Source organism: Pseudoalteromonas sp. TAB23, assembly GCF_000498075.1.
GTDB classification, from domain to species: Bacteria; Pseudomonadota; Gammaproteobacteria; order Enterobacterales; family Alteromonadaceae; genus Pseudoalteromonas; species Pseudoalteromonas arctica.
Map to the genome: position 1 here is coordinate 57,672 of NZ_AUTP01000324.1, position 57,671 is coordinate 115,342.

Genomic DNA, 57,671 nt, shown 5'->3' on the forward strand with positions numbered 1-57,671 from the left:
CTTGAATTGTAGTGCCTTCAGGTAGATTACGTTTGATTTTTTCAAGTTCACTGCGCGCGTTATCTACTACGGTAAGTGTGTTTGCTTTAGCTTGTTTTACAATACCTAAGCCAATCATATTACGCCCGTTACCGCGAAATAAGCTTTCGTCATCGGCAGCTTCTAAACGTACATCGGCAACTTCACCTAAACGTACTAAGTAACCTTCATCACCACGCTTAATTACCAGGTTTTTAAAATCGCGCTGATCTTTATAACTACGGGCAGTACGCACGGTAAAGTCACGATCTATAGATTCTATTTCGCCGGCGGGTAGTTCAACGTTTTCTGTACGCAGTGTATTTTCAATATCGCTTGAGGTAATACCCCGTGCGGCCATTGCTTGGCGGTTAAGCCAAATTTTCATGGCGTATTGGCGCTCACCACCAATACGTACGTTAGATACACCATCTACTACGGCTAAGCGGTCAACAATAAAACGCTGCGCGTAATCAGAGAGCTGTAACGAGTCCATTGTTTCGCTGTTTAATACAAACCAGGCGATTGGGCTTTCATCACTATTTGATTTAGATACTTCTGGCGGGCGTACCTGATCCGGCAAACTATCAAGTGCACGTGCTACACGTTCGCGTACATCGTTAGATGCTGCATCTATGTCGCGGTTAATATCAAACTCAATGGTAATGTTTGAACGTCCATTACGACTCGATGAGTTAATACTTTTAATACCTTCAATACCTGAAATTCGATTTTCTATTATTTGCGTTATTTTGGTTTCTATAATTTCGGCAGAAGCACCTGTGTATTCAGTGCTGATATTTACAATCGGCGTTTCAATATCCGGGTATTCACGAAGTGGCAGCATAGTAAACGCAACCAGTCCAAAAGTAAGAAGCAGTAAATTAATTACAATGGCAAAAACGGGGCGCTTGACGCTAGTATCTGTAATTTTCACGTATTACCCCTTTACGCTTACTTTACTTCCAGAGCGAATTTTTATTAGCCCCTCAGTAACAATTTGCTCGCCATCAGTTAGGCCTTCGTCGATAGCAACCCAGCCATTATTTCTGCTAGCAACATGCACTTCAATTTTATTAGCTATCCCATCTTGAATTTGAAAAACAAAGTGTTTGTCTTGCAAAGGTATAACCGCTTTTTCTGGCACCATTAAAGCTTGGTTGCTGCTTAGCTCAAGTGCTGTATTTAGTAACATACCAGGGCGAAGTAATCCTGATTTATTGGCAAAACTTGCTGTTACTTCAACACTGCGAGTAACCGAATCAATACGCGAGCTAATATGCGTTACCTTGCCGTTAAATGTTTGTCCTGGGTAGGCATCGTTTTGCGTAAGCACTTTCATGCCCATATTTAATTGTGCTAAATATTTTTCAGGTACTTTAAAGTCAACTTTAATAATACTAATATCATCAAGTGTTGTGATTATTGTTGTATTACTTACGTAAGCACCTATTGATATTTCACGCTTACCTAACAGGCCTGAAAAGGGCGCACTAATAGTCATTTCGTTTAATTTAGTTTTAGCGCTTTCTAGTTGGGCCTCTGTTGCATCAACACGAGATAACTGCTCTTCAAGTAACGACTTTGCCGTTGATTGCGAGCGTGAAAGTTCGGTTAGGCGATCTAACTGACGTTGTTCTTCTCGTAAGTTAATGCCAAGCTCTTTAACGGCAAGCTGTTCTTGTTGGCTCTGTAACTGTACTAACTTTTGTCCTTTACTGACTAAGTCGCCGTCTTTAAAATATATATCTGTGACATAATCGTTTTGCGCACTTTTTATATAGATTGCTTGGTTTGCACGCGCGCTACCGATCGCTTCTATCATCACTGCGTTTTCCTGAGAAGTAACAGTATGAGCTGTTACTTGAGTAGACATTTGTGATAAATCGGCCTGTTCGCCGTGGCTAGCGGGTAGATATAAATAAACGCTAAATATTAAAAGTAACGTAATAATAAATGGAAAAAGTGCTTTACCTGATTGTCTTGAGTACATTGATTTCATACCTGAAAATGAATTGTAAGTATTGTACGAAATAAGACCGGGAAAAGACGGTTATGTGTCTCATAAATTTGTGCGTTAAGCGTAAAAGTAAATAAGATTTATTCATTGTTCCTATTTTGTTGAGGAAAAAGCGGTAATGTATGAAATTTAAAACCACCTGTAACTTATGTATAACAACAAGAAAGGTCATAATTTGGGCTGTTATTATGCTTGTTTTTTATATGGTGTTTTACCAATATGGATAAATCTAACAATGCCATTAAGTTTCGGGCACAAGGTGCGCGAAACGCAATTGAAGTGCTTGTTGCAGGTGCAATTGGTTTAGTTTTTATTATGTTGTTTAATTTACTGAGGCCGGGTGAGATTAGCATACTTGAAATATTTTTAGTGAGCTTGTGTATTGCCGCTATTTTTATTGGATATTTAAAAACTCAAGAGCCATATCATAGCCTTATATTAAATGAGTCTGAGCTCGTTTATTGCCATAAATACGGAGCTTGGTATATGCCTCATAGTAACTTTCATCACAGTGGTATACCCAAAGTAGAAAATGGCTTTGATTACTTAGAATTAAATGCGGTTGGTATAAAGGTAAACGACATAGATGACTTTTTAACAAGCATAGCGCCTCGAATTGCAGGGAAATTATTAATAGAGCAGCGTAATTTATTTATGCAAGTTGTTCAAAAACATTGCAAAAATGGCAATTGCCCATCAGAATGGCTAATAGAAGATACACATTACACATCTCATAAAGGGATAAGCTATACTGGTCTTATAGCTATGTTTGCTAACAGGACTAAGCACCTTCAACTGTTAACCGGTTACGATTTATTATTACCAGCTAGTGTGTTAGATAGAGATATTTGGGCATTTAGTGCTAACTTAAATAAGTGGAAGCGCGAGCCTAGTCAGTTTATAGCGTCGCAAATTAATAATTAAGCTGCGACTGTAGGAAAGAAAAATGAGTCAAGAGAGAGCCTTTTTAAAAAGTGGTCGAAACACCATAATACATAAAGATAAAAAGCATGATTTAGTGATTGTAAACTCTGAAATTCATCCTAAAATTAAAGTGACTCAACATGGCTTAGAGCCATTTAAAGAAGAGTTACCTAAAAACCGCCGTGATGCAAAAGATCGCTATTTAGAAATAGTCTATGTTGGAAGCCCTGATGTATTTGGCGAAGAAAAACAATTACTATTTATTCAAGCTTTAGATGGGCGTGAATACAAAGTAGATTACAGTAAAATCGGTACGAAGTTGTTTGTACGCATTCATCAAGATACATATATGTAGTACTTTAATGGCATCTTTATTGCTAGTAATTACACTATAGTAATTATTTGACATAATAAGGTGCTGCGTATGAAAGCGTTTGCTTTAATCCCCCTCATTTCTTGCGGTTTGCTGAGTGCGTGTGGAGGCGGTGGCGGTGATAGCGATAATACAGTTGTAGAAACATCTGTTAATGCTGGAACCGATTTACAAATTATCGAAAAAACTGAATTTACTATCACAGCACAAGGTTCCCCCGCTGATGGTACGTTTTCATGGCAACAAGTTAGCGGCCCAAGCTTAGAAGGTTTTCCGCTTGAAGGCGCTGAGCAAACATTGACAGCCCCTGACGTAAAAACTGATAGTGAAATAATCTTAAGAGTAAGCTATCAAAGCACCGGTAGTAGCGCTGTTAGTGACGACATTTCTATTTCAGTGAGCTCTAATAATCAACTTCCTCTTGCTGTTGTTACCCAAACATCTCCTGAAACACTTCCTTCTGTATACAAAGATACAGTGACTTTGAGCGCCCTTGAGTCGAGCGATCCTGATGATAATGGCCAAATTGATAGTTATTTGTGGCAACTGCTATCAGGTCCTGATTTAGATATTGCTAGCTTTAATGAGTCAACTCTTAGCTTTTCTCATCCTTTACTAGAAAGTAACGTAAATTTGTCTTGGCAGCTAACAGTCACTGATGATGAAGGCGGTGAGGCGAGTACTCAATATTCAATGACGCTTAATAAAACAAATGAACTAGTGGATGCAAATGCAGGCGCTGATCAAAATGTCGAAGAGTTTGAAGAAGTAACGCTTGATGCAACGAATAGCGAAACTGTCACCGATACCTATCAGTGTAAGTGGCAACAACTTACCGGTAATAGCGAAACATTAAGTAATAGCGACCAATGTACAACGACATTTTTTGCCTCTGATGTAGATACTGAATCCACGTTGAGCTTTGAAGTAACGGTAACCGACTCAAAAGGACGCACCGATACAGATTCTTTATTTGTTGATGTATCACCAAAAGCGCTTGGGCTTATAAACGATAGTGGTGTTGGTGAGTGCTATAACAACACCCAACGCATTAACTGTGAAAGCGATGACTTTCCAGCGCAAGATGCTGAACTTGGACGCGATAGCTATGCAAACCGTTTAGATAAGGTTGGTAAAGGTAATTTAGCGTTTGATTACACTAAACTTAATCAGTTTGCTGATGAAGTTGGTGATAATAGTAGTGACTTTACCTGTATACGCGATAATGTTACTGGACTTGTATGGGAAGTAAAAAGTGAATCCTCAGGAGTATTGCCAAATACAAGCTTGCGTGAGGGGCAAAATCATTACTTTTGGGATTTAGGCGACACTACTTTTACCGATACTAGTACAGCCAATTCAACTTGTCCGGATGATACGAGTTGTGGAGTACAAAGTTATATAAACGAAGTGAATAACTTAGATTTTTGTGGTGGTACAAATTGGCGGTTACCTACTTATACAGAGCTTTTAGGTTTAATTGATTATGGTAAACAAGGGCAAAGCATATTAATTGATGAGGTGTTTTTCCCCAATATGCCAAGTGAAAGTGCATTAAGTCACTTACGTTATTGGACTTCACAAACTGCAGCCGATGGTACAAGTTTATCGCAAGCGTACATTATTGATATGAGTGATGGTAACGATCTTGCTTATCCAAAAGAAAATACTGCGTATGTTCGTTTAGTTAGAAGCCGTTAGGAGAAAATAATGAGATTAAAATTACTCTATGCACTAGCAACTATAAGCTTGAGCTTTAATATTGCAGCGGCGCAAACGTGCTACGACGGTGCAGATACCACAACGCCGACAGATAGATTTACCATAAATACAGATGGCACAGTGTCTGATACCGAAACAGGCCTTATGTGGCAACGTTGTAGTTATGGGCAAATTTATAATACAGAGACGCAGCTTTGCGAAGGCTCTACACCTTCTCTTACTTGGCAAGAAGCACTACGCGGTGCTAAAAATGATACAACCGCAGATTACGATGATTGGCAAATGCCTAACATTAAAGAGTTGGCGAGTATTTTAGAGCACAGTTGCACCGAGCCGAGCATTAATGAAGAGGTGTTTTTTGGTACTAAGCTTCAAAACTATTGGTCAAATACATCGGGTGTGAGCACGATGAGCTCTGCATGGGTTTATCAATTTGATAGTGGGCTGAATAGCTTGCACGCCAAAACTAGTAATGTGTATTTACGGTTAGTTCGCTACGAAGAATAAAGTACTTACTAAGATTAGACAGATGAAAGTGCAGCCTTAAAACCGCTGCATTTTTTTGTTTTACATAAATTTACGTTATTTCAATAATAAAGCGCTTACAACGTTGTCACTTAGTGCGTTTTTTTGCCATTATAGGCCGTGATTTAATTACGAAGGAACATCACGGTGTATTTAAGCTATTTTGGCCTGAATGAAAAACCTTTTTCAATTTCGCCCAACCCTCATTACTTATTTGTAAGTGAACGACATAAAGAAGCCTTAGCACACCTTACCTATGGATTAGGTGAAGACGGTGGTTTTGTATTATTAACAGGCGAAGTGGGTACTGGTAAAACTACAATTACCCGCAGTATGTTAGAGCAGTTACCTGAAAACACGCAAGTAGCGATGATCCATAACCCAGCACTTTCAGAGCTAGAGTTATTAGCTAGTATTTGTGATGAGCTCAACATTAGTTACGATGCTAATAATGCGACGCTTAAAAGTCTTACCGATATTATAAAAAAGCACTTAGAGACCAATAATAAATCGGGTGGGCACACCATACTTATAATTGATGAAGCGCAGTTACTTGCCCCTAATGTGCTTGAACAATTACGCTTGCTGACAAATATAGAAACCGATCATAAAAAATTATTACAAATAGTATTGGTTGGTCAACCTGAGCTACAAGAGCTTTTAAAGCGCAATGAATTAAGGCAACTCGCCCAGAGAATAACAGCTCGTTACCATTTATTACCACTTACGCAAGGCCAAACAGTTGCTTACATAAAGCATCGGTTACATGTTGCAGGATGTGATAAAGGAATTTTTTCGATGGATGCCATGCAAGCTGTTCATCAATTAACCGGTGGTGTGCCACGATTAATGAACTTGGTATGTGAGCGAGCTTTGGTAGGCACTTTTGCAAAGCAGCAGTTGATAGTTGATAGCGATATAATAAAAAAATCAGCACATGAGTCATTACCCATGGATTTTGTAGCGCCAGTTAATGAGGCCAACAAAGCAACGTCATTTGTACCATATAGCCTTGCATTCGCTGCTTTATTTGCCGTAGGCATTGGGCTTTCATTTATTTTATAGTTAGGTAAGTTATGTCTTATTTATTAGATGCGCTAAAGCAGTCGCAGCAATCAGATATGAGTGCTGAGCAATACGACTTACAATCAGAGCAGTTAAAGCAACAGCAAGCACTTAAGCGTTATAGACGATTAGCGTTAGTATTTGGTACAAGCTTAGCTGCTTTTATTGCGGTAGCTGGTGGGTTTACTACTGGTAAGTGGTTTCAAGGTACTACTTTATTAAACATATCGGAACCCGCTGTAATTAAGGTGGTTGAAAGCGAAAAATCGTCAACTAAAGAAAAAGTTAAAGAGGTAGATGCCGCAGTTGAAAAGCAGCAAATAGCTAAGTTAGAACCTGCTAAAGTAGCTCCAACAAATACTGCAACGATTGAAGGGCAACTTGTACATGTGCAAACACCTAATGGTGTACAGCAAATGTTATTAACGCCTAATGGGCAATATATTCCTATGCCATCGAGTCAGGTCACGAGCGCAACGGGTTATAATCAGCAGAACGTGCAACAAGTAATGCCAGTTCAAAATTATAATCAGCCAGTATTTAATCCACAAAATAATTACAATCCAAATAATACACAGAACGCTTCGGTATTTGGGCAAAGTCAAAATACAGCATCAGCTCAACTAGATATGAGTAAATATAAAGTACTAGGTAAGCCAATTAATGGTAACAACCAATCTCAACAGATGAGCGATCCTGAGCTTGATGAGGTGCCTACAACACTTAAAAATGCGTTTGCGCAAGCTATACAAGACGTCGAAAAAAATCAGGATTATGAAGTTACCCATGCATCAAAAACGTCATCACGTGTTGAGCCTGTAGAATTGCTACCAGATGGCTTGCAATCAATGTTACCTAGTATTAAATATCAAGCGCATATTTATTCATCGAGCGCTGACAAGCGTTGGATCAAGCTAAATGGCCGAGAGCTACATGAAGGAGAGAGCATAGGCGCTTTAACTGTAAGAGAGATTACACCTGAGCAAAGTGTACTTGATTTTGATGGTTATGAGTTTAGCTTAAAAGCTTTGCAAGACTGGCCGCAGTAAACGCTTAGCTATTATGTTGAGAGCTCGGTAGAATGTTGAGCTCTCAATATTGCTTAGGATAATATTGAGTTTTTATAAAAGCGTTCTAAATCAATATTATATTCTTTAGGTTTCACCGCTGACTCAAGGGTATCTAGGGTTTTTTTATTAGCTAAATCGATATCTTTTATCTCTGTATAGCGACTATGCTTAGCACTGTAAAATGTTTTAACGATAGGTTTTAGCGGTGTGCTAGGGTTACTCTCGGTCACTAAACCAACTTTTTGACTCGATAATCTAACGAGCGTTCCTATCGGATGAATACCAATACATTGAATAAATTTATTAAGCAGCTCGGGATCGAAGCTATCTGGGCATCCGTCTTTTAGTATTTTAAAGGCTTTTATTGGCTCCATGCCTGCTTTGTAAACACGTTCTGCGGTAAGTGCATCATATACATCCACAATTGACGCCATACGTACGTATTGACTTATTTCGTCGCCCTTTTTAGCAAACGGGTAGCCTTTACCATCAAGCCTTTCGTGATGCATGCCAGCAATATCAACTGCAATACCCGTTAAACCAGACTCTTCTAATATCTCTTTACTGAAAAGCGAGTGCATTTTCATTATTTTAAATTCATCATCGGTAAAGCGACCTGGTTTATTGAGTATTTCATCAGGAATTTTTATCTTACCAATGTCGTGTAAAAGTGCGCCGGTAGTCAGTTCAACGATAATGTTTTTTTCTATACCTAAATGCTTAGCAAAAATCCCCATTAATATCGATACATTAATAGAGTGCTCAAGTAGGTAAGCATCTTTTTGGCGCATTTGGGTAAGGCAGGCTAGGGCATCTTGGTTTCTAAAAACAGAGTCCATAAAGCCACTTGCCAGCTCTCTGAATGGCGTAATATCTATATCGCGGCCTGCTTTAATATCTTTAAATGCTTTTATTTGCAGTGTTTTAGCTTCGTCATACAGCTTTTTTGCCTTTCCCATTTCTTGTTCGGCACTGTGTGTTTTTTGCCAAGGGTCACGCTTTATTTTTGTTGCAGGTACAGTGATAGGAGCTTTTTCAGGGACTGAGTCAATGAGGGTTTTATCAGGGTCTATTTCTACTTCTAAAATTCCTGCTTTTATTAGGTTATTAATACCAGCCTGAGTTTTAACCCAGCCTTGATTTTTAATTTTAATACTGCCAGTTTGCCTGGTAACACTTTGCACAAACATACCAGGCAGTAACTGACCAACAGGAATTATTTTCAAATTTATTACTTCTATTGTTAATCTTTCATTAAGCTAACAAATATATACGTTACTACCTAATAAAAAAGGCACTTTTCAGTGCCTTTTTTTATTTTTTAGTTAAAAAGCATTAGCTTAATTATTCATCATCTTCAACAAGCGTCATTAGTGATGTGTTACCACCTGATGCTGTTGTATCAATACTGATTGTTTTTTCAGTAATAAGACGTTTGATTAATGTATCGTAATACTCAGAGCTAATTACCGGTAAAATAGCACCTTTACGCTGTGCAAGCTGTTGGCTAAAGTAGCCTAAGCGAGACGAACGAGCAGCAACTACCGCACCGGCTAAATGAGGGTGCGCCAAAATAGCTTGTAACTGATTAGGTTTAGCTACTTGGAAAACACCTTCTGCAACACCTGTAGAGATAAATTTATCTTTAAAGGCAACGGCTTCATCATAAAACAGCTCAGACGCTACAGTAATTACCGTATTACCTGCGGCAATAGCAGTGATGATAGACAATGCCCAGAAGTTAAATGATGTGCTCTTATCTGCATAACACACTACACAACCACGTGCTTCTAGATGAAGTGTATTAGACTCACCCGTTGGCCCAGGCAGGGTAGTAAACTTACGCATGTGCTTTTCAAGGCGGTTAAGCTGTGCACGTGCTTCTGATAATGTTAATGCTAAGTCGTCTGCTAAATCGTCGATAATTTCTACCGTCGCGATTTTAGCAAGCAACTGACGTACAGCCGAAACACGGTCGTTTAGTGGTGTTGCGCGCCAGATTTTTTCATCGCGCATTGAGTTAGCCATTAGCTTTTTAACTTGCTCATTTGCACCGCTGTAGTGGTGTAAATCAAGTTCGTCAGGCGTCAGGTTTGTCATTTGTACGTTATCTGGTGATGCCTTTTCTTTTACTAAACGTTGTAGGTAGTTAGGGCCACCGGCTTTAGGGCCAGTACCTGATAAACCACGGCCACCAAATGGTTGCACACCAACAATAGCACCAATCATGTTTCGGTTAATGTAAACATTACCCGCACGTGACATTTTAGCAAGGTACTCACAGCGCTCTTCAATACGTGAATGAACACCCATTGTCAGACCATAGCCCGTGTTATTTATTTGATCCATCACATCATCAAGTTCATTCGATTTAAAGCGAACAATATGAACACATGGGCCAAATACTTCACGTTTAAGTACTGATAAGTCTTTGATTTCGTATAAACGAGGAGCAAAAAAGTATGCGCCATTTTGTGTATTATCAGGAATTTTACATTCGTAATGAAGTATAGAATTACCTTTTAAGTACTCAACGTGCTCGTTTAAGTTTTTAAGTGCTTTTTCATCAATTACCGGACCAACATCAGTTGATAGTAACGATGGATCGCCAATGTGTAACTCAGCTAGAGCACCTTTAAGCATTTCCATAATGCCATCTGCTACGTCATCTTGAATGAATAAAACACGAAGAGCAGAACAACGTTGGCCAGCACTTTGAAAACCAGAACTGATCACATCATCAACTACTTGCTCAGGAAGCGCCGTTGAGTCAACAATCATACAGTTTTGGCCACCTGTTTCTGCAATTAACGGTACTTGAATGTCGTTACGTGCAGCAAGTGTTTGAGAAATTAATGTGCCTGTTTCAGTAGAACCTGTAAACATAACCGCTTGAATGCGCTCATCAGGAACAATTGTTTTACCTACTTCTGAGCCGCGAGCGATAACCGGTTGAACAACGTGCTCAGGTAAACCAACAGATAGCATTAGTTCAATGGCACGAAGGGCGATTAAACTTGTTTGCTCAGCAGGCTTAGCAATTACAGTGTTACCTGTAACAATCGCAGCAGCAACTTGGCCTAAGAATATTGCAAGCGGGAAGTTCCACGGGCTAATACATAAAATAACGCCACGGGCTTCAAAACGTTCATCTTTAGACAACTCTTCAGCGCGCGCTGCGTAGTAACGACAAAAATCAACCGCTTCACGTACTTCATCAATACCATCTTGCGCTACTTTACCCGCTTCTTTAATACAGATAGCGACTAGTTCGTCGTGATGACGTTCTAAAATGTCAGCAACGCGGCGCAGTAAATTAGCTCGCTCTTTTACTGGTGTTTGTGACCATGATTCAAGTGCCGCTTCAGCGTTAGCCAGTAATACTTTCATCTCTTCGCCAGTTTGTAACTTAACGTGGCCGATGATTTCTTTGTGATTTGCTGGGTTTTTAACAGCCAATGAGCCTTCTGGTACTTGGCTTTGCTCAATTAAGTGCTCGTTAAACCATGTTTCAAGATTCTCTTTGAAAGGGGTAATAACATTAATATCGGTTAAATCCATGCCTTTAGAGTTAGCACGTTCTTCACCGTATAAATCAATTGGCATTTTGATTTGCGTATTGTACTTATTACGCAAGCCTTGCAATGTTTCTACAGGGTCTGGTAGTAATGATTCAACAGGTTTTGTTGTATCTACAATCGCGTTCACAAATGATGAGTTAGCACCATTTTCTAACAAACGACGAACAAGGTAAGCAAGTAGGTCTTCGTGTTGACCAACCGGTGCATATACACGACATTGAATTTTTTCTTCGTTAACGATTTGGTCGAATAAAGATTCACCCATACCGTGCAAACGTTGAAATTCAAAACCGGTGTTGTCGCCTTTCGCTACTTCTAAAATAGTCGCGGCAGTGTAAGCGTTGTGTGTTGCAAACTGCGGATAAAGTACGTCGCGCGCTTCAAGCATTTTAATAGCACATGCTTTGTAAGAAACATCGGTTGTTGCTTTACGGGTAAATACAGGGAAATGCTCTAAACCATCTTGTTGTGTGGTTTTGATTTCAGTATCCCAGTACGCGCCTTTAACTAAACGTACCATCATTTTACGACCAACACGGCTTGCAAGGTCGGTTAGCCATTCAATTACAAAAATAGCGCGTTTTTGGTACGCTTGAACCGCTAAGCCAAATCCTTGCCAATCACCAAGATCTTCATCACTAAATACTGCTTCAATTACATCTAATGAAATATCTAGACGGTCAGCTTCCTCAGCATCAACGGTAAAGCCGATATCGTATTTTTTAGCTGCAAGCGCAAGCTCTTTTAACTTTGGTACAATTTCTTCCATCACACGGTCTTTATGAGTGAACTCATAACGAGGATGAATAGCAGAAAGCTTAACTGAAATGCCAGGGCTCTTAATTGGACCACGGCCATTTGCCGCTTTACCAATAGAGTGTATAGCATTCATGTAGCTGTCAAAGTAACGCTTCGCATCTTTCATTGTGCGCGCGCCTTCGCCTAGCATATCGTAAGAATATACATAACCTTTTTGCTCTGTATCGGCAGCACGTTCAATTGCTTCGTCAATGGTACGACCCATAACGAATTGCTTACCCATAATTTTCATAGCAAAATTTACAGACTTACGAATAACTGGCTCACCCAAACGACCAATGGTCTTTTTAAGCATGCCGAACTGTTGTTCTTTCGTTTTGTCTGTGTAGTTAACCATTTTACCGGTAACTAATAATCCCCAAGAAGACGCGTTTACGAATAAAGAATCGCTGCTCCCTAAATGGGAGCTCCAATCACCTTTCGCTAACTTGTCGCGAATCAGTACATCTTGAGTTGCTTTGTCTGGAACTCGAAGCAGTGCTTCGGCCAAACACATTAATACAACGCCTTCTTCACTAGAGAGTGAAAATTCATTTAAAAGCGCATCAACACCGCCTTGCCCATCTTGCTCTTTACGAATGTTTAAAACAATCTGGCGGGCTCTTTCCCAGGCACGACTTCGTGCTTTTACGCCTACTTCTGCAAGCGGTAAAATATGATCAATAACCGCATTTTCATCTATGCGGTAGAAGTCACGGATTCTTTGTCTAATAGGACAAATCGTTGTTAAATCGCCGTTGAATAACATAAGCAACCCTCAGGAGTGTTAAGAATTAAAGTAAAATTAATTACCAATAAATTACCAGTGATATTGTGAGTGCATTCTAATTAAATTTCAGCAGAATATGCTGGTTAAATTTCGCGTTTTACGATAATTTACAGGGCATAAATTTAACTTATCCGCATAAAATTCTGTTATGACAATTCCAAATAGATTACGCATGCTAGATCGTATTGATTTAGCCATACTAGACGTTCTACAAAAGAACGGCAGAATTTCAAATGTTAACCTCGCAAAACAGGTTAATTTGAGTGCAAGCCCGTGTCTTGATCGTGTAAAACGATTAGAGCAAGAAGGCTATATCGAAGGCTACTACGCTAAGCTTAGCGAAGCAAAGCTTAATCAAAGCTTAGTAGCACATGTTCAAGTGTCGCTTGTTGCTTCAAATACAGCAGTATTTAAGGTATTTAGAGAGCATATATTAAGAATACAACAAGTCGTTGAATGCGACATGGTGGCAGGCGGTTATGATTATTTATTAAAAATCCGCGTGTCTAATATGGAAGAATATAGACAAGTTCTTGGCGACTTAGTCGATATTCCCGGCGTGGGCACTCATCATACTTATATGGTGATCGAAAAGATTAAAAAAGACGAAGGGCTGCTAATCGACATTTAAGCTTTTCTCAAGTAATAAAAAACCGCAATTGCGGTTTTTTATTTTAGTAGATAAAGGCTATACCAAATAGTTAGTACATCACCTTATACATAATTTATTACGACCTTCCGACTTCGCTCTATATAAAGCCGTATCAGCCGCGCATATTAATGCCTCAGATGTTCTGTATTGATTATCGTATTCACACGCTAAACCCTGGCTTACACTTATCTTTACATTCGCTGGCAAACCAATATCTCTAAAATTAATGTTGAGTATTTTTTCTTGAATACGTTTTGCGATCATTTCTGCATTTGAGACATGTGAGCGGGGTAATACAACAGCAAACTCCTCACCACCATAGCGTGCTACTAAACTATCTTTTGAGGGGAGGCAGTCTTCAATTGTTTGAGCTACTTTTTGCAAACATTTATCACCCTTTACATGACCAAAATTATCATTAAACAGTTTAAAAAAATCAATATCGATCAAGATAAAACTCAAAGGCTGTTTGTCTACTATGCATTCTTGCCAATTTTTAATAATCGCCTTCTCTAAAGTGCAGCGATTAGCGACGCCTGTAAGGTGATCTATTTTGGCTATGTTTTCGAGTACTTTATACTTTTTAACATGCCTAGAAATATCATGCATAATACAAATAAATAGAGGGATATTGTTTGTAGTTGATGCGGGTATACAAGAAATTGAGAGCTCTATATCTAAACAGTTACCATTGTTTTTTATTATTTTAACTTCTTTCGGGCCATGATTGAGTGGTGTTTGATAGTTGTTTTTCCAACTTTCAAACATGTATTGATAGTCATCGCGATACTGTTCTTGTAAACAATCTTGCCATTTTTTACCTATTAATGAATCAGATGTAACATTAAAAAAACGAGCTGCAACGGGATTTACTGATTCAAACACTCCATCTGCATTAACAATAAAAATAGCATCGGCCATGACATTGGTGACATTAATAATTGCGCTTATTTTTTCATTGTTAACGGTATTAGAAATGCTGCTGATTAATGCAGATACAGCGTTGTCGGTGTTGTTAGCTCTGCTATTTTCATTATTGTTAGACATGGTGTTGCTCATTTTTATTGTTAATGAAACTTTATGTCTAGCAGTTTATTTAATTTATGTTTTTTAAACCTTTCGGTAACCTTCTTTTTTAATTTGTTGATTTTATTTATTTTTATTGAAGTGTGTCAGTGCTTAGCTAAAAGGTAGTTAGGTTATAAATAAATTGCACAGGGGAAATTATGCTTGTGCAATTTAAAATCAATAATTAATTTTTGTCTTTATTTATAACTTGTGGGTCAGGGCTTGAATAAGGTTTATCATTACACTCAACGTTAAATATTAAACATGCAGTGCCTGAGTTTTTTGCTGTATCGGTGACGGTGATTGCTTGGCGGTTATCACTAAGTTCATAACTGAAATCTTGGGCACATGTTCCGATTTTATTAGTAATTGTAGCCCCCGTGAAAAAAAAGCCTAGCCCAACTGTTACAGGAGTTAAAGTGTAAGTACCTGCAGTTTCGGCTCTTACTGTACCGCCGCCGTCAACGGCTTTACCATTTTCTGTATAGCTAAAAACGGCCTCTTTTTTATCGTTAAACTCAATATGTACTTGAAAATCGACTTTTTCTAAGGTGGTATTCATGTTATTTCCTTTGTATTTATAGTTTAAAGTCAGTAATGCCTAGTTTTATCAGGCTTGCTGTTATTGCTGGTATTTCGTTTGCTCGGTTTAAGCAGGTATATGCTTGTACCTGCGGGTACTTTACGTGAATACTTTGGTTTATTTTTACTGTTTGAGTAATAGCTTTAAGCGCATTTACGCAAAATTGCTCTCGCTGTTCGCTGGTCGAAGCTAATTTAGCTTTGAGCAGGTTTATATTTATGGGAGCTAAGTTATCTCTATTCTTCATTTTATTGGTTATGTAACGTTTATATTCGCCATCATTCTCAAGGGTTGTTAATAACTCTTGCGCTTTAAGAGGGAAGTTTCTGTCAATAAAATAGCGAGCCAGACTAATTTGTGTATTAATAGAATTGATACTATTAAAACCTTGTGATTTTAAGAAGCTAATAATTTTTCCTATTCTTGAATCTACTTTTTTGTCATAAGACAACATTATTAATTGCGCTAAAGAGCGATAATACATATGTTGAAATTCATTATTTTCTGGATCTTGCTTTAAAGCCTCATTTATATTTTCATTCGCAAAGCGAGCTTTTAAATAGGCCATTTTTTTATCAGGTAAATAGCTTAGTAAATAGCCTTGTTGCATATATATATTTGCTGACATATAAAAAAGACTCGCGTCATCAGGGTAGTGATTAGCCACCTTTTTGACCACAGCAACTGCATTGTCCAATATATACACTGCAGTGTTGAAGTTACCAAGCATACCTTCAGTTTTTGCAAGCCAACTAAGGGTATCTGCTTTATCACGCAATAAGTTTTTATTGTTGGGCTTTAGCACAAGCGCTTCGTTTTTAAGAGTAAGTGATTCGGTAAAGCTCTGTTTTGCCGCTTTATAATTAAATTGTTTTAAATACAAAGATCCCAGCGAATTATGTGAATACGACAACTCCATAATGGAATTAAAATCATTCGCTGCTAATGAATACATGGTTTCGCTATACATATGGTACTTTTTAAATAATGGCTCAGTGGCAGCGTAATCACTTTTATCATAATGAAGCTGGCCTAACCAAAAGGCATTGGCACCCGCAAGCGTTAGTAATTCTATATTGTTAGGCTGTATTTTTAATAATGCCTCAAGGCGGGTGCGGGCGTTTTCAAAGGCGGTAAAGGCTTCATCGGTTTTACCCCGTGAATAAGCTACTTCACCCATTGCTTCGAGGGTTTGTGCGTACTGGAAACGGTTGTTAAATTGTGCTTTATCATCGCTAAAGCTAAAGAGTGAACCTGATTCGTCTGTTTGATTTGTAAAATATTCAAGTGCTTTATTACTAATACCATCAAGTAAGTCCATACGCTTTACGCTACGCAGTTTGTCGGCAAAGTCACCCACCATAAACCCCAGTAAGCTTTCGGCCTCAAGCTGTTTTTTTTGCGCATGTTGCTGGGCCTTAAAACTAGTAAAGCTCATTAATAACGCGGTGAATGTAAGTAAGCACAATAAAGCAACGGTCACTCGTTTTACTCTTATTTTTGCTTTTGTTTTTTTAATAGAGCTTTTGATAAGAGCGTGCTCGTTATCATCTAATTTAAACAGTTTGTCGTTAAGTAATAGCTGCGCTTCTTGTAGCGGTTTACCTGGCGCTAGGAGGTAGGCACTACTTTTACCTTCATCTATCCAATTTTGCGCTTGGTGTTGTAAGCGGCTTTTTATTGCTAAGGCATCTTTATGGTCATTAATCCATCGTTTTGCGCGCGGCCATTGACGTAATAATGCCTCGTGAGCAAGGCTAAAACAGGCTTCTTGATTTTGTAAATGCGATACAAATAAACGGCTATCGACCATGGCTTGCACAAGCTCTTTTTGGCTTGTGTTCGTTAATGTTTGCCAGCGGGCAGCGCGGCTCGTAATGGTTTTACCATCTGGATTTAAAGTGATCAGCTGTGATAATACGCTTTTTAGTTGCTGTTGTTGCTCGTTGCTGAGGTCAATAAATATATCTTCTGCTTTTTTGCCTATGGCTCCCTCAATACCCCCGAGTTTTGTGTAAACACTGTGCAGTAGCTCGTTATTATCACTGCGCTGTAAGTACAGCTCTTGCAATGTGTATTGCAGCATGGGCAGTGCGTCAGGGTTATTGGCTGTATCGGCGCACAATATTTCATCCAGTGGTGTTTGGGTTTGTGGGTCATTGGAGAACGTTAAATTAGCGGTTAGCGCTGGCAGGCGAATAATTTGTTGAAGCTCTTGGCGATTTGGCGGTGTTAAATCGTAGTGCGCGCCATGAGCTTTGCCTGCCATTAGACTTGGTTGTTCAACCACTAAAGGGTAAAAGTCGTTACGACACGCACTAAATACAATCACAGTTTTAGAGGTTGCTAAGCGCTCAATAACTGATAAAAAATGGCTGCGTGTTTCGCTACTAAATAAAGGAGAAGAAAGCAGTACTTCTAAGCGGTCAATAAATAAAAATAACTGTGGTGTTTTAAGTTGTGTAGAGGCTTTGCTAAGTGCAATTTGTATGGCGTTGATTACGCCATCGATTGCCAATTCTAGTTGCTCTGCCAGTGTTTGCGCGCTTAATCCTTCAAATACAGGAAGGCCATTTATATCCCAATCAAGCAATGCAGAAGCTAAATCTAAAAAAAGTCTATTTTTATGAACATCTGCAAAGTCGAGTTGGCTATAAGAAATAACCCCAATGCCGTTATAGCCTCGCTCATCTAGCAGTTTTGGTAAAATCCCAGCATTAACAAGCGAAGATTTACCCGTACCGCTAGGGCCAAGTATTAAGCAAAAAGCACGACCAAATTTAACTTGGCTCGATATTCTATTGAGTAACGTTTCTATAGATTGATTGCGGCCAAAAAATAGGTGTGTATCGCTTGGGTTGTAGGCGCTTAATCCTAAAAAAGGAGAGCCACCTTGCCATGTGTTTTCACTTTTTTTTATATCTTCAGCCAGAGGAAACTCAAGTTTTGCAATAACGCGGTAACCACGTTTGCGAATAGTTTCTATGTAGGTGGGTTCACTTGCTTTATCACCGAGGGCTTTTCGTAACTGGGTAATTGTTTTATGCAGCGGGTTATCGCCTACCTCAACATTTTTCCAGCATTGATCTAATAGCTCGTCAGTAGTAACAATTTCGCCTTTTTGGAAGCAAAGATGAACTAACACATCCATGGCTTTTGGTTCTAACTGTTTATTTTTTTCTGCACGCTGAAGAGTATTTGACTGGGGATTGACTTGCCAATCACCTAAATAAAAAGGGCTGCGATTCATAATGGCTCATTATTGTTATTATGTAATTAAAGCGAGTGATTAGCCGACTTTTTTAACCAAGTCTTTATATTACAGATAAAATAACAAACAGATAAGGAGTTTTTACGCAGTAAAAGAAGTTTATTGATGTGGGTAATTCAATATTGAATTACCCACTGGATTTTATGACTATATATCGCTTTTATTTATAGTAATGACGCGTTGAGGGAATGGGATTTCAATATCAGCGTTATTAATTGCTTTATAAACACCGCCATTAATAGCCAGCTTGGTTTCGATAATTTTAGTAGTAGGTACCCAATATCGGTAGCTTATTGTAACACCGCTATCGGCAAAGCGTTCAATACCCACTTGTGATAACGGATTTTGTGCGACTAATTCGTGTGCTTTAAGTACGTCTTCAATAAGGCTAATCGCGTTATCAGAGCAAGCACTATAGGCTATATCTATTTCACCTTTGACCAATGAGTAACTAAATGAGTTATGAAGTATTTCACCTACTATGTGCTTATTTGGAATGGTGATTTCTACTTTTTCTTCATTGATTAAAATAGTGTAGCCAAGCTCAATTGTTTTAACTTGGCCGCTTACATTTTTAACTTCAATAGTATCACCAACAACAAAAGGTCGAGTGGCTATAATGGCAAGGCCCGCACCATAGTTAGAGAGCATTCCTTGCAGCGCTAAACCAGCACCTAAAGATGCAGCACCAATGGCTGCTACAAATGGCGTAACGCTGATACCTATTTTGCCAAGTGCAATAATTATAACCATTACAATTAGCAGTACTTTTACCACGCTACTGACAAAGTTAGTGAGCGTAATGTCAACGTTATGACGGGTCATTAAGGCTGCTACAAATTTGGCAAGCTTTTGTGCTATCCACAAACCAATGAGGACGATAAAAATAGCGCCAACAATTTGCATACTGTAGGTAACCATATACTCAGTAAGCATGGTGTAATATTTTTCAAACTGTTCGATTTCAGAACTGATCATAAAGCGCTCTATGTTAGGGCTATGTTGTATTTTTTCAACTATAGCAAAATGTTGACTAAAAATGGATATAACAGCGGCACTATAATCGCTGTTAATAAAGCACTTAGCGCCATTGCAACTGAGGAGTAAGCGCCTACTTTTGGATGCTCAGCAATAGCAGCAGCAGTCCCAATTGCATGACAAGCTGTGCCCATTGCAACACCTTGAGATTCGTGATTAAAAATATTAATGAGTTTAAAAAGCATAAAGCCAAATAAAGCGCCTAGTAAACCAATAAAAATAACTAAAGCCGCAGCAAGAGAGCTAATTCCCCCTAATGAATCAGTGACAATTAAAGATATTGGGGTTGTGACACTGAGTGCGGCAACAGATGCACTTAGCTGCGCAGGCGCATTAAATAATATGCTTAGCAAAAATGCCACAACGGTTGCGTTAACAATACCTAAGCTACATGTTGCGACTATGAGTAATAGGTTTTTTCGTACGTGTGTAAACTGCTGATATAAAGGAAGTGCTAAAGCTACAATCGCGGGCTCTAATAACCAGCTTAGTAATTTGCTGTGCGAGGCAAATTGCGTATAAGGCAGATTTAGGTTAATTAGTAATAAAGCGATAATACTAATACTTAAAAATACGGGGTTAGTGAGCGATTTAAATACGCTGTTTTTTATACTTTGGTTTACGGCCCTTAGTGCTAAAAACAATACAATAATAAAAGGAATACTTAGCCACCATAAATTAGGCTGTAGCTCTGAAATAGCGGAAAAAGTAAAATCAGTCATTATTTTCTCTTCCCTTAAAGTTCGCAATTACACTGCTAACAAGCAACAAGGTAGTTATAGGGACTAGCACCACAACTGAGGCTAAAAATGCCCAGTGCGATTTTATAAGGCCGAGATGTTCAATAAATCCCACACCCGCAGGAATGAAAAAGATAGGCATAATATTTAAAATAGGGGAGGCGCATGGTTTTACATGTTGCTCTTTTACAATACCCGATAAGAGTAAAACTAATAAAATAACCATAGCAAGTAACGGTGCAGGAAAGCTTCCACCAATAAAGTGCATAATGAGTTTAGCGCAGGCTAAACAGAGTAAAATAATAGCGCTACTGAGCAGATATTTCATCAAAGTGGCTCACAGAAAAGATAAGAGCTTAACTTTAACAAATCAAACTCTTTTATGCATTGTGCAATAGTCTACCAGTGCTTTGTATTTGCGTAGGTTGTATCTGCTTTTCCTTTTGCTTTAGCAATTGCTTTTTTAGTGTTTGGGTTTAGCAATAAGCGAATTTGGCTGAAGGTTTCTTTAGCGAGTATTTTTCGTTGGTTTGGTTTATAGCTAAGTTGTGTAACACGTTTAATAGCAGCAAGCGTATCGGGTGAGCGCTCAAGTAATGTATTGAGCATGTTTTGCGTGGCTTGCTGAGTATCATCGGTAAGCTGAGTAACCAAACCTAGCTCATTTGCTTGGTGTGCTGTGATTGGGTTTGCGTGGCTCGCAAGCCAAAGTGCTTGGTCACGCTTAACTAAACCGCTCATCATTACATTCGCTCCCATATCGGGGCACAATCCCCAACGCGCTTCCATAATGGCAAGTTTGGCATCAATATGAACAACCCTGTAATCTGCCCCCAAAGCTATTTGCAAACCACCCCCTAAACAGTTGCCATCAATTTGTGCAATAACGGGCACACTCAGTGACTGCCAGCCTAATACTACTTTTTGCGCTAAATTTTGATTGCCAGGTAACCATTTAAGCAATAATTTCACTATGTTCATTGGTGTAGCCATTACTGCAGATATATCAAGGCCTGCACAAAAATGCTCGCCATCGCCTTTGATTACCACAGCACGAATACTGCGATCTCTTTTTATATTTTTAATGACTTTGTTTAGCTCTACAAACATTTCAAAGCTTAATGCATTTTGTTTTTTTGCTCTGCTAAGCGTGACGGTTGCAATGCCATTTTGTTTTTCTAGTTTTATCATTACACACTCCTCTGACCTGTTGCTTGAGCTTATGTTGTTATAGGAATTAAGTAAAGTGACGGTATTTTTTAAATAAATGGAATTTATTGCTAAAGCCGTAGTCTTAAAGGATTGGTTTTAGATGAGAAAAAGCTAAACAATTCGAACCTAAGATAATAAAAATATTTTACGTTGTTATTTTAACTAAAATAATAAAAGTAATCTTTATATTCAATAGGTTAGGTAAGTTGTTATTTATCGTTTTAGTTGTATGATGAATAAAGCATGACTCGGTTACAAAAAAGTCAGTGTTTTACGCTTTTTTTTATCAAAATGATGATGAGATTTGATAATATAGCGCAACTTAAAAGCTTAAGGTTAAGCACATATGTCGGGTCCACGTTTATATACGGTAGAAGAAGCTACTCACCAAGCTTATGATATTTTTTTAGAGTTAGCGCCAAATAACTTGAGTGAAAAAGATGTTGAAGACTTTAATGAGTTTAGAGAAGACCTAGGCTTTATTGAAGAAGACGAGCCAGATGACCAGTGGCAAGACTTTGTAGCCCTTGAAATAGAGCCAGAGCACTTTATTCAGGTGTTGGTTGGTTTAGAATTTGAAAATGATGATGTTTTGTTTGCTAAAATTTTGATTAGTCGTGATAAAGATGCGCCGTTTTGTCATATTTTATGGAAAGAAACTGAATAAGCAATACTGCTTATTTTTATAATTGTGTGCAGAGAGAGTATTGTGCGTAAGTATTTATTTTTAATTTTTTTAATAATTAGCTGCCCAAGTTGGGCCGTTGATCCATTTGAAGATTTTCATGAATATGGCAAGCTCTCTGATGAAGAAATTCATGAGTTACACAAAGGTGACATGTTCTACGGTGATACTGAATTTGGCTTTATTCTAAGTAAAGGTAACACCAATTCGACCAGTTTTAAGCTCAAAGGTAATTTATACCAAGACTTTGAAAAGTGGCGTAACCAATTTAAAATAGACTCTCTTTATAAGCGTGATGAGAACGATGAAAGCGGTGGCACTGATGTTACAGCTAATCGTGTTTTTGTATCAGCGCAAGGTAACTATAAAGTAGGTGTTAAAAACTCCTCATTTTTTATTTACGGTGATTACGAAGAAGATGAGTTTAGTGGACTTGATTTTAAAAGTACGGTGGCGACAGGCTATGGTGCGCGTGTATATCAAGGCTCTAAAAACAAAGTAGATATTGATATAGGACCTGGCTTATACCGTTCAGTAGCCGATGAAGATTCGGATGTGAGCGAAGATGAAATTAATAAAACTGGTTATTTAGTACGTGTTGCAATGCAGTGGGAACGTTTGGTTTCTAAGCGTACTCGTTTTAACCAAGATGTGAGTATAGAGCAGTCGCTTTCAGGTCTTAATTCTCGCTTAAAATCGGAAACCGCACTGATAAGCCAAGTGATTGGTGCGGTATCACTCAAATTTACCTACATGTATCGTTATAATTCAAAACCCGAAGATGATAAACTCAAGTTTGACTCAGAGCTGAGTGCTACATTGGTATACAGCTTTTAAGTATTTATTTAATTTAGAGAATATTATGTATCAGCATAAACAGTATGCGGTGTTTATCTTTTTTGTATTAGCGTGGATAGGCGGTTTTGTAGCGCTTGCATGGAACTTGTTAGGCGCTGATGGTCCTTTAATGATATTTGCTGGGATTTTAGTGCTGGTGGGCTTTTTGTTCCATGGTCTAACAGTAAAAGTAGATGATAAAAAAATTAGCTGGGCGTTTGGCCCAGGCGTTGCAGGGCAAAGCATTGAGCTTGGCGAAGTAGTAGAAGCTAAGGCAGTTCAAAACTCTTACAGACACGGTATTGGTATGCGAATTACTCACGATGGTTGGGTGTATACAGTATCTGGCTTTAGTGCAATACAGCTAACGCTTAAAGATGGCACTTTGTATCGAGTTGGCACAAACGATCAAAAAGGTTTACTAGCCGCTCTAAAAGAAAAGAATGTATCAATCGCGCTGCCTAGTAAGGCAAAAACTGAAACGGTTAAGCGCAACAATATGATATAAAAAAAGCGCCCTAGGCGCTTTTTTTCTTGGTTTAACAGTATATTAGTGGTCGTGACCACATCCACATCCACCTTCACCATGTACATGACCATGAGTGAGTTCTTCTTCGGTTGCATCACGTACTTCTAGTATCTCTACATCAAAGTTAAGTGTTATGCCTGCAAGTGGGTTATTACCATCTACAATAACTTCTTCATCTTGGATATCGATGATCATTACTGATTGGTCACCATCATCTGTTGATGCACGAAATTGCATGCCGACTTCAATTTCCATACCTTCAAACATCGACTTAGGTACAGCTTGCATTAGGTTATCGTGGCGTTCGCCATAACCTTCATCAGGTTCAACTTTTACGCTAAGTGTGTCGCCTGGTTGCTTGCCTTGCAAAGCATTTTCTAGGCCTGAAATTAAGTAGCCTGTGCCAATGATAAAGTGTAGTGGCTCACCACCGAACGAATTATCAATGCTATTGCCATCATTATCCATTACCGAATAATGCATTTTTACCACTTTGTTTGCCGCAACGATCATAGTCATTCCTATTTATTCATCTTCAAGAGAGTAGGGTAGAGGCAGAATGCTTAGCTCCACCTGAGGTGTGTGTTTTGCACGAAGTACCTGAGTTACATCAGTATCGTTTGGCAACACAACGAGGCCTGTTAATTTATTTGTTTGTTCATTAAAACTTTGTGCAATTAGTTTACCCGCACGGCGCCAATTTTCGCCTAATTGGGTTTCTAAATCGGGCTCTGAAAGTATCCCTTCGCTTTGACCTGAGACTATATACATTGCACGCTTATTTTTACCTAGGTACTTCATGCGAGCCACAGTTTCTTGACCGGTATAACACCCTTTTTTAAAGCTTATACCGCCAATAGCATGTAGGTTTACCATTTGAGGAACATACTCGCCAATTGCATCTGCACTTAACTGAGGTTCACCTGCAAGCATAGATGCTTGTTGCCAAGGAGCTTCGTTATCAAGTGTAGATACGTCATCAGGCATACTAAACTGGCTATCGACCATTAATAAAACACGGTTATCAGCTAATTTTAGTGCTTTACCGCTTTCAAAGTCACACGCGCTCGCATCACCTTCAAAGTTAATATCAAGTTGTGCGAGTACACCCGATAAATCATCACCAATGAGACCAATTAATCGCTTTGAACATGCACTAATGTCAACTTTTGCAAATACGGCATACTTTTTTAGCTCAGCTAACGATTTTTCTACTTCGTTTTCGCTGCCTGTAAGGTAGTAGCTGTCTTGATAAGTAAATAATTTAAATACGCCCCAAAGTTTACCTTTAGCGCTGCAATGGCCAGCCCACAAATAATTACTGCTGGTTAATTTATTTAGATCTTGAGTGATTTGCCCGTGTAAATAAGATAATTTATCAGCACCGCAGAGGCTAATAAGTTGATGAGATAACGGACATGCATAAACGCTCGACATAAAAACCTTCTTTGCAATATAAATGAAGTGACATAATAACGCAGTTGTTACGTATGGTACAGACAAGCGCTTATTGGTGCGGGTTTATTCTTTAATGAGAGATTAATAGCTGCTAAATAGGCTTGTGTTTGTTAAACTCGAGTCAATTAAGTATGAGGTTTAAAATGGTTGAAATTCATAGTAAAGCACGTATTCGTTGGGCTTGCCGTCGTGGCATGTTAGAGCTTGATGTTTTGTTTATGCCGTTTGTTGAAGAAGCATACGACTCTTTAAGCGCAGAGCAACAGGCTATTTTTCAGCGTTTGCTAACAGAAGAAGACCCTGACTTATTTGCATGGTTTATGGGTCATCAAGAATGTAAAGATGAGCAGTTAAACGGTATGGTTTCGCTGATCTTAGACCGAGTTCGTGTATAGGTTTACAGTTACTAATAATAACGCTGACCACAAACCTATTGTGGTCTTTTTTTGCATGCTCATTTTAATATTATGTTTATTTTTAGATTCGCTACTAGCTATGCTTTTTTGTTTGATAATTAATATATTAGCTGGCTTTTTAGTGTGGCAAAAAGTGTTGGCAATTCATCCAAATCACGGCGTTATAATACTAGAACCCAAGCTATTTAGGTTTGAGGGTGAGGGTTTGAAAATTCAGGGTGAAATTAGTAAAAAAAGCCGTTTTTATGGCAATAATATATGGCTACATATTAAAGGTTTTAGTAACAACCATTGGCTTATAATTTCAGCCAATGGTGTTAATGAACAAAGCTATGCGCGTCTAAAACGTGCTACTTTAAGCGCGATTAATTGCGTTTTGGAGTCAAAATAGTCGGTGTTGGATTTTCATTTTGTTCAGGGTAATCAATAGTATAATGCAGGCCTCTGCTTTCTTTTCGTTCCATTGCACTTCTAATAATGAGTTCTGACACTTGTACTAAGTTACGAAGCTCAAGCAAGTTATTACTTACTCTAAAGTTTGCATAATAATCGTGTATTTCTTGCTGCAGCAACTCAACCCTATGCAGTGCACGTTCTAAGCGTTTAGTAGAGCGTACAATACCTACATAATCCCACATAAATAAACGTAGTTCATGCCAGTTATGGGTAATAACAATTTCTTCATCAGAGTTACTAACACGGCTTTCATCCCAATGAGGTAGAGCCATTGGCTCTGGTGCATGTTCAATTTTACTTAAAATATCTTTAGCTGCAGCGTGGGCAAATACAATACATTCCAATAATGAATTACTTGCCATACGGTTTGCACCATGTAGGCCTGTGTAAGCGACTTCGCCAACAGCATACAAGTTATCGAGATCTGTTTTACCGTTAAAGTCGGTCATTACGCCACCACAAGTGTAATGCGCAGCAGGTACAACTGGGATTGCTTCTTTTGTTATATCAAGCCCTACACTTAGGCATTTTGCGTAAATAGTAGGAAAGTGCTCAATAATAAAGTCTTTATCTTTGTGGCTAATATCTAAATAAACACAATTAGCACCTAAACGCTTCATTTCAAAATCGATTGCGCGTGCCACTATATCGCGTGGAGCAAGTTCTTCACGACTGTCAAAATCTTTCATAAAACGAGTGCCATCAGGTCGTTTTAAATAAGCCCCTTCACCGCGCATAGCTTCTGTAATTAAAAAGTTTTGTAGCTCTGGATGATAAAGGCTCGTTGGATGAAATTGATTAAATTCCATATTGGCAACTTTACAGCCTGCGCGCCATGCCATTGCAATGCCATCACCACTTGATACATCTGGATTAGATGTATACAAATACACTTTGCTTGCGCCACCAGTGGCAAGAGCAACAAATTTAGCTGAAATGGTTTCTACCTTTTTAGCTTTTTTGTTCCACACATACATACCTTCAATGTGTGAGCCTGTTTTTCCGGCGCTTTTATCTGTAATTAAATCAATAGCATTGTATTGCTCTAAGAGCGTTATATTCTTATGAATTTTAACTTGGCTAATAAGCGTGGTTTGCACAGCTTTGCCAGTAGCATCGGCTGCATGCAAAATACGACGATGGCTGTGACCGCCTTCACGTGTTAAATGAAAACGCTCTTTTCCTTTGCTATCAAACTCCATATCAAAGGGAACACCTTGGTCGATTAACCACTGTAGGCAATCGTGAGCATTGCTGGCAGTATAATGAACAGCGTCTCTGTCGCATAAACCGCCGCCCGCATCGAGTGTATCTTCAACATGAGATTCTATGCTGTCGTTTTGTTTATCAAATACAGCTGCTATACCACCTTGAGCATATAAAGTAGAACCTTCTGTAAGCGCTCCTTTACTGATCACGGTAACGTTACAATAATTAGCTAGAGATAATGCAAGTGATAAGCCTGCTGCGCCGCTACCTATAATAGCGACATCTGCAATGTGATGTTTATTTTGGTTCATGTCAGAGGTACTTTGCGGTTACAATGCTCGTATAGAGCAATATTTGTTTTTAATATCTGTAGTTGTACCATATTTGTCATACTACTACGTAGTGATTTTAAAGGCTTAGCGCCGTTATTTATCATCTATTTTATAAAAAAATAATATTAAGCAGAACTTTTTATTCATAAAGAGGTCAGAGTATTTGTGAACAATGACGACAATATGAATAACAAGCAAAAATCAGACATAGGAGTACCGGCTCGAATGAGCGAGCAGGAATTAGATTTAGTGCTAGTAAAAAGGGTCCAGCAAGGAGATAAAAACGCCTTCAACCTATTAGTAAAGAAGTATCAAAACAAAATTGCAGGTTTGATCTCACGTTATGTATCAAACCAAGGCGATATTGCTGATGTAGCACAAGAGGCTTTTATTAAAGCTTACCGTGCACTTCCAAACTTTAGAGGTGACAGCGCCTTTTACACGTGGTTATACCGTATTGCCGTTAATTGTGCTAAAAATTACTTAGTAGCCCAGGGGCGTAAGCCGCCAGCAAATGATATAGACGCTGAAGATGCCGAGTTTTATGATTGTGCAGATTCAATGCGATCTAATGCATCTCCTGAAAACCTACTTTTAAGCGAAGAAGTACGCGCTGTTATTTTTAATACGATTGATAGTTTGCCTGAAGATCTTAAAACCGCAATCACCCTTAGAGAAATCGAAGGGATGAGCTATGAAGAAATAGCAGTGGTAATGGATTGCCCGGTCGGGACTGTGCGTTCGCGTATATTTCGTGCCCGTGAAGCAATAGATAACAAATTAAACCCATTAATAGGCGAGTCTTAGTATGACAAAAGCACACCTTAACAAGTTAGATAACGAAGCGTTATCGGCATTACTTGATGGCGAGCAACATCTGACTGATGCAAAAATTGCAGAGCAAGATGTAACTACGTTTGGCCGTTATGCGTTAATTGGTGATGCGATGCGTGCTCAAAAAAATAATAACGACATACATATTGATATTAGCGATCGCGTTGCATTAGCACTTGAAAGCGAGCCTGTTTATGCTGACTTTAGTCAGTCAAAAACACAGCCTCAAGCAATCACTGAGACGGTACAAGATAATAAAGTAGTGGCTTTTAATTGGCGCAAGCCAGTTGCTCAACTAGCAATTGCAGCCAGTGTGGCAATGTTTGCTATTGTGGGAGTTAATACGCTTCCTCAAAGTAACAACGAGCAACAAAGCGAAATTCCATTACTACAAACCACACCGCTGACAGGTATGGCATCGCCAGTAAGTTACTCATCTGAGCCTGCGCTTGAAAATGCAGAGCAAGGTTTACGTGAATTACAGCAACAACGTATTGGCGCATTAGTTCTTGAGCATCAACGCCAAGCACGAGTTGCGAATTCTTTAGAAACAGCGCAAACTAATACCAAAGCGTCTGAGGAAAAAAACTAATTAAATGAAAGTAATCACTTTTGTTCTGTCGTTGGTAGTAAGCTTTAATGCATTTGCCAACGACACAAATCCTGCCAAAGATTTATTACTAAAAATGGCTAATGCCGTTCACACCCGTAATTTTGACGCTTCGTTTGTGGTTGTCAAAGGTAAAACAATGGAGCCCTACCGATGGGTGCATGCTTTACAAGGTGACACAGAACTTGAGCATTTAAGTTTACTTAACGGTGCTGGGCTTGAAATGGTCCGTATTGACAACCAAGTTACTTATTTTGAACCTCAGTCAGAACCATACTCCCTAAAAACAGATTCAATAGCGGGTCCAATCCCTGAAGTACTTTTTAAAGATATAGATCGCTTAAGCGCGCACTATGATTTTGTACTAGGCGGGAAAGGTCGTATTGCAGGGCGTGCTGCTCAACTAGTTCGCATAGAATCTAAAGACGAGTATAAATATAATTATTGGATTTGGCTGGATATGGAATCGTCGTTGTTACTAAAAGCCGCGTACGTTAACCATGAAGGTGAGGCCTTAGAGCAGTTACAGCTTACTCACATTAGTGTGACAGAGCAGCCAGCAGGTATGTTACTTGAAGTGCTCAATCGAAACTTTCCAACGCCTTTACCAAACGATGCACTTATAAACGAAGACAGTACAGCTACTAACTGGCAAATTAGTTGGTTACCGGATGGCTTTGAATTACTAAAATCAGACAGACATAAGCTCGATTTAAATAACGAATTAACAGACTATTACTTGTTCTCTGATGGTTTTGTTGAAATTTCGGTATTTATTCAGCGTCCATTGCCGGGTAAGCGTTTAAGTGGTGCACTAACCTCTGGTGCAACGACAGTATATGTGCATAATGGCGGTAATTTTGATGTATCGGTTGTTGGTAATGTACCGAGTATGACCGCAAAAGCGATTGCTGAGTCAGTTACCCGCGCATTATAAACGATTCGTAAGGATTGTTATGATTGAACAAACCCTCACTGTTGTGGCCCTCGATGGCCACATTGCTCATTTAGAAGCACAACAAAAACAAGCTTGTGAAGGCTGCAATGGTCGTTGCGGCTCACAAGTGTTTGGTAAGCTGTTTGGCACTGCAAAAAAAACCTTCCCTTATAAATTTGAATCCTCTGTTGAAGTAGGACAAAAGGTAACCTTGTCACTTGATGATAGTCACGTCGTTAAGCATGCATTTGCGGTATACATGCTACCACTGCTTTTAAGTCTGGTTTTTGCACTGATTGCAGCGCAATTATTTATGTCTTCCGAAGGTTGGCAAATTTTAGCTGCAGCTTTAGGTGGTGTTACTGGTTTCTTTATAGCTAAAACTCGCGTGAAATCGCTAAAGCACGATATAAAAGTTATAAAAATTCACCCAATTAGTATCCCTTTAACTCAAATAGATGGTGATTGACGCCAATTAAATGTAAAATTGCCGTTTTATACCAAAGTAACTTGGAAATACAGGGAATAGTGGTTTTTTAAATTATTTTATCTAGCTGAATTATGTAAATTAAATAAGTTTAACTTATTGTTATTCAATAAATAAAATGGTTTTAATCAATATTAAAAAGCATTCGTGATGTTTGTAATTTACAAACTGAGCTTATGGCATCCTACAGCAAGTATTTTCAAGTCACTTAGGTATTCATATTTAGTCCATTAAAATAGAAGTATAGAATCCAGTTTATGAAGCATATCCGTAATTTTTCGATCATCGCCCATATTGACCATGGTAAATCGACCCTTTCAGATCGTTTGATCCAAGTTTGTGGCGGTTTAACCGACCGTGAAATGCAAAAACAAGTTTTGGATTCAATGGATATTGAGCGCGAACGTGGTATTACCATTAAAGCGCAAAGTGTAACGTTGAATTACAAAGCGAACGATGGCGAAACTTATCAACTTAATTTCATTGATACTCCAGGACACGTTGATTTTACGTATGAAGTATCGCGTTCTTTAGCTGCATGTGAAGGTGCACTACTCGTTGTTGATGCAGGCCAAGGCGTTGAAGCACAAACATTAGCTAACTGTTACACCGCTATTGAAATGGAATTAGAAGTAATTCCAGTACTTAATAAAATCGATTTACCGCAAGCGGATCCTTTGCGCGTTGCAGAAGAAATTGAAGAAATTATTGGTATTGATGCCCTTGATGCAGTGCAATGTAGCGCTAAAACGGGTGTAGGTATTGCCGAAGTTCTTGAAATGATTGTTAGAGATGTTCCGCCGCCAGTAGGCGATACAGATGGACCTCTACAAGCACTTATTATCGATTCTTGGTTTGACCCATACCAAGGCGTTGTATCATTAGTGCGTATTAAGCACGGTGAATTACGCACTGGCGACAAAATAAAAATAATGTCGAATGAGCATATACATACTGCCGACCAAGTGGGTGTGTTTACACCTAAGCAAACTAACACCGGTATTTTAAGAACAGGTGAAGTAGGGTTTGTTATTGCTGGCATCAAAGAGATACATGGTGCGCCAGTAGGCGATACTATAACTCATCAAAAAAATGCGGCTCCACTTCGTTTACCTGGTTTTCAAAAAATTAAGCCTCAGGTTTATGCAGGTATGTTCCCAATTGCATCTGATGAGTATGAATCATTCCGTGATGCGCTTAATAAATTAAGCTTAAACGATGCGTCGTTATTCTTTGAACCAGAGAATTCAACTGCATTAGGTTTTGGTTTCCGCTGTGGCTTTTTAGGTATGCTACACATGGAAATCATTCAAGAGCGTTTAGAGCGTGAATACGATATTGATTTAATTACAACGGCACCTACGGTAATCTATGAGATAGTTACTAAAGAAGGTACATTCCAGATTGATAACCCGTCTGATTTACCTGCAGTAAACGATATTTTAGAAATTCGTGAGCCGATTGTTGAAGCTAATATTTTGGTACCACAAGAATACTTAGGTAATGTTATTACTTTGTGTATTGAAAAACGCGGTAGCCAAACAAAAATGACCTATCACGGAAAGCAAGTAGCTGTTACGTATGAGCTACCTATGGCTGAAGTGGTAATGGACTTTTTTGATAAATTAAAATCAACAAGCCGTGGTTTTGCATCGCTTGATTATAACTTTAAACACTTTCAAACATCAGATATGGTGCGTGTTGATATTTTAATCAATAGTGAGCGTGTTGACGCACTTGCGATTATTGTTCACCGCGATGGTGCTCAGTCTCGTGGTCGTCAATTAGCTGATGCATTAAAAGAGCTTATTCCTCGTCAAATGTTTGATATTGCGATTCAAGCAGCGATTGGACAACACGTTATTGCACGTACTACGGTAAAACAGTTACGTAAAAACGTAATTGCTAAGTGTTACGGTGGCGATGTGAGTCGTAAGAAAAAGCTACTTAAAAAGCAAAAAGATGGTAAAAAACGTATGAAGCAAGTAGGTAATGTTGAAGTGCCTCAAGAAGCGTTTTTAGCTATTTTAAAAGTTGGTAAATAAAAACAAAGGATTATAAATGGCTGGTTATTTTTCAGTTTTATTGGTGCTATTAACCTTAGGCTCAGGCTTAATATGGTTAATAGATCACTTAATGTATGCACCTAAAAGACAGGAACGCTTATCGATAGCGCAAACGTCTGCTGGAGCTCCGTTAGATGAAGAAACTGCGGCATTAATTGCACCAGAACCAGTACTAACAGAAACAGCAAAGTCGATTTTCCCGATGATTGCAGCAATTACTATTTTTAGATCATTTATTTTTGAACCGTTTCAAATTCCATCTGGTTCAATGATGCCTACACTGTTAGTGGGTGACTTTATTTTAGTACAAAAGTATTCATATGGAATAAAAGACCCAGTTTGGCGCACTCAGTTGGTTGATGTCGGTGAGCCTAAACGTGGTGATATTGTTGTTTTTAAATACCCTTTAGATGAAAGTGTTGACTATATTAAACGTACGATTGGTTTACCTGGCGATAAAATTGTTTATCGTGATAAACGTTTATATATTCAGCCAAACTGTAAAGAAGGCGAAACCCAACAGGGTGAGCTTTTATGTAATGAATTCAATAAAATTGATTTTAAACTAATTAATGATAACGAATTTAAACAAGGCCCAATGCTTCTAGCTCGTGTGAATGAAAATTTAACAACAGTTACGCATGATATATTAATCAACCCACAAGCGCCTGAAAGAAAAGGGCGTTACTATCAGCAACCGGGCACGCCTTCTGATGAATGGACTGTTCCTGCTGATCATTATTTTATGATGGGTGATAACCGCGACAACAGCCAAGATGGTCGCTTTTGGGGCTTTGTACCAAAAGAAAACTTGGTGGGTAAAGCTGTCTTTATATGGATGAGTTTTGAATTTGAGAATGGCCCTGATGATATTTTACCAGGATGGGTTCCAACTGGTGTTCGCTTTGAACGCCTAGGTAATATTCAGTAACGATGAAAAAAAATGTAACAGAATTATATAAAAAAATTGGCTATGAATTCGCTGATCAAGGTTTACTTGAACAAGCAATGACGCACCGCAGCCACAAAGGCCAACATAATGAGCGACTAGAATTTTTAGGCGACTCGATTTTAAGCTTTGTGATTGCCAATGCACTTTATGCCAAATTTCCTAAAGCGCGTGAAGGCGATTTAAGCCGCATGCGTTCAACACTTGTGCGTGGTCAAACACTTGCCGAGTTTGGTCTTGAATTTGGTCTAGGCGATTATTTACGCTTAGGGCCGGGCGAGCTTAAAAGTGGCGGTTTTCGTCGCGAGTCAACGCTTGCTGATGCAGTAGAAGCGATTATAGGCGCTGCATTTTTAGATTCAGGTATCGACAGTTGTGGCGATCTTATATTGGCGTGGTACCAATCACGTTTGGATGCTATTTCACCAGGGCTTAACCAGAAAGATCCTAAAACCCTGCTGCAAGAGTATTTACAAGCCCGTAAATTATCGTTACCGGGCTACACAGTGGTTGATACACAAGGCCAAGCACACAATCAAACATTCACGGTTGAATGTATTGTTGATGGAATGGATAGCATAATTTCTGTTGGTAGCTCGCGCCGTAAGGCCGAACAAAAAGCTGCTGAAAAAGCATTGAAGATACTTAAAAATGAACCTTGATACCTTAATACAGCCTCATGAACGTGATGTAGATACATTTTGTGGAATGGTGGCGATTGTCGGTCGACCAAACGTAGGTAAATCGACTTTGCTTAATGAAATCATTGAGCAAAAAGTGAGTATTACCTCACGTAAACCACAAACTACACGTCATCGTATTATGGGTATTCATACCGTAGATAAACACCAAGCGGTATACATAGATACACCGGGTTTACACGTTGAAGAAAAGCGTGCTATTAACCGTCTAATGAATCGAGCAGCGTCTAGTTCTATCGGCGATGTAGAGCTTATTATTTTTGTCGTTGAAGGCACTCATTGGAATGCAGATGACGATATGGTACTTAATAAAGTATCGCAAAGTGGTAAGCCTGTATTATTGGTTATTAATAAAATTGACCAAGTTAAAGACCGTGATCTTGTATTGCCTCATATGAAGTGGTTAAGTGACAAGTTTGATTTTGTTGGAATTATGCCAGTATCAGCAACGCAAGGTAAAAACGTTGATTTAATCAAAGCAGAAGTAACTAAACGCTTACCTCCTTGCGAATTTTACTTTCCTGAAGATTATGTAACTGACCGTTCGATGCGCTTTATGGCAGCTGAAGTTATCCGTGAAAAGCTAATGCGTTTTATGGGTGAAGAACTACCGTATTCTGTGACTGTTGAAATTGAGCAGTTTAAATGGCAAGACAACGGTATTTGGCACATCAATGGGTTAATTCTTGTTGAGCGCGAAACACAAAAACGCATGGTTATTGGTAATAAAGGCGAAAAGCTAAAAACCATTGGCCGTGAAGCTCGTAAAGACATAGAAGAAATGCTTGATAACAAAGTATTTTTAGAGCTTTGGGTTAAAGTTAAGTCGGGTTGGGCTGATGATGAACGTGCACTAAGAAGCTTAGGTTACAGTGAAGACTAAACCAAGCAGTAGCTTAGTGAATGGATAGCGACTTCTACACCGCGTATTTATTACATCGGCGTCCTTATAGTGACTCCCAAGTAATGTTAGATATGCTTGTAGAAGGCGTTGGCCAGTTAAGAATGCTGGCCCGAATTAGTGGTCGCCAGGCCACTAAACATAAAGCACAACTTCAGCCGTTCCAGGCACTCCTTGTTAATTACAGTGGCAAGTACGATTTAAAATATATCAATAAGTTTGAACTGCATGGTAACCCGCACTTTTTAAAAGGTGATGAGCTTTATTGTGGTTTTTATTTGAATGAGCTAACTAATCGCATCGTTCCTGTTAATGAGCCAATTGAACAAGTATTTGAGCTATATAAATCGCACCTAGGAAACCTAAACAGCGGAGCCAATTTACAAGAAGTGCTTCGCTCGTACGAATTTCAATTATTGGAATTACTCGGTTATGGCGTGGATTTTAGTTTTGATGCCAGTGGTGAACCAATAGATGAAAAGCAGACGTATAGTTATTTCCCCGAACTTGGTTTTTTAGTACAAGAGGATACGCGTTCTGGATTTAGTGGCAAACAACTCAACGCCATAGCAAATCATGACTTTAGCCAAAGTGATGTGCTATATATGGCAAAGCAATTAAGTCGCTATTTATTAAAACCCTTATTAGGTAGTAAACCATTAAAAAGCCGTGAGCTATTTATGGCCTCTCAATAAACGTAATTTTACAGGTAAGAAAATGAAAGATATTCTTTTGGGTGTAAACGTAGATCATATTGCAACACTTCGTCAAGCGCGTGGAACAAGTTACCCAGATCCAGCCCATGCAGCCAGTGTAGCAGAGCATGCAGGCGCAGACGGTATTACGATTCACTTACGTGAAGACAGACGCCATATTCAAGATCGCGACGTTTATGTGATGGCTAAAACCATCCAAACGCGTATGAATCTTGAAACCGCTGTTACCGATGAAATGATACAGATAGCGCTTGAAGTAAAACCCGAGTACGTGTGTTTAGTACCTGAAAAGCGCGAAGAGTTAACCACCGAGGGCGGCTTAGATGTAGCGGGTAATATAGATAAAATTAAAGCCGCAACAAAAACGCTTACCGACGCGGGTATTAAAGTATCGCTATTTATTGATGCAGATAAAGCACAGTTAGATGCAGCCAAAGAATGTGGTGCTCCTTATGTAGAAATACACACAGGCGCATATGCTGATGCAACAAATGATACTGATTTACACAAAGAGTTAGAGCATATTCGTGAAGGTGTTAAATACGCAGCAAGCTTAGGTTTGATTGTTAACGCTGGCCATGGTCTTCATTACCATAACGTTAAACCCATTGCCGCGATGCCTGAGATTTATGAGCTAAATATTGGCCACGCTATTATTGCTCGTGCAGCGATAGATGGACTCGATAAAGCCGTACGCGATATGAAACGATTAATGATTGAAGCAAGAATGTAATACGAATCTACATAAGCATTTAAAAAGCTTAATAAAAAAAACGCGGTAAATACCGCGTTTTTTTGTATCTAAAATTCAAAGCTTATCTTTGTAGCTCAGTTACGCTTGCATCAGCAAGTAAGTTTTCAAGCTCGTCCTGTAACTCAAATAATTCAGGTTCAATATTCTCTAACAAGCATTTATTTTTAAGTGATGTTTCAATTGTTTCTGCGAGTGATTTAAGTTTTGGTACACCAGTGTAACAACATGCGCCATGAAACTTGTGGACAATACTTAGGACTTGCTGACAATCATTACTCTCTATCGCTTTAGCAAGCAATGTAAGAGTTTCAGGGACGCTTAGAAGTAGCATATTAAGCATCTCTAGCGCTAACTCGCTCTTTCCTCCAGCACGCTGCAGGGCTTGTGCCCAATCAATTCGACTACTTTGAAATGGTGCAGGACTTTGTGGTGTATCTGTTTTAGCTTTATCGCGATTAACTGGGGTCTGTGGACTATGGTCGCTAATAATTTGTTTAAGCATATCTTCATCAATAGGCTTAGTTAAATAGCCTTTAAAGCCATCTTTTAGTAGTTGCTCTTTTTCGCTTTGAAGGGCGTGTGCCGTTACAGCGATAATGGGTGTATCTTCATTAAGTGATGATTCTTGTATAAGCTTGCATGCGGTTATACCGTCCATAATTGGCATCTGAATATCCATAAAAATTATGTCGTATTTATGACTTTTACTTAAGCTGTATGCTTGTGAACCATTATGTGCCGTTTCTATTACTTCAATCTGCTCACTTAATAAAGTATGGAGAAGTTTTAAGTTGGCATCGTTATCATCAACAACCAATACTTTTAACGGCAGNCAAGCCTATAAGGTGCAGCAAGTACTTCACATAACTTACGGTGATTAAGTGGTTTACTTAAACACGCATCAGCACCGCTACCTATAAAGGCTTCTCGCATATTGTGCGATACAGTATTAAGCATTAAATATAAGTAATCAGTAGATTCACGCACGGCTTTTACATAGCTTTTTAGTTGCTGCATATCATCAACTGATGCCATATGGCCAATTAAGCAAACATCATATTTATGTTCAGTATTTTTTATAGCGTCTAAAAAGCTAGTCTCGTTAAAACATGCCGTTACGCTTGATTCCCACTGAGTCAATAACGAAAGTACAGCGTGATGTGTATGCTCGTGTGGCTCTAAATACAAAATACGCTTACCAATGAGCGATTTAGTCGGTAAGTCGTTAGTAAATACATGATTGGGCAAACTAAACACACTATTGAATGTAAAACAGGTACCGTTACCAGGCGCAGAATTTAACGTTATACGGCCACTCATTGCTTCAACAATATGCTTGGTAATAATAAGACCAAGGCCTGTACCACCAAACTTACGTGTAATGCTTGAGTCTGCTTGTCCAAATGGAGTGAATAAAGAGTCTTGCTTATCCATAGGTATACCCACGCCAGTATCAGTTACTGAGACAAGTAAAGAAGTGCGTTCGTCGTCGAGTAACCGATGGCTTATGTCGACCTTAATAGAGCCTTTTTCGGTAAATTTAATCGCATTACTTAATAGGTTTATTAATACTTGTTTAAAGCGAGTGGGATCGCCTGTTAAGTCATCCGGTACTTGTTGGTTAATGTAAATGGATAGCTCTAATTGCTTATCGTGTGCGCTAGGAGCGAGTAGTGTCATTACTTCATTTACAGCATCACGAAGTTGAAACTGAATCGACTCAAGCTCCATTGCACCGGCTTCTAGTTTGGAGAAGTCTAGAATGTCGCTAATAATAGTCATTAAACTATTTGCTGATAGCATAATAGTATCGAGATAATCTTTTTGATGCTTGTTTAGTGGTGTTTTATAAAGCTGGCGTGTAAATCCAATAACACCGTTTAACGGAGTACGAAGCTCGTGACTCATTTTAGCTAAAAAGTCTGATTTTACACGGTTAGCATCTTGCGCTTCTTTTTTTGCAAACGAGAGCTCTATATTTGACGTTTCGTATTGCTCTAGTGTTTCGCGGTAGTCGCTTGTTGCTTGATCAATATTTTTTTGCATTTCATCTTTTTGCATCACCATAGTGTGAGCAATGGTGTTTAAGCCTTCTCGAAGTAACTCAAACTCACCAATCATGTTGTCGTTAAGGCCAGTACTTCTTTTACCTTCAACTAACTTGTCGGTTGCAAGTACTAACTTATTAAGCGGCGTCATAAACATGCGGCTTAACCTTAAAGCTAAAATAGCTGCAAACACCAATGATAAAATAATTACAATACCGCTAATTAATAAAGCACGTTGTTGCCCTATAACAGCTTGGTCTTTGTTTAGCTGTATGATAACGGTGCCCAGAGATGACTGAAAAGCCGATGGGTCCCATTTAGAATCGTGACTAGTATGGTTAATAATGGGTGTGAAAAATGTAACAAGCTCATCTGACTTTTGCACATGGGTGGTTCTTAAATTTATGAGCGTTTTTTGACTAATTAACTTTTCAAATGAGCGGTGATAATTACTGGTCATTAATAGCGCATTATTTTTATCAAAAATTGCAATCGACTTAATTGTAGGGGAGTGCTTGTTATGTGTGTAGCTTATAAGGCGATTCAATAGCTGTTTGTTTTTTTCGAGCATGGGTTGCTCAAGCGCAATAGCAAGGGGCTCAGAAATAGTAGTGCCTTGCTGATATAAAATTTCATCAAGCTCAATGTAACGATTTATTGTAAAATAGCCACCAAGTAGTAATCCTATGATCACCGTTGGGATCAGGGTCAGTGTTAAAACAGAATCGCGTAAGCCTAATTTGGTCATAATGAGAGCGTTTTATCGTTATTAGTATGACTTGAGTATATACGGTTCAACACGCATTCTAAAGCATCTAAATATAGGTGCTTCATAAATAAAGTTAAGGTAATGCCTAATGGCGCAAATTTTTAAAGCGAAAAAAAAACCGTTAAAGCAACAAACACTAGAATTGACTATAACGGGAATGGATCATCAAGGGCGTGGCATTGCTAAACATAACAATAAAGTATGTTTTGTAAGCGGTGCATTACCAAACGAAACAGTCAAAGCAACACTCGTCGAAGATAAAGCTAAATACAGTAGTGCAAAAGTAACTAAAGTTATTCAAGCGAGTGAATCAAGAGTAGATGCTTTTTGTGAGCACTATAATCAGTGTGGTGGTTGCCAATTACAGCATTTAGAAGTAAGCCAACAAGTTGTAGAAAAACAAACTGCAGTTACTCAGTTATTTAGTAAGTTTGCTAAATTAAACAGCTTAAACTGGCAAACCCCATTATTAAGTAAACCTGTGCATTACAGACGCAGCGCTCGCATAGCCGTTATGTTTGATAAAGCAGCAAAAAAAATGCGCGTGGGTTACAGAGCAAGTGGCTCAAAAAATATTGTGAGTATTAATAAATGTGCAGTACTTGATGAAGTATTTACAGATGTTTTTACACTTTTTGATGATTTAATTAATCAACACAAAGCACTGCACAGTATAAGCCATTTACAGTTATGCCAAAGTGATAAACAAAACTTTGTTGTTATTCGTCACACTAAAGCAATTAATGATGATACAAAGGCTTTGGTTGAGCACATAACAAAAAGCCAGCAGTTTAAAATTGTATGGCAAAGCGAGAGCGATGCAATAGAACATTCACACTTAGCCATGCCATTTTATTATCTTAAAGAATTTGATCTAAAATTTGAATTTGGTTTAGGTAATTTTATTCAGGTAAATTCGCAAGTTAACGAAGCTATGTTAAAGCAAGCTGCAAATTGGCTTGATTTAAAAGGTGATGAAAATTTATTGGATTTATTTTGTGGCATTGGTAATTTCTCATTAGTGCTGGCAAAACAAGCAAAATCTGTAATTGGCGTAGAAGGTGTGACTTCAGCGGTTGCAATGGCTGCTCAAAATGCGCAAACTAACTCTATTACCAATGCGCAGTTTCATTGCTTTGATTTAACGCAAAGCATACAGAGCGCCACATGGTTTAGTAAAAACTTAGATGTGCTTGTACTCGATCCTTCTAGGACTGGTGCAATGGCTGTATTAGAGCAATTATCTTTAAAGCAGTTTAAAACTATTTTATATGTCTCTTGTGACCCTGTTACTTTAGCCCGTGACAGCGCAATTATTTCACAAGCTGGCTTTGATCTTAATAAAATTGGGCTAATGAATATGTTTCCTTATACAGGGCATATTGAAACTATGGCGTTATTTCAACGGAGGTAGAACGCATTATGGTAGCTACACGACAATCACATCAACAAGATGAGACAACAGATTTTAGCACTCGGCTTTCATTTCTTGCCTTGTCTGAAGAAAAAACAGAGCTACTTACTAAAGCGCAAGCGCTCTGCGTAAAATGTGATAATGAAAGCAGGCAAACTACTGCAATCGAAATGGTTGAAATTTTAGCTGAGCTAAATCTCGACCCCGAATCGTTAGCTACTGCGTATTTAACCCCGTATTTTTTAAACGATTTAATATCACTAGAAACCATAGAAGAGCAGCTTGGTAGTAATATAGCCATGCTGTTAACTGGGGTTGCACAAATGGCCACTATTAGTACTTTATCGCATCAAGGTAAAGGAACTATGCAAGTTGATAATATTCGAAAAATGTTATTAACCATGGTTGAAGATGTGCGCGCCGTGGTCATTAAGCTTGCCGAGCAGGTATGTCATTTACGTAATGTAAAAAATGCGGATGAAGAAGACCGCGTCATTGCCGCTAAAGAAACGGCTGATATTTTTGCACCATTGGCAAACAGATTAGGAATAGGGCAATTAAAGTGGGAACTGGAAGATTTATCGTTTAGATATTTGCACCCAGGCACCTATAAAAGCATAGCCAAACAACTTGACGACAAACGTCTTACGCGCGAAGCCTATATGGAAGATATGGTTGAGCAAGTAAAAAACCGTTTAAGTGAAGCGGGCATAGAGGCCCAAGTTTATGGCCGCCCCAAGCACATTTACAGCATTTATAAAAAAATGCAGCAAAAAAACTACGAGTTTGATCAGCTTTTTGATATTCGTGCAATGCGTATCGTCGTTGAACGCCTACAAGATTGTTATGGAGCGCTGGGTATTGTGCACACCAATTGGCGTCATCTTAATAAAGAGTTTGACGACTATGTAGCAACCCCAAAACAAAACGGCTATCAGTCAATCCATACCGTAGTATTTGGGCCTGAAGGTAAAACAGTAGAAATACAAATTCGTACCAGCGATATGCATCAAGATGCTGAGTTGGGTGTGGCTGCACACTGGATGTACAAAGAAGGTGCATTACCGGGACGCGGCTCGGGTTATGAGCAAAAAATTAGCTGGTTGCGTAAGTTACTTCAATGGCAAGAAGAAGTGGTTGATGGTGGTGATTTAGCTGAAGAGCTTAAAAACCAAGTAGTAGAAGACCGCGTATACATATTTACCCCAAGCGGCGATATTATCGATTTACCACTTGGCGCTACACCGCTTGATTTTGCTTACTACATTCACTCAAATGTAGGGCATCGTTGTATTGGCGCAAAAATTTTCGGCAAAATAGTGCCGTTCACGCATCAACTTACAACCGGGGATCAGGTAGAAATACTGACCCAAAAACAACCAAATCCAAGTCGTGATTGGTTAAACCCGTCATTAGGATACATTAAGTCATCGCGCGCTAGAGCCAAAATTCATCACTGGTTTAAACAGCTCGACCGCGACAAAAACTTAAGTGCGGGGAAAGAAATTCTCGACAGTGAATTACAAAAGCTTAATTTAACATACAAAGATTTAGAGCCAGCCATCAAGCGTTTTAACTTTAAAGAACTTGATGACTTAATGGTTGCAATTGGTGCGGGTGATGTACGTCTCAATCAAATGCTTAACTTTGTAAGTGATCGGACAGAAGATGAACCGGTTATTCGTATTAAAGCGCCTAGCAAAGTAACCGGTGACAAAAACGGCATAGTGGTTGATGGCGTTGGTAGCTTAATGAGCCATGTAGCCAAATGCTGTCGTCCTGTCCCTGGCGATGAGATAATAGGTTATATAACGCAAGGTCGAGGAATAGGTGTTCATAAGGAAGACTGTGATTCGTTTAATAACTTAAAAAATCAGCATCCAGAGCGTGTTATTTCGGTAAGTTGGTCTGATGATATCAACGGCTCGTACGCACTAAGTATTAAAATAGAAGCAACCGATCGTTCAGGGCTAATACGCGATATAAGCTCAGTACTTGCTAACGAAAAAGTAAATGTTTTAAATATGAACGTAAATACGGTTGAAGATAATCAGTTAGCTATATTTACGATGCAAATAGAAGTACATGACTTATCGGGTACTAACCGTGTTCTTTCTAAGTTACACCAAATTGAAGGTGTACACGATGCCAAGCGTGGTCATTAATCATGAATGATAATGCAGCGCTTACACAACTTCTTAGCATAATGAAAACACTGCGAGATCCCAAGGGCGGTTGCCCGTGGGATCTCAAACAAGATTTTAAATCTATTGTGCCGCATACACTAGAAGAAGCATACGAAGTTGCCGACTGTATTGAGTCAGGCAACTTAGATGAGCTTAAAGGTGAATTGGGTGATTTGTTATTTCAAATTATTTTTTATGCGCAGCTTGCACAAGAGCAAAATCTATTTGATTTTAATGATCTAGTAGAGCAATTAAACGATAAGCTTACACGTCGTCACCCGCATGTATTTGGCGATAAAAAAGAGCTAACAGATAAGCAGCTATCGCACCAGTGGCAAACAATCAAAGCACAAGAGCGCAGTGCTAGAGCGCAAACAGAATCACCTTCTTTTTGGCAAGATATTCCTGCCAATATGCCAAGCTTAAGTAAAGCCAAAAAAATTCAACAACGGGTTGCCGCACTTGGTTTTGATTGGCCAACGTATCATGGTGCACTTGATAAAGTGAGCGAAGAAGTGCTTGAAGTAAAAGAAGCGATTGAGCAAGACCCGTTATCTGATCATACAGCGGAAGAGCTCGGCGACTTACTTTTTGCCACTGTTAATGTTGTACGCCATGTTAAACGAGATCCCGAACAACTGCTTCGTAGCGCTAATGATAAGTTTTCAGCGCGTTTTGAAAAGGTAAACGCCTATTTGCATGCGCAAGGTAAAAGCTTAGATACAGCAACCTTTGAAGAAATGGACAGTGCATGGGATGCGATTAAAAAAGTAAAATAGGCTTAATGTTAAATAGTGCACATTTTTTGTGCGCGCATTAGCTAATTTTAGCTGGATTGATAAGCAGTGTTTTGGTACAATTTCGCCCCGTCTTGATGATATACCCTTAGGCTCTTCTTTGGGTGTTATATTCCTTTTAATTCCTGATATTCTAGGGTTCGCATGAGTACAAAATTTATCTTCGTTACTGGCGGNTGGCCGCTATTTTAGAAGCCCGTGGTTTAAATGTTACCATTTTAAAGCTGGATCCTTACATCAACGTTGACCCAGGCACAATGAGCCCAATTCAACACGGTGAAGTTTACGTTACAGAAGACGGCGCAGAAACTGACCTTGATTTAGGTCACTACGAGCGTTTTATTCGTACCAAAATGACTAGTCGTAATAACTTCACACAAGGCCGTGTATATGAAGACGTATTACGTCGTGAGCGCCGTGGTGAATACCTAGGCGCTACTATTCAGGTTATTCCACATATCACTAACGATATTAAGCAACGTGTATACGACGGTGCTGAAGGTTATGATATTGCTATTGTAGAAATTGGCGGCACTGTAGGTGATATAGAATCACAACCGTTTATTGAAGCAATTCGTCAGATGGGAACTGAAATTGGCCGCGAACGCGCGCTATTTATTCACTTAACGTTAGTGCCATTTTTAGGCCCTGCAGGTGAAGTTAAAACAAAACCAACTCAGCACTCTGTTAAAGAGTTACGCTCAGTAGGTATTCAGCCAGATATTCTTATTTGTCGTTCAGACCGTAAACTACCTAATAATGAGCGTGCAAAAATCTCATTATTCACAAACGTAGAAGAAAAAGCGGTTATTTCATTACCTGACGTAGACAGCATTTATAAAATTCCAGCGCTATTAAAAACGCAAGAATTAGATAACTTCGTATGTCGTCGTTTTCACTTAGATCCACCAGAAGCTGATTTAGCTGAGTGGGAACAAGTACTTTATCAAGAGTCTAACCCAACGGGTGAAGTGACAATTGGTATGGTTGGTAAATACACTGAATTACCAGATGCGTACAAATCGGTTAACGAAGCATTAAAGCATGCGGGCCTTAAAAACCGTTTAACAATTAATATTCAATACGTAGATTCACAAGATTTAGAAAACAAAGGTGTTGAATTACTTTCACACTTAGATGCTATTTTAGTACCAGGTGGATTTGGCGGACGTGGTGTTGAGGGTAAAATCTTAGCGGCTAAATACGCACGTGAAAATAAAGTACCATACCTAGGTATTTGTTTAGGTATGCAAGTAGCATTAATTGAATATGCACGTAATGTTGCAGGCTTAACGGATGCAAACTCTACAGAGTTTAATGCAAATTCAGAAGCGCCAGTAGTTGGCTTAATTACTGAATGGCTAGATGCTGAAGGTAATGTTGAAACACGTAGCGAAAAATCTGATTTAGGTGGCACTATGCGTTTAGGCGCACAAAAATGTCATTTAACGCCAGGTTCTAAAGTACGCGAAGTATATGGCAGCGACGAAATTGTTGAACGTCATCGTCATCGCTACGAAGTAAATAATAACTTTGTAGAAATACTTGAAAAAGCAGGCTTAAGCTTTACTGGTTTATCAGAAGATAAAAAACTGGTAGAAATTATCGAAAATAAAGATCACCCATGGTTTATTGCCGCGCAGTTCCACCCGGAATTCACGTCAACTCCACGTGATGGTCATCCGTTATTTGAAGGGTTTGTAGCAGCCGCGCATATCCACCAAAAAGCGAATTCGTAATTTTAAAAGCCGTGCATATTGCACGGCTTTTTTGTTTTAAGGGCTGACTAAGCTATATAAAACGTAGTAAAGTTAGCTGAACTCACCATTTTGGGAATATAGAGGAATCAAGATGTCAGAAATCGTAAAAGTAATCGGTCGCGAAATTATGGACTCGCGTGGTAACCCAACTGTTGAAGCAGACGTACATTTAGCAGATGGCTCTTGGGGTCGTGCAGCAGCACCTTCAGGCGCATCTACTGGTACTCGTGAAGCATTAGAGTTACGCGACGGTGATAAATCACGTTACTTAGGTAAAGGTGTATTAAAAGCAGTTGGTTATATCAATAACGAAATTGCTGATGCTTTAAAAGGCCAAAGTGCATTAGATCAAAGCGCTGTAGATAAAGTGATGCTAGATTTAGACGGTACCGAAAATAAAGAAAAATTAGGTGCAAACGCAATCTTAGCTGTATCACTAGCAACTGCGAAAGCAGCTGCACAGTCTAAAAAAGTTGAGCTTTATGAACATATCGCTGACTTAAACGGCACGCCAGGTGTTTACTCTATGCCACTTCCAATGATGAACATCATCAATGGTGGTGAACATGCAGATAACTCTGTAGATATTCAAGAATTCATGATCCAACCTGTTGGCGCTAAAAACTTCCGCGAAGGCCTACGTATGGGTGCTGAAGTATTCCATAGCCTTGCTAAAGTACTTAAAGCTGATGGTCATTCAACAGCGGTTGGCGATGAAGGTGGTTTTGCACCAAACCTTGCATCTAACGAAGCGGCTCTTGCTGCAATTAAAGTAGCTGTTGCAAACGCAGGTTACGAGCTAGGTAAAGATATTACTTTAGCGATGGATTGTGCTGCGTCTGAGTTCTACGACAAAGAAGCAAACATCTACGACCTTAAGGGTGAAGGCAAAAAATTCACTTCTGAAGAATTTAACTTCTTCTTACAAGATCTTACTAATCAGTACCCAATCGTTTCTATTGAAGATGGTCTTGATGAGTCTGATTGGGATGGATTTGCACATCAAACTAAACTAATGGGTGATAAAATCCAATTAGTAGGTGATGATTTATTTGTAACAAATACTAAGATTTTAAAACGTGGTATCGACAACGGTATTGCTAACTCAATCTTAATTAAGTTTAACCAAATCGGTTCTTTAACTGAAACTTTAGCTGCAATCAAAATGGCTAAAGACGCTGGTTTTACTGTTGTTATTTCTCACCGTTCTGGTGAAACTGAAGATTCAACAATTGCTGATTTAGCGGTTGGTACTGCTGCAGGTCAAATTAAAACAGGTTCACTGAGCCGTTCTGACCGTGTTGCAAAGTACAACCAATTGCTACGTATTGAAGAGCAATTAGGTGATAAAGCACCGTACAACGGTCTTAAAGAAGTTAAAGGTCAGTAATTCTATTTTATATAGAATCTAATTTTTAATTTTAGATGATAAAATCCTCGCATAAGCGGGGATTTTTTATGCCTGATACTTTTTCAAAGAGATGAGAATAAGTTGTAGCGTTAAGCTTGCTGGCGCGCACGCAGTGCGAAAAGAGGGTACTCACAAAATGGCTCAACAATTAATATTTTATAACACAGTTAAAGCTGAAACTGCTGCTTTAAAATATCACCTGTAAAACTGGTTTTTAAGTAAAAGCCACGGGGTAGGGTTTTAATTATTTGCCCATTTGGACCAATAGCATCAGTCACTATTTTACTATGAGCAGCTTTAGGGCGTATTTGCATCGCATCGCCTAAATGGCCTGATATTTCGTCGACTCTACCTAGCGCAATTAGCTCCATTTGCTCTTCCCAGTCGCGCTGTAATAAAGCGTCCTGTTCAGGTGAGGGTTGCCACAAAAAGCCGCTGCCGATGGTTCTATCAAACGGGGCAATATCACGTTCGCTTAAAATTGGCAGCCATAAAACATGATTTAGTTTTTTACGTACAGAGCTGGTATGCCAAGTCATTCCTGTAACGTTCATTAAAGGTGTAACCGATACAAACGTAGTTTCAAGTGGCCTACCTTTATAGGAAATAGGGAGTGTTTTTAGCTCAATTCCTAAATCTTCAAAATCCGGAAGTGGTTTTGAGCCCGCAGTAGCACCTAGTACGTATTCAATTAACTGACCAGTCCAACCTTTTTCGCGCAGTAAATCATCTGGCGTTTTAAAATTATACTTGTTAGCAAGCTGCCCTAGAGTTAATCCGGCAATATTATTAACGCGTTGCATTAAATCGTTAATTGAGTGTGGTTTTGTAGGTCGCATGTCATGCCAATTTTATTAAAATATGAATATTATAGAGGTTTAATAACTCACTAACTACGTTGAAATTACTTATGCGGAGAAACTGCATATGATAGTTTTTTGTTATTGAGCTACTTTTTATTGCGATTATAAATGTCAATTCAACGTAATCAGTATTCTTAATTTCGGTTGTATAAATATCATAGCCATGATAGCAAATAGGCTAAGCCGTGGATATCTCTAGAGTTGTGTGTTTTTTGCTCGCTTGTTGTTTGGGTTAATTTTGAGCATATTGAAATTAAGCTGCTTTACTTTAAGTTACTGACTCAGTTGGTTTTTTTAATGTTGTACATTCAGTTTTGATTAAGCAATTTAAAAGTTGTAAGGATAAATACAACTATATGAACATGTTTATCCACAGAATCTGTGGAGAAGCCAAGTTTTTAGATCTAATATTGTGGATTTGTTTGCAAAATGAGCGTGTTTTACAAAAGTTATGCACAAACTGTGAGTAACTAGAGGAAAACAAGAACCGCAATAGCCTTATTAAGTTATTTTCCAAATATTTACCCACTCTCCATTAATTTATCAATGTACTAAAAGCCCAAACTTAGCTTACTAATCGGGTTGGGTATAATAGTATTTGCCGTATTGCGGCTAATGTGGAACAATCATTAAAAATCGACTTACAAATGAGGCACTAAGGTGATTGATGCCGAAGGTTTTCGTGCCAATGTCGGAATTGTGATTTGCAATAATCAGGGACAGGTTTTTTGGGCCAGACGTTATGGTCAACACTCTTGGCAATTTCCCCAAGGTGGTGTTGATGATGGCGAAACTGCAGAACAAACCATGTACCGTGAATTACACGAAGAAGTAGGGTTGCGACCAGAAGATGTAGAAATAGTCGCAAGCTCAAAACATTGGTTACGCTATAAATTACCCAAACGATTAATCCGCCGAGACTCTAGTCCGGTGTGTATTGGGCAAAAACAAAAATGGTTTTTACTAAAATTACGCTGTAAAGACGAAGATGTAAATTTACTTAAAACCCATCATCCAGAGTTTGATGATTGGCGCTGGGTAAGTTATTGGTATCCTGTAAGACAGGTTGTATCGTTTAAACGGGATGTTTATCGACGTGTAATGAAAGAGTTTGCTCCTTTCGCCATGCCTTTTAATAAGAGAGAACAACATAAAGATCATTGGCGAAGTAAAAGGTAGTTAACTAGGTAACCTGAACTCTGGATAATAAATCTATCTCGAGCAGCTATTTTCAGCGCTAACTACGTTGAATTTACTTGCAATAGGCCAGCTATTGACGCGTAAGTTCGCCTTGTTTTCACTGAAAATCTCTGGCTAGAGAAAATAAAGTTAAATATCACCATGATTCAATATGTTAGTAAATCTCTTAACCAGAGTTCAGGTTAAGTATAAAATAAAGGAGCAGGACATGCTGGCTACACTGAGATCTATTGCGGAGTCTGTATCGCGACAAGCGAATTTAGACAGCGCATTAGTGTGCTTTGTGCAAATGGTTAAAGATGCCATGAAAACCCAGTGCTGCTCCATTTATTTTGCAGATTACAGCCAGGACAATTTTGTACTTATGGCAACCGAAGGGCTAAACCCCGATGCGGTAGGTAAGTTTAGAATTGGTTTTACCGAAGGTTTAGTTGGCCTAGTAGCGCAACGCGAAGAACCTATTAATATTGCATTTGCTAAATCGCATCCTCGTTTTAAGCTCTCCCCCGAAGTAAACGAAGAAGGCTACAACGCTTTTTTATCTGTACCCGTTGTTCATCAAAAAAAAGTACTGGGCGTTATTGTTGTCCAACAAAAAATGGCACGTGTATTTAGCCAAGACGAAGAGTCGTTTTTAATAACGCTTTCTGCTCAACTTGCATCACAGTTAGCGCATGCTGAAATTAAAGAAATACTACGCCAAGATGAGTCATCTCATCAAACGTCTGTTTTAAAAGGTGTATCGAGCGCGCCAGGAATAGGTATAGGACAAGCATTTGTTGTATTACCAAAACTTGATTTTAAATCTATTGAGCTTTTAAAAGACAGTGACGTCACTGAGCAGCGTCGTTTGTTTACTCAAGCTGTAGCTGCAACGCGCAAAGAATTTAATACCCTATCGATGACGCTAAGCGATTCTATTCCGCACGAAGCTCTTGCGGTATTTGATGTGTATCAACAACTGCTTGATGCTAAAAGTTTAGGGCATAATGTTGAAATGCAATTACAAGAAGGCTGGTGTGCTAAAAGCGCCCTAAAAATTGTAATAGAGCGTTTAATATCTCAATTTAATGCCATGCAAGACCCTTATATAAAAGAGCGTGCTGTTGACGTTAAAGACATTGGTCTTCGCGTATTACACCACCTTGTAAATACCGAGCACGCTGTTAAAAATTATCCGGCCAACACTATTTTAATTGCTAATACCTTAACACCCGCCATGCTTGCTGAAGTGCCAAAAGGTCACTTAACAGGCGTTGTAAGCGTAAATGGCTCTGCAAATAGCCATGCTTCTATATTAACGCGTGCGATGGGGATCCCTGCCATTTGGGGTATAGAAGATTTACCTCTACTGCAGTTTAATGGCAAACCGATGATTTTAGATGCATTTGCTGGGCGTTTATATATATCGCCTTCACAAATGCTGATGGACGAATACACTGAGTTACAGCATCAAGATAACCTACTTAATAACCGCTTTTTAGCTGAGCAAGACTCAGAATCAATTACGCTTGACGGTGAACATGTTAGCTTATTATTAAACGCAGGCCTTGAGCTTAATACTGAGCAAAGTAGCGCGCATATTTGTGACGGTGTGGGGCTTTATCGAACCGAAGCGTGGTTTATGCAAAAGGGTCAGTTTCCTTCGCAATCAGAGCAAGAAAATTGGTACCGAGAAGTACTAACTAGCTATCATCCTAATCCTGTGGTTATGCGTACATTGGATATTGGGGGCGATAAGGTACTTGATTACTTTAATATTACCGAAGAAAACCCATTTTTAGGTTGGCGTGGTATTCGTATTAGCCTTGATCATCCAGAGTTATTTTTAGATCAACTAAAAGCGATGCTTAAAGCAAATATTGGTTTGGGTAATTTAAAAATAATGCTCCCTATGATCAGTGGCACTGAAGAAGTTGATGAGTCACTTGCGTTATTTGAACAGGCTTATTTTGAGTTAAGTGAAAAATACCCAGAGCAAACCATAGAAAGACCCGACATAGGTATAATGCTAGAAGTACCTTCAAGTGTATTTATGCTTCCTGAGTGGTCAAAAAAAGTCGATTTTTGCTCAGTAGGTAGTAACGATTTAACACAGTATTTATTAGCAGTAGACAGGGCTAACGCACGTGTAGCCGAACTTTTTAACCCTTATCACCCAGGTGTACTAAGAGTACTAAATAAAGTGGCGCACGAATGTGAGCAATATGAACTGCCATTTAGTTTGTGTGGTGAACTAGGCGGCGATCCTGAAGGTGCTATTTTGCTTATTGCCATGGGTTACAGACGCCTTAGTATGAACTTATCATCGCTTAATAAAGTGAAGTGGGTACTTAGGCGTTTAAATGTCAGTGACATGGAACAACTATTAAGTGAATGTTTAGCGCAATCCACAGCCAAACAAGTACTACGTTTAACGCGAAGCTTTATGCTAGAGCATAAATTAGGTGATTTGTTTTACACCCCCAAATAAGCTTGTACACCTAATTAATTGCAATACACAGATGCTATTAGTTTTATAATCCTTTAATATATAAACCTTAAAAGGGTATTTGAGATTACTATGTATGACTTAGGTTTGTTAGTCGCAAGCTGCGCACTACTAGGCTGTATTGTTGGGTTTTTAGCTGGGTTACTAGGCATTGGCGGCGGTTTAATTATCGTTCCAGTACTAAGCACTCTGCTACTCTCATTTAATGTAACGTCGACTGATCATGTATTAGTAATTGCTATTGCAACCTCACTCGCTTCTATTTTATTTACTTCAACGTCTTCAGCGCTGGCTCATCATAAAAATGATAACGTGCCTTGGGCAATCGCCCCGTGGGTTATGTCGGGTGTGGCTTTAGGTGCACTTATTAGTGGCTTTGCAGCAAGTTTAATCCCTGAACAAATATTACGTACAGTGTTTGCTATAAGTGCTGTATTTATTGCAGCAAGAATGGTGCTCTCCGCGCGTAATAAACCGATGTCAGAAAAACCGTTGCCGGCTGGTCCTATTTTAGGGGGCGTTTCTGCAATAATGGGCGGGTTATCAGGTTTAATAGGGATTGGCGGCGGAGCTTTAATAGTACCGATGCTTAATTATTTTTCGGTTGATATAAAAAAAGCAATTGGCTGCGCGGCAGCGTGCGGAATTGTTATTGCATTATTTGGCTCTATTGGTTACATCAGCGCAGGCTGGCATGTTACCGATTTAGAGCATGGTTTTGCCGGGTTTGTTTATTTACCTGCATTATTCGGGATTGTTATTACCTCGTGGTTTGTTGCGCCCATTGGCGCCAAAGCAACTCACTATTTACCTGTTAATACAATTAAGAAAGTTTTCGCGGTGCTGCTTGTAGTTATCGCAATTAAAATGGTTTTTAGCTAAAGGTTTATTTTTTATGGCACTTGAGTTTCCTCAAATTGATCCAATTATTTTTTCTGTTGGACCGCTAAGCGTACGTTGGTATGGCTTAATGTACTTAATAGGTTTTGCATTTGCGATGTGGTTTGCTAATCGTCAAGCGTCAAAGCCAAATTCGGGTTGGACTAAAGACCAAGTAAGCGATTTACTGTTTTACGGCATGTTAGGGGTAATACTAGGTGGGCGTATTGGCTACGTATTGTTTTACCAGTTTAGTTATTTTATAGAAAACCCACTGTATTTATTTAGAATAGATCAGGGCGGTATGTCGTTCCATGGTGGCACACTTGGCGTTATAACCGCCGTCGCAATTTTTTCGTGGACGCGTAAAAAGTCACTGCTTCAAGTGGGCGACTTTGTTGCACCACTGGTTCCTGTAGGGCTTTTAGCCGGACGTATTGGCAACTTTATAAACGGTGAGTTATGGGGCCGAGTTACCGACGTGCCATGGGCAATAGTATTTCCAACGGGCGGTCCGCTTGCGCGTCACCCATCGCAATTATACGAAGCATTTTTTGAAGGCTTAGTGCTGTTTTTAATCCTGCAATGGTTTATTAAAAAACCACGTCCAGCAGGGAGTGTAGCCGGTGTATTTTTATTAGGTTACGGCGTGTTTAGATTCTGTATTGAATATTTCCGCCAACCCGATGCACAACTAGGTTTATTTGCCGACTTTATTTCAATGGGACAAATACTTTCACTTCCTATGATAGTGGGTGGTTTAGGCTTATTAATTTGGGCATATAAGCAACCAGAACACGTTAAAACAGCTAAGGCATAATAAGAAAAGTATGAAACAATATTTAAAATTATGTCAGCGTATTGTTGACGAAGGTCAGTGGGTCGAAAACAAACGTACAGGTACGCGTTGTTTAACCGTTATTAATGCCGATTTAGAATACGATGTGGCTAATAATAAGTTTCCAATGATCACGACGCGCAAAAGTTACTACAAAGCAGCGATTGCTGAGTTACTAGGATATTTACGCGGTTACGACAGCGCTGAGCAGTTTCGTGAGATTGGCTGTAAAACATGGGATGCCAACGCGAACGATAACAACGCATGGCTTAATAACCCTAACCGTAAAGGTGAGGATGACATGGGGCGTGTTTATGGCGTACAAGGCCGTGGTTGGCAACGTCCAGATGGCTCAACGCTTGATCAGCTTTCCAAAGTTATTGATAACTTAAAAAATGGCATTGATGACCGTGGTGAAATAATCACGTTTTATAATCCAGGTGAGTTTGAGCTTGGTTGTTTGCGCCCGTGTATGCATACGCACACTTTTTCACTACTTGGCGATACGCTATACTTAACGTCATACCAGCGAAGCTGTGATGTACCGCTTGGCCTTAATTTCAATCAAATTCAGTGTTTTGTGTTGCTTGCGTTAGTGGCTCAAATTACCGGCCACAAAGCGGGTAAGGCGTATCATAAAATTGCTAATGCACATATTTACGAAAACCAACTTGAACTGATGCGAGACGTGCAGTTAACGCGTGAGCCATTTGCGTCACCTCAGTTAAAAATTAATCCAAAAATTACATCATTAGAAGACATAGAAACGTGGGTAACACGAGACGACTTTGAAGTAACAGGCTATCAATGCCATGAAGCGATTCAATATCCATTTTCAGTATAATAAAAGATTAAGGAAAACATAAAATGAAAGCAGTGATCCCAGTAGCGGGCCTTGGTACTCGTATGTTACCAGCCACTAAAGCAATTCCTAAAGAAATGCTTCCAGTGGTAGACCGTCCTTTAATTCAATATGTAGTAAACGAAGCCGTTGCTGCAGGAATTAAAGAAATAGTGTTAGTGACGCACTCAAGTAAAAATTCAATCGAAAATCACTTCGATACAAGTTTTGAACTAGAAGCTACTTTAGAAAAGCGTGTTAAGCGGCAATTACTTGCCGAAGTGCAAGCAATCTGCCCTAAAGACGTAACCATTATTCACGTACGCCAAGGTGAAGCAAAAGGCTTAGGCCACGCTATTAGTTGTGCAGCGCCTATTATTGGTAACGAACCGTTTGTAGTTATTTTACCAGATGTAATTATTGATGATGTAGAGAGCGATCTTAAAAAAGATAACTTAGCAGAAATGATCGCTAATTTTGAGAAAACCAAGCACAGTCAAATTATGGTAGAACCAGTACCAATGGCACAAGTTAACCAGTTTGGTGTGGTTGATTTAGGTGATGTTGACTTAAAGCAAGGTGAAAGCTCGCCAATATTTAATATGGTAGAAAAGCCGCCAGTAGATGAAGCTCCATCAAACTTAGCTGTAGTGGGTCGATACGTATTAAGCGAAAATATCTGGCCGTTACTTGCAAAAACTCCGCAAGGTGCAGGCGACGAAATTCAATTAACTGACGCAATTGCGATGTTAATGGAACACGAAAAAGTAGATGCATACGCTATAAAAGGCCGCAGCCACGATTGTGGAAGTAAAATTGGTTACTTAAAGGCAACGATTGAATTTGCACTTCGTCGCGATGAATTTGCCGATGAATTAAAATCATTTATCAAAAAACTGATTTAACAGTTAACGAAAACATGAAAGGCGCCTATATCGGCGCCTTTTTTTATGAGTTTTATCAGGATCAAAATTAGAAAAGGAATAGCTCTAAAATAAAAGTTTTTAAGTCATTACAGACATATTGTTATTTATGTTGTAAAGTTTGTGTTAATTGGCATTGAATTTGTATTAAATAATGCTCTCAAGGAAGGGATGGAGTATGCAACGTTGTGTTTTACGAAACACTGACAAGCATGCGAAGAGCTAGTTTTATGGCTCACAGCTTAAATAAAGTTAAACGCTTTCTTGTGAGAATGTTTAACTGAAATGTAGTGTAAAAACACTGCTTTCAGGACAACTAATACATGTTTATATATAAAAAAAATAACATTGGGCTTTTACTTAGCTTGCTAATGCTTTTATTTGGTACAGCATGCAGCGTCTCGCCTGAAATAAAAACCATTGATGAACAACCTCAAAGTAACTCGCCTGACTACGTATCAATTACAGCCCTTGAACTTGCTCAGCTAAAAGATGCCGCAATGCAGTGGCAACAAGCTCGTGAAGGCATAGAGCGAATTTTAAGATTAGAAAAAGAAATAACTTACCTCGTAAATCATATTGATATTATAAACAGCAAAGCTATTGCGCAGTCTAATCAAGGGTACAGCAGCAAGTCTGTACGCTCACCACGAAACACACGCAATGTTAAGTCACGCCAACAAGCTAAACAAAACTACAGTGATAAAAAACAAACTGTAAAATTAAATACACCTAAACATGTATTTGCTTTGCAAGTAGCTTCGGTTGACTCCGAGCAAGGTGTGGCTAAAGCATGGCAAGAGCTAAATGCTAAAGCAGCGCCGTTGTTTAGAGACAAAATATTGACTAACGTAGAAACCGCCAAAATAAACGACAAAATGTTTTACAGGCTGAAACTTGGCTCTTACCAAAACTTTAAAAATGCAAAAGCAGACTGTGACGTATTCAAACTGTACAAACTCGATTGCATAGTAAGTAACTACACTGATAAGCCAGTAAAGCTTTAGCGCACAGCATGTAATATCAATCTACAATAATACCTAATCAATTTGAAGGATTAGACCTGACGCTAACTTCGCTAATAATTTTTGATATACGACGGCATGTATGCCGGAGTTAGAGCAATGCAGCAACAATTAGTGATACCAACTAAATGATGAAATTTTGCCTTGTTATCGATATGGCTTTTCTTACCTCAAAATAGACTACTTAATTAAAAAGTTGCTATAAAGTGGCGCAAAATTTGCTTTGATTTATTATCTTGGTTAGTAGAGTGCATTTTGCAATGCGGTATTTTAAGTCTTGTCATTTAATATCAGTTTTATTCTTATCTTTTTATTTATATGGATGTAGCAGCGCAACTGTAAATAACGAGAGCGTGCAGCATTCTTTAATTACTGATAAACAAGTAAAAGAGTATGTTTCGCAGTGGCACTTACAGCAAGAAAGCATTGGTCGTTTAACTGCTATGGAAGATGATTTACAGCTGTTAATTATGGCGTTATCGTCTCGAAGTGAATTAACTGAAAACCCTCCTTTACTCATGCAAAATAAAACCGATATCACCTATGGTAATCAGCCTTCACAGAATTTGGAACCGACGGCACTAAATAACACTCCCGAAGTAAAAACACCAAACTTACAAAATTCAGAACTCACCTTAACAGATGAAACTAAAATTGGAGCACAGCTTGGTTGGTATTTAAAGCCAGAGCTTGTTAAAGCAAGAGTCGAAAGGCTTAAGCAATTATACCCCAGTGCATTTACTCAATTTAATTTTACTATGTTTGAACGTAAAAATAATAATATGACTTTGTATGGATTACGTGTAGGTCCATTTAAAAACGATGCTCAAGTAAGTGCGTTTTGTTATTTAGCTAATCAGCTTGATCAAGCATGTAATATTGCTGCTTTTGTCGGAAAGCCAATATAATTAATAAATTAGGCCTTTTAAACTTATATAGTATTAAAGTATTTGTACTAATAGTCGATACTAACTATAGTTGGGCAAATATTTGATAAAGCCCATTTTCTTATAAGGATTTAGCATGAAGTTTTATTTATCTGCATTAGCTGTAGCCACCGTGGTCAGCTCGTTTAGCACTTATGCTGCTACAGAGTCATTTGAAGCGAAAGTAACGGTACAAAATGCTGTAGTACTCACAAAAGATAACGATTTAAATTTTGGTACTATTCGTGCTATTTCAGATCCTACAGGCAATCTGCAAGCTACGCTTACAATTAATCCTGATCCTGATGCAACTAATGTTACCTCGCAAGACGACGCTGCTGGTAATGTGGCAACTATATCAATAATTGAAGGTGGTGAAGCGGGTGCTTTTAGTGTGTCAGATGTAGTACCAAATTCTATTTTAACCATTAGCGACCCAGTAAATACTTTAGTACAACCTTTAGCTGGTCAAGGGTTGAATGAACCTGATTTTACTGTAGGTACTTGGACTTACTTTATAACGAGCGGTACTAATGCTGGTGGATTATATACAAGTGCTACGCCCAACCTACAGGCTGGTGTTGATGGCGCTGTATCATTTAATATAGGCGCGACTCTTTCTACTTCATCAAACGCATCAAGTGTGGATTACCCTGATGGTGAGTATTCTGGTAGCTTTAATATTGAAGTGTCATATTAATTAGTGTTTAAACAAACAATGCGCTTTTTGTATGTTTCTGCTTGGCTTTCGTTAATGTTTAGCGAGCAAGCCTATAGCGCAAGCATACAACAAGAAGCGCTTAATTTTGGCACTTTAGTTATCCCTCAAAATAATACCTTAAGCTCTATAACCATTAGCCATGAAGGTGAAACAACCACATTTGGTAATATTTACGTATTAACTGAGGGTAATCCCGCAGAACTTTTATTTACCGATTTACCTCCCCTTACTCAAATATCGTTTAACAAAACG

At 38.9% G+C, this 57,671-nt stretch carries 50 protein-coding genes and 3 pseudogenes (2 of these 53 cut by a window edge); 37 read left to right on the forward strand and 16 right to left on the reverse strand.

Annotated elements, in window-relative coordinates; all coding sequences use genetic code 11:
• A pseudogene (locus tag L654_RS01000000126575) lies at nucleotides 1-955 on the reverse strand (efflux RND transporter permease subunit); it reaches 2,140 nt to the left of the window's first position.
• 3 nt (nucleotides 956-958) lie between these two features.
• Nucleotides 959-2,011, reverse strand: coding sequence for an efflux RND transporter periplasmic adaptor subunit (locus L654_RS0121390; RefSeq protein ID WP_024590017.1), 1,053 nt, complete (start codon nucleotides 2,009-2,011; stop codon nucleotides 959-961).
• A 246-nt stretch (nucleotides 2,012-2,257) separates the two neighbouring features.
• On the opposite strand from L654_RS0121390, the gene L654_RS0121395 reads away from it, so the two are divergent.
• The 6 genes from L654_RS0121395 to L654_RS0121420 all read left to right on the forward strand — a co-directional run bounded on the left by L654_RS0121395 (nucleotide 2,258) and on the right by L654_RS0121420 (nucleotide 7,696).
• Complete coding sequence (locus tag L654_RS0121395) at nucleotides 2,258-2,962, forward strand: DUF2982 domain-containing protein (RefSeq protein WP_024609010.1); 705 nt, start codon at nucleotides 2,258-2,260, stop codon at nucleotides 2,960-2,962.
• Nucleotides 2,963-2,984: 22 nt separating this feature from the next.
• Complete coding sequence (locus L654_RS0121400) at nucleotides 2,985-3,317, forward strand: hypothetical protein (protein WP_007581673.1); 333 nt, start codon at nucleotides 2,985-2,987, stop codon at nucleotides 3,315-3,317.
• Between the two features lie 69 nt (nucleotides 3,318-3,386).
• Nucleotides 3,387-5,036 carry a DUF1566 domain-containing protein gene (locus tag L654_RS0121405; protein ID WP_024609011.1) on the forward strand — a complete coding sequence of 550 codons (1,650 nt, stop codon included), beginning with the start codon at nucleotides 3,387-3,389 and terminating at the stop codon, nucleotides 5,034-5,036.
• A gap of 9 nt (nucleotides 5,037-5,045) precedes the next feature.
• Complete coding sequence (locus tag L654_RS0121410) at nucleotides 5,046-5,564, forward strand: DUF1566 domain-containing protein (protein ID WP_024590014.1); 519 nt, start codon at nucleotides 5,046-5,048, stop codon at nucleotides 5,562-5,564.
• Between the two features lie 165 nt (nucleotides 5,565-5,729).
• Nucleotides 5,730-6,647, forward strand: a complete 918-nt coding sequence (locus L654_RS0121415; RefSeq protein ID WP_024609012.1) for an AAA family ATPase — start codon at nucleotides 5,730-5,732, stop codon at nucleotides 6,645-6,647.
• Nucleotides 6,648-6,658: 11 nt separating this feature from the next.
• Entirely contained in the window at nucleotides 6,659-7,696 is a 1,038-nt protein-coding gene (locus L654_RS0121420; RefSeq protein ID WP_024590012.1) for a general secretion pathway protein GspB, read from the forward strand.
• 53 nt (nucleotides 7,697-7,749) lie between these two features.
• On the opposite strand, the gene L654_RS0121425 is transcribed toward L654_RS0121420, so the two are convergent.
• Complete coding sequence (locus L654_RS0121425; protein ID WP_024609013.1) at nucleotides 7,750-8,943, reverse strand: HD-GYP domain-containing protein; 1,194 nt, start codon at nucleotides 8,941-8,943, stop codon at nucleotides 7,750-7,752.
• A gap of 118 nt (nucleotides 8,944-9,061) precedes the next feature.
• A complete protein-coding gene (gene putA / locus L654_RS0121430) occupies nucleotides 9,062-12,865 on the reverse strand; it encodes a bifunctional proline dehydrogenase/L-glutamate gamma-semialdehyde dehydrogenase PutA (protein WP_024609014.1) in 3,804 nt (1,267 codons plus the stop codon).
• Between the two features lie 169 nt (nucleotides 12,866-13,034).
• Between putA and L654_RS0121435 the strand changes: the two genes are divergently transcribed.
• A complete protein-coding gene (locus tag L654_RS0121435; RefSeq protein WP_024590009.1) occupies nucleotides 13,035-13,517 on the forward strand; it encodes a winged helix-turn-helix transcriptional regulator in 483 nt (160 codons plus the stop codon).
• Between the two features lie 78 nt (nucleotides 13,518-13,595).
• On the opposite strand, the gene L654_RS0121440 is transcribed toward L654_RS0121435, so the two are convergent.
• The 7 genes from L654_RS0121440 to L654_RS0121470 form a co-directional block, all read right to left on the reverse strand.
• Nucleotides 13,596-14,585, reverse strand: a complete 990-nt coding sequence (locus L654_RS0121440) for a sensor domain-containing diguanylate cyclase (RefSeq protein ID WP_024609015.1) — start codon at nucleotides 14,583-14,585, stop codon at nucleotides 13,596-13,598.
• Between the two features lie 205 nt (nucleotides 14,586-14,790).
• Nucleotides 14,791-15,168, reverse strand: a complete 378-nt coding sequence (locus tag L654_RS0121445) for a DP-EP family protein (protein WP_024590008.1) — start codon at nucleotides 15,166-15,168, stop codon at nucleotides 14,791-14,793.
• A 16-nt stretch (nucleotides 15,169-15,184) separates the two neighbouring features.
• Complete coding sequence (locus L654_RS0121450; protein ID WP_024609016.1) at nucleotides 15,185-18,439, reverse strand: winged helix-turn-helix domain-containing protein; 3,255 nt, start codon at nucleotides 18,437-18,439, stop codon at nucleotides 15,185-15,187.
• Nucleotides 18,440-18,607: 168 nt separating this feature from the next.
• Nucleotides 18,608-19,438 (reverse strand): mechanosensitive ion channel family protein, encoded by an 831-nt coding sequence (locus L654_RS0121455; RefSeq protein WP_008167991.1) that lies wholly within the window; start codon nucleotides 19,436-19,438, stop codon nucleotides 18,608-18,610.
• 38 nt (nucleotides 19,439-19,476) lie between these two features.
• Nucleotides 19,477-20,220 carry an LrgB family protein gene (locus L654_RS0121460; protein WP_024592978.1) on the reverse strand — a complete coding sequence of 248 codons (744 nt, stop codon included), beginning with the start codon at nucleotides 20,218-20,220 and terminating at the stop codon, nucleotides 19,477-19,479.
• The gene (locus L654_RS0121465; RefSeq protein WP_024609017.1) at nucleotides 20,213-20,566 is read right to left on the reverse strand and encodes a CidA/LrgA family protein; all 354 of its coding nucleotides are present in this window, start codon (nucleotides 20,564-20,566) and stop codon (nucleotides 20,213-20,215) included. The genes L654_RS0121460 and L654_RS0121465 overlap by 8 nt, the downstream gene beginning before the upstream one ends.
• Nucleotides 20,567-20,637: 71 nt before the next feature.
• On the reverse strand, nucleotides 20,638-21,429 hold the full coding sequence (locus tag L654_RS0121470; protein ID WP_024609018.1) for a crotonase/enoyl-CoA hydratase family protein: 792 nt from the start codon (nucleotides 21,427-21,429) through the stop codon (nucleotides 20,638-20,640).
• A gap of 367 nt (nucleotides 21,430-21,796) precedes the next feature.
• Between L654_RS0121470 and L654_RS0121475 the strand changes: the two genes are divergently transcribed.
• The 3 genes from L654_RS0121475 to L654_RS0121485 are packed head-to-tail and all read left to right on the forward strand — an operon-like array spanning nucleotide 21,797 to nucleotide 23,480.
• A complete protein-coding gene (locus L654_RS0121475) occupies nucleotides 21,797-22,117 on the forward strand; it encodes an HI1450 family dsDNA-mimic protein (RefSeq protein ID WP_007581697.1) in 321 nt (106 codons plus the stop codon).
• A 42-nt stretch (nucleotides 22,118-22,159) separates the two neighbouring features.
• Complete coding sequence (locus L654_RS0121480; RefSeq protein WP_010553209.1) at nucleotides 22,160-22,972, forward strand: DUF481 domain-containing protein; 813 nt, start codon at nucleotides 22,160-22,162, stop codon at nucleotides 22,970-22,972.
• A 25-nt stretch (nucleotides 22,973-22,997) separates the two neighbouring features.
• Nucleotides 22,998-23,480, forward strand: coding sequence for a hypothetical protein (locus L654_RS0121485; protein ID WP_008168001.1), 483 nt, complete (start codon nucleotides 22,998-23,000; stop codon nucleotides 23,478-23,480).
• A gap of 42 nt (nucleotides 23,481-23,522) precedes the next feature.
• Here L654_RS0121485 and L654_RS0121490 read toward each other — a convergent pair whose 3' ends face one another.
• Both L654_RS0121490 and L654_RS0121495 read right to left on the reverse strand, forming a co-directional pair.
• Nucleotides 23,523-24,014 (reverse strand): peptidylprolyl isomerase, encoded by a 492-nt coding sequence (locus L654_RS0121490; protein WP_024609019.1) that lies wholly within the window; start codon nucleotides 24,012-24,014, stop codon nucleotides 23,523-23,525.
• Between the two features lie 12 nt (nucleotides 24,015-24,026).
• Nucleotides 24,027-24,938 (reverse strand): folate-binding protein YgfZ, encoded by a 912-nt coding sequence (locus L654_RS0121495; RefSeq protein ID WP_024609020.1) that lies wholly within the window; start codon nucleotides 24,936-24,938, stop codon nucleotides 24,027-24,029.
• Between the two features lie 164 nt (nucleotides 24,939-25,102).
• Here L654_RS0121495 and L654_RS0121500 point away from each other — a divergent pair, with 164 nt between their 5' ends.
• Entirely contained in the window at nucleotides 25,103-25,354 is a 252-nt protein-coding gene (locus L654_RS0121500) for a succinate dehydrogenase assembly factor 2 (RefSeq protein ID WP_007581709.1), read from the forward strand.
• A gap of 55 nt (nucleotides 25,355-25,409) precedes the next feature.
• The gene (locus tag L654_RS1000000128415) at nucleotides 25,410-25,766 is read left to right on the forward strand and encodes a hypothetical protein (protein WP_024609021.1); all 357 of its coding nucleotides are present in this window, start codon (nucleotides 25,410-25,412) and stop codon (nucleotides 25,764-25,766) included.
• Here L654_RS1000000128415 and nadB read toward each other — a convergent pair.
• A complete protein-coding gene (gene nadB, locus L654_RS0121510) occupies nucleotides 25,741-27,351 on the reverse strand; it encodes an L-aspartate oxidase (RefSeq protein ID WP_007581714.1) in 1,611 nt (536 codons plus the stop codon). The genes L654_RS1000000128415 and nadB overlap by 26 nt on opposite strands.
• Before the next feature lie 246 nt (nucleotides 27,352-27,597).
• On the opposite strand from nadB, the gene rpoE reads away from it, so the two are divergent.
• The 10 genes from rpoE (at nucleotide 27,598) to pdxJ (ending at nucleotide 36,306) form a co-directional block, all read left to right on the forward strand.
• The gene (gene rpoE / locus L654_RS0121515; protein ID WP_002958721.1) at nucleotides 27,598-28,179 is read left to right on the forward strand and encodes an RNA polymerase sigma factor RpoE; all 582 of its coding nucleotides are present in this window, start codon (nucleotides 27,598-27,600) and stop codon (nucleotides 28,177-28,179) included.
• Nucleotide 28,180: 1 nt separating this feature from the next.
• Nucleotides 28,181-28,798 carry an RseA family anti-sigma factor gene (locus L654_RS0121520; protein ID WP_007581717.1) on the forward strand — a complete coding sequence of 206 codons (618 nt, stop codon included), beginning with the start codon at nucleotides 28,181-28,183 and terminating at the stop codon, nucleotides 28,796-28,798.
• Nucleotides 28,799-28,802: 4 nt separating this feature from the next.
• Entirely contained in the window at nucleotides 28,803-29,753 is a 951-nt protein-coding gene (locus L654_RS0121525; RefSeq protein ID WP_007581719.1) for a MucB/RseB C-terminal domain-containing protein, read from the forward strand.
• Between the two features lie 19 nt (nucleotides 29,754-29,772).
• Nucleotides 29,773-30,222: a SoxR reducing system RseC family protein gene (locus tag L654_RS0121530; RefSeq protein ID WP_024609022.1), complete on the forward strand. Its 450-nt coding sequence runs from the start codon at nucleotides 29,773-29,775 to the stop codon at nucleotides 30,220-30,222.
• A 275-nt stretch (nucleotides 30,223-30,497) separates the two neighbouring features.
• Nucleotides 30,498-32,285 (forward strand): translation elongation factor 4, encoded by a 1,788-nt coding sequence (gene lepA / locus L654_RS0121535; protein WP_007581724.1) that lies wholly within the window; start codon nucleotides 30,498-30,500, stop codon nucleotides 32,283-32,285.
• A gap of 16 nt (nucleotides 32,286-32,301) precedes the next feature.
• A complete protein-coding gene (gene lepB, locus L654_RS0121540) occupies nucleotides 32,302-33,237 on the forward strand; it encodes a signal peptidase I (RefSeq protein ID WP_024609023.1) in 936 nt (311 codons plus the stop codon).
• Between the two features lie 2 nt (nucleotides 33,238-33,239).
• The gene (rnc, locus tag L654_RS0121545; RefSeq protein ID WP_007581728.1) at nucleotides 33,240-33,917 is read left to right on the forward strand and encodes a ribonuclease III; all 678 of its coding nucleotides are present in this window, start codon (nucleotides 33,240-33,242) and stop codon (nucleotides 33,915-33,917) included.
• Nucleotides 33,907-34,839, forward strand: coding sequence for a GTPase Era (era, locus tag L654_RS0121550; protein ID WP_007581730.1), 933 nt, complete (start codon nucleotides 33,907-33,909; stop codon nucleotides 34,837-34,839). The genes rnc and era overlap by 11 nt, the downstream gene beginning before the upstream one ends.
• 20 nt (nucleotides 34,840-34,859) lie before the next feature.
• A complete protein-coding gene (gene recO / locus L654_RS0121555; protein WP_007581733.1) occupies nucleotides 34,860-35,552 on the forward strand; it encodes a DNA repair protein RecO in 693 nt (230 codons plus the stop codon).
• 22 nt (nucleotides 35,553-35,574) lie between these two features.
• Nucleotides 35,575-36,306 (forward strand): pyridoxine 5'-phosphate synthase, encoded by a 732-nt coding sequence (pdxJ, locus tag L654_RS0121560; protein ID WP_007581734.1) that lies wholly within the window; start codon nucleotides 35,575-35,577, stop codon nucleotides 36,304-36,306.
• Nucleotides 36,307-36,388: 82 nt separating this feature from the next.
• Here pdxJ and barA read toward each other — a convergent pair.
• A pseudogene (barA, locus tag L654_RS01000000126580) lies at nucleotides 36,389-39,123 on the reverse strand (two-component sensor histidine kinase BarA).
• Nucleotides 39,124-39,232: 109 nt separating this feature from the next.
• On the opposite strand from barA, the gene rlmD reads away from it, so the two are divergent.
• From rlmD to eno, 5 genes and pseudogenes are all read left to right on the forward strand, one after another.
• Nucleotides 39,233-40,558, forward strand: a complete 1,326-nt coding sequence (rlmD, locus tag L654_RS0121570; RefSeq protein ID WP_024609024.1) for a 23S rRNA (uracil(1939)-C(5))-methyltransferase RlmD — start codon at nucleotides 39,233-39,235, stop codon at nucleotides 40,556-40,558.
• A gap of 8 nt (nucleotides 40,559-40,566) precedes the next feature.
• Complete coding sequence (gene relA / locus L654_RS0121575) at nucleotides 40,567-42,723, forward strand: GTP diphosphokinase (RefSeq protein WP_010553214.1); 2,157 nt, start codon at nucleotides 40,567-40,569, stop codon at nucleotides 42,721-42,723.
• 2 nt (nucleotides 42,724-42,725) lie between these two features.
• On the forward strand, nucleotides 42,726-43,523 hold the full coding sequence (gene mazG / locus L654_RS0121580) for a nucleoside triphosphate pyrophosphohydrolase (protein WP_024609025.1): 798 nt from the start codon (nucleotides 42,726-42,728) through the stop codon (nucleotides 43,521-43,523).
• Nucleotides 43,524-43,685: 162 nt separating this feature from the next.
• Nucleotides 43,686-45,280: pseudogene (locus L654_RS0121585) on the forward strand (CTP synthase).
• Nucleotides 45,281-45,392: 112 nt separating this feature from the next.
• Entirely contained in the window at nucleotides 45,393-46,691 is a 1,299-nt protein-coding gene (gene eno / locus L654_RS0121590) for a phosphopyruvate hydratase (protein WP_024589994.1), read from the forward strand.
• 188 nt (nucleotides 46,692-46,879) lie between these two features.
• On the opposite strand, the gene mutH is transcribed toward eno, so the two are convergent.
• Nucleotides 46,880-47,551: a DNA mismatch repair endonuclease MutH gene (gene mutH, locus L654_RS0121595; protein ID WP_024589993.1), complete on the reverse strand. Its 672-nt coding sequence runs from the start codon at nucleotides 47,549-47,551 to the stop codon at nucleotides 46,880-46,882.
• A 684-nt stretch (nucleotides 47,552-48,235) separates the two neighbouring features.
• Here mutH and rppH point away from each other — a divergent pair.
• From rppH to L654_RS0121645, 10 genes are all read left to right on the forward strand, one after another.
• Nucleotides 48,236-48,754, forward strand: coding sequence for an RNA pyrophosphohydrolase (gene rppH, locus L654_RS0121600; RefSeq protein ID WP_002958704.1), 519 nt, complete (start codon nucleotides 48,236-48,238; stop codon nucleotides 48,752-48,754).
• Between the two features lie 229 nt (nucleotides 48,755-48,983).
• On the forward strand, nucleotides 48,984-51,248 hold the full coding sequence (gene ptsP, locus L654_RS0121605) for a phosphoenolpyruvate--protein phosphotransferase (RefSeq protein WP_007583118.1): 2,265 nt from the start codon (nucleotides 48,984-48,986) through the stop codon (nucleotides 51,246-51,248).
• Between the two features lie 90 nt (nucleotides 51,249-51,338).
• Nucleotides 51,339-52,148 carry a sulfite exporter TauE/SafE family protein gene (locus tag L654_RS0121610; protein WP_024609026.1) on the forward strand — a complete coding sequence of 270 codons (810 nt, stop codon included), beginning with the start codon at nucleotides 51,339-51,341 and terminating at the stop codon, nucleotides 52,146-52,148.
• A gap of 13 nt (nucleotides 52,149-52,161) precedes the next feature.
• Entirely contained in the window at nucleotides 52,162-52,965 is an 804-nt protein-coding gene (gene lgt / locus L654_RS0121615; protein WP_024609027.1) for a prolipoprotein diacylglyceryl transferase, read from the forward strand.
• A gap of 10 nt (nucleotides 52,966-52,975) precedes the next feature.
• Nucleotides 52,976-53,827, forward strand: coding sequence for a thymidylate synthase (locus L654_RS0121620; protein WP_024589990.1), 852 nt, complete (start codon nucleotides 52,976-52,978; stop codon nucleotides 53,825-53,827).
• Between the two features lie 23 nt (nucleotides 53,828-53,850).
• The gene (gene galU, locus L654_RS0121625; RefSeq protein ID WP_024589989.1) at nucleotides 53,851-54,729 is read left to right on the forward strand and encodes a UTP--glucose-1-phosphate uridylyltransferase GalU; all 879 of its coding nucleotides are present in this window, start codon (nucleotides 53,851-53,853) and stop codon (nucleotides 54,727-54,729) included.
• Between the two features lie 341 nt (nucleotides 54,730-55,070).
• Nucleotides 55,071-55,754, forward strand: coding sequence for an SPOR domain-containing protein (locus L654_RS0121630; RefSeq protein ID WP_024589988.1), 684 nt, complete (start codon nucleotides 55,071-55,073; stop codon nucleotides 55,752-55,754).
• A gap of 371 nt (nucleotides 55,755-56,125) precedes the next feature.
• Complete coding sequence (locus tag L654_RS0121635; RefSeq protein ID WP_024589987.1) at nucleotides 56,126-56,680, forward strand: SPOR domain-containing protein; 555 nt, start codon at nucleotides 56,126-56,128, stop codon at nucleotides 56,678-56,680.
• A gap of 115 nt (nucleotides 56,681-56,795) precedes the next feature.
• Nucleotides 56,796-57,398: a DUF4402 domain-containing protein gene (locus tag L654_RS0121640; RefSeq protein ID WP_024589986.1), complete on the forward strand. Its 603-nt coding sequence runs from the start codon at nucleotides 56,796-56,798 to the stop codon at nucleotides 57,396-57,398.
• Nucleotides 57,399-57,401: 3 nt separating this feature from the next.
• A protein-coding gene (locus L654_RS0121645; protein ID WP_024589985.1) for a DUF4402 domain-containing protein crosses the window boundary here: on the forward strand, nucleotides 57,402-57,671 show its 5' portion. Its footprint extends 213 nt past the window's final position; 270 of the gene's 483 nt are visible here — the first part of the coding sequence; its start codon is at nucleotides 57,402-57,404; its stop codon lies beyond the right edge, outside the window.

What these genes read in the sequence shown, in the direction of transcription:
- L654_RS0121390 (WP_024590017.1), bottom strand. Translation starts at nt 2,011, where the DNA reads ATGTACTCAAGACAATCAGGTAAAGCACTTTTTCCATTTATTATTACG.
- L654_RS0121395 (WP_024609010.1), top strand. Translation starts at nt 2,258, where the DNA reads ATGGATAAATCTAACAATGCCATTAAGTTTCGGGCACAAGGTGCGCGA.
- L654_RS0121400 (WP_007581673.1), top strand. Translation starts at nt 2,985, where the DNA reads ATGAGTCAAGAGAGAGCCTTTTTAAAAAGTGGTCGAAACACCATAATA.
- L654_RS0121405 (WP_024609011.1), top strand. Translation starts at nt 3,387, where the DNA reads ATGAAAGCGTTTGCTTTAATCCCCCTCATTTCTTGCGGTTTGCTGAGT.
- L654_RS0121410 (WP_024590014.1), top strand. Translation starts at nt 5,046, where the DNA reads ATGAGATTAAAATTACTCTATGCACTAGCAACTATAAGCTTGAGCTTT.
- L654_RS0121420 (WP_024590012.1), top strand. Translation starts at nt 6,659, where the DNA reads ATGTCTTATTTATTAGATGCGCTAAAGCAGTCGCAGCAATCAGATATG.
- putA (WP_024609014.1), bottom strand. Translation starts at nt 12,865, where the DNA reads ATGTTATTCAACGGCGATTTAACAACGATTTGTCCTATTAGACAAAGA.
- L654_RS0121435 (WP_024590009.1), top strand. Translation starts at nt 13,035, where the DNA reads ATGACAATTCCAAATAGATTACGCATGCTAGATCGTATTGATTTAGCC.
- L654_RS0121440 (WP_024609015.1), bottom strand. Translation starts at nt 14,585, where the DNA reads ATGTCTAACAATAATGAAAATAGCAGAGCTAACAACACCGACAACGCT.
- L654_RS0121445 (WP_024590008.1), bottom strand. Translation starts at nt 15,168, where the DNA reads ATGAATACCACCTTAGAAAAAGTCGATTTTCAAGTACATATTGAGTTT.
- L654_RS0121450 (WP_024609016.1), bottom strand. Translation starts at nt 18,439, where the DNA reads ATGAATCGCAGCCCTTTTTATTTAGGTGATTGGCAAGTCAATCCCCAG.
- L654_RS0121455 (WP_008167991.1), bottom strand. Translation starts at nt 19,438, where the DNA reads ATGATCAGTTCTGAAATCGAACAGTTTGAAAAATATTACACCATGCTT.
- L654_RS0121460 (WP_024592978.1), bottom strand. Translation starts at nt 20,220, where the DNA reads ATGACTGATTTTACTTTTTCCGCTATTTCAGAGCTACAGCCTAATTTA.
- L654_RS0121465 (WP_024609017.1), bottom strand. Translation starts at nt 20,566, where the DNA reads ATGAAATATCTGCTCAGTAGCGCTATTATTTTACTCTGTTTAGCCTGC.
- L654_RS0121470 (WP_024609018.1), bottom strand. Translation starts at nt 21,429, where the DNA reads ATGATAAAACTAGAAAAACAAAATGGCATTGCAACCGTCACGCTTAGC.
- L654_RS0121475 (WP_007581697.1), top strand. Translation starts at nt 21,797, where the DNA reads ATGTCGGGTCCACGTTTATATACGGTAGAAGAAGCTACTCACCAAGCT.
- L654_RS0121485 (WP_008168001.1), top strand. Translation starts at nt 22,998, where the DNA reads ATGTATCAGCATAAACAGTATGCGGTGTTTATCTTTTTTGTATTAGCG.
- L654_RS0121490 (WP_024609019.1), bottom strand. Translation starts at nt 24,014, where the DNA reads ATGATCGTTGCGGCAAACAAAGTGGTAAAAATGCATTATTCGGTAATG.
- L654_RS0121495 (WP_024609020.1), bottom strand. Translation starts at nt 24,938, where the DNA reads ATGTCGAGCGTTTATGCATGTCCGTTATCTCATCAACTTATTAGCCTC.
- L654_RS0121500 (WP_007581709.1), top strand. Translation starts at nt 25,103, where the DNA reads ATGGTTGAAATTCATAGTAAAGCACGTATTCGTTGGGCTTGCCGTCGT.
- L654_RS1000000128415 (WP_024609021.1), top strand. Translation starts at nt 25,410, where the DNA reads ATGCTCATTTTAATATTATGTTTATTTTTAGATTCGCTACTAGCTATG.
- nadB (WP_007581714.1), bottom strand. Translation starts at nt 27,351, where the DNA reads ATGAACCAAAATAAACATCACATTGCAGATGTCGCTATTATAGGTAGC.
- rpoE (WP_002958721.1), top strand. Translation starts at nt 27,598, where the DNA reads ATGAGCGAGCAGGAATTAGATTTAGTGCTAGTAAAAAGGGTCCAGCAA.
- L654_RS0121520 (WP_007581717.1), top strand. Translation starts at nt 28,181, where the DNA reads ATGACAAAAGCACACCTTAACAAGTTAGATAACGAAGCGTTATCGGCA.
- L654_RS0121525 (WP_007581719.1), top strand. Translation starts at nt 28,803, where the DNA reads ATGAAAGTAATCACTTTTGTTCTGTCGTTGGTAGTAAGCTTTAATGCA.
- L654_RS0121530 (WP_024609022.1), top strand. Translation starts at nt 29,773, where the DNA reads ATGATTGAACAAACCCTCACTGTTGTGGCCCTCGATGGCCACATTGCT.
- lepA (WP_007581724.1), top strand. Translation starts at nt 30,498, where the DNA reads ATGAAGCATATCCGTAATTTTTCGATCATCGCCCATATTGACCATGGT.
- lepB (WP_024609023.1), top strand. Translation starts at nt 32,302, where the DNA reads ATGGCTGGTTATTTTTCAGTTTTATTGGTGCTATTAACCTTAGGCTCA.
- rnc (WP_007581728.1), top strand. Translation starts at nt 33,240, where the DNA reads ATGAAAAAAAATGTAACAGAATTATATAAAAAAATTGGCTATGAATTC.
- era (WP_007581730.1), top strand. Translation starts at nt 33,907, where the DNA reads ATGAACCTTGATACCTTAATACAGCCTCATGAACGTGATGTAGATACA.
- recO (WP_007581733.1), top strand. Translation starts at nt 34,860, where the DNA reads ATGGATAGCGACTTCTACACCGCGTATTTATTACATCGGCGTCCTTAT.
- pdxJ (WP_007581734.1), top strand. Translation starts at nt 35,575, where the DNA reads ATGAAAGATATTCTTTTGGGTGTAAACGTAGATCATATTGCAACACTT.
- rlmD (WP_024609024.1), top strand. Translation starts at nt 39,233, where the DNA reads ATGGCGCAAATTTTTAAAGCGAAAAAAAAACCGTTAAAGCAACAAACA.
- relA (WP_010553214.1), top strand. Translation starts at nt 40,567, where the DNA reads ATGGTAGCTACACGACAATCACATCAACAAGATGAGACAACAGATTTT.
- mazG (WP_024609025.1), top strand. Translation starts at nt 42,726, where the DNA reads ATGAATGATAATGCAGCGCTTACACAACTTCTTAGCATAATGAAAACA.
- eno (WP_024589994.1), top strand. Translation starts at nt 45,393, where the DNA reads ATGTCAGAAATCGTAAAAGTAATCGGTCGCGAAATTATGGACTCGCGT.
- mutH (WP_024589993.1), bottom strand. Translation starts at nt 47,551, where the DNA reads ATGCGACCTACAAAACCACACTCAATTAACGATTTAATGCAACGCGTT.
- ptsP (WP_007583118.1), top strand. Translation starts at nt 48,984, where the DNA reads ATGCTGGCTACACTGAGATCTATTGCGGAGTCTGTATCGCGACAAGCG.
- L654_RS0121610 (WP_024609026.1), top strand. Translation starts at nt 51,339, where the DNA reads ATGTATGACTTAGGTTTGTTAGTCGCAAGCTGCGCACTACTAGGCTGT.
- lgt (WP_024609027.1), top strand. Translation starts at nt 52,162, where the DNA reads ATGGCACTTGAGTTTCCTCAAATTGATCCAATTATTTTTTCTGTTGGA.
- L654_RS0121620 (WP_024589990.1), top strand. Translation starts at nt 52,976, where the DNA reads ATGAAACAATATTTAAAATTATGTCAGCGTATTGTTGACGAAGGTCAG.
- galU (WP_024589989.1), top strand. Translation starts at nt 53,851, where the DNA reads ATGAAAGCAGTGATCCCAGTAGCGGGCCTTGGTACTCGTATGTTACCA.
- L654_RS0121630 (WP_024589988.1), top strand. Translation starts at nt 55,071, where the DNA reads ATGTTTATATATAAAAAAAATAACATTGGGCTTTTACTTAGCTTGCTA.
- L654_RS0121640 (WP_024589986.1), top strand. Translation starts at nt 56,796, where the DNA reads ATGAAGTTTTATTTATCTGCATTAGCTGTAGCCACCGTGGTCAGCTCG.